Genomic DNA, 57,671 nt, shown 5'->3' on the forward strand with positions numbered 1-57,671 from the left:
ACGCGGTCCTGAATGATCTTCTCCAGGCCCGCGAAGGCGCCCGCCACGATGAACAGCACGTTCGTCGTGTCGATCTGGATGAACTCCTGGTGCGGGTGCTTGCGGCCGCCCTGCGGGGGCACCGACGCCGTCGTGCCCTCGAGGATCTTGAGCAGCGCCTGCTGCACGCCCTCGCCGGAGACGTCGCGCGTGATCGACGGGTTTTCACTCTTTCGAGCGATCTTGTCGACCTCGTCGATGTAGATGATGCCCGTCTCGGCGCGCTTCACGTCGTAGTCGGCGGCCTGGATGAGCTTCAGGAGGATGTTCTCGACGTCCTCACCGACGTAGCCGGCCTCCGTCAGCGCTGTCGCGTCGGCGATGGCGAACGGCACGTTCAGCATCTTCGCGAGCGTCTGCGCGAGGTAGGTCTTGCCGCAGCCCGTGGGGCCGAGCATCAGGATGTTGGACTTCGCCAGCTCAACGCCGTCGTCACGACCCTCGCGCCCGCGGTCGCCCGCCTGGATGCGCTTGTAGTGGTTGTAGACGGCGACGGAGAGGGTGCGCTTGGCATCACTCTGGCCGATGACGTACTGGTCGAGGAACTCGTGGATCTCGGCGGGCTTCGGCAGCTCGTCGAGCTTCACGTCGCCGGCCTCGGCCAGCTCCTCCTCGATGATCTCGTTGCAGAGATCGATGCACTCATCGCAGATGTAGACGCCGGGGCCGGCGATGAGTTTCTTCACCTGCTTCTGGCTCTTTCCGCAGAAAGAGCACTTCAGCAAGTCGCCGCCGTCACCGATACGCGCCATGACCGCTGACCTATGTCCCCTCCGGCGCACACCTGCTGTAGTGCGCCTGCTGACTTGCTGTGGCAGTCCCACTGGCTGTGGGTGCTGAGCCCGTTCACCTGACGGTACCTGGCCTACCCCGTTTCAGGGGAGGACCAGCGTCCCCCTGACACGCCGATCAGGCCAGTTAACCGGTCACATCGGCGTGTCGGGTGGGTACGCGATGCCCAAGGACTGGGGTTCCCAGTCCTTGGGCATACCCATCAGGACTTGGCGGAAAGCTTGCGGTAGGGCAGCACCGAGTCGACGATGCCGTACTCCTTGGCCTCGTCGGCCGTGAGGATCCGGTCGCGCTCGATGCTCTCGCGGACCTCCTCTGCCGTCCGGTTCGTGTGCCGCGCGAGGGTGGACTCCATCAGGCGGCGCACGCGCTGGATCTCGTTCGACTGGATCTCCAGGTCGGACACCTGACCGTACGCGCCCTCCATCGAAGGCTGGTGGATCAGGATTCGCGCGTTCGGCAGCGCGTGGCGCTTGCCGGGCGTGCCCGCGGCCAGCAGCACCGCGGCGGCCGAGGCGGCCTGGCCGAGGCAGTACGTCTGGATGTCCGGGCGGACGAACTGCATGGTGTCGTAGATGGCCATCAGCGAGGTGAACGAGCCACCCGGCGAGTTGATGTACATCAGGATGTCGCGGTCCGGGTCCTCGGACTCGAGCACCAGCAGCTGCGCCATGACGTCGTTGGCGGAGGCGTCGTCAACCTGCACGCCGAGGAAGATGATGCGCTCCTCGAACAGCTTGTTGTACGGGTTCGACTCCTTCATGCCGTAGCTGGTGCGCTCGACGAACGAGGGCAGCACGTACCGCGACTGAGGCATGTGGAACTGGCTCACTTCGAGATCTCCTCAGCTTCCTAGTTGCCCGAGCGCACGGACTGGGGGCGGGTGACGACCTTGTCGACAAAGCCGTACTCCAGCGCCTCCTGCGCGGTGAACCAGCGGTCGCGGTCCGAGTCCTGGATGATCCGCTCGACCGGCTGGCCGGTGTGCTCGGCGATGAGCTCCGCCATCTCGCGCTTGGTGCGCGTCAGCATGTCCGCCTGGATCGCGATGTCCGCGGCCGTACCGCCGACGCCGGCCGACGGCTGGTGCATGAGGATGCGCGCGTGCGGGAGCGCGTGGCGCTTGCCGGGGGCACCCGCGGAGAGCAGGAACTGCCCCATCGAGGCCGCGAGGCCCATCGCGTAGGTGGCCACGTCCGGCTCGATCAGCTGCATCGTGTCGTAGATGGCCATGCCCGCCGTGACGGAGCCACCCGGCGAGTTGATGTAGAGGGTGATGTCCTTCTCGGGGTCCTCAGCGGCGAGAAGCAGCAGCTGAGCGGTGATCTGGTTGGCGATGCCCTCTTCGACCTGCGATCCCAGGACGATGATCCGCTCGCGGAGCAGCCGCTCGTACACCGAGTCGTTGAGGTTCATCCCGGCGGTGGCCGACCGCATCTCGGGGGTCGGGAAGGAGTGCTGCGTCACGTCTGCCTGCCTAACTCCAGGTGGAACGAATCTGGATGCGAAAAACTCTCTGCGACCGACCTTAACGAAGGCGGGCGGCGTCAGATGCCCGACACCGCCCGCGTTCGCTGACAGCTTTACTTCTCGCCGTCCTCATCGGACTTGGTCTCACCGAAGAGCTCGTCGAGGTCCAGCTTCTGACCAGCCGAGTCGCTCACGGTGGCCTGACGCACGACGCTCGCGAGCGCCTTGCCCCTGCGGACGTCGGCGAAGATCGCGCCGAGCTGGCCCGACTGCTGGGCGCGCTTGACGTACTCGTCGGGGCTGATGCCGAAGCGCTGGGCCTGGTAGATGATCCGCTCGGTCAGCTCGCCGTCGGACACGGTGACCTGCTCGGCGTCGGCGATGGAGTCGAGCACCAGCTGCGTCTTGACGGCCTGCTCGGCGGCCTTGCGCAGCTCCGCGTCGAACTCCTCCTCCGTCTGCCCCTGCTCGGTCAGCCACTCGGCGAACTTCGCCTCGTCGTGGTCGAAGGCGTGCACGGCGTCGTGCTTGCGGGCGTCGATCTCGCCCTGGACGATGCCCTCCGGCAGCGGCACCTCGGTGGTCTCGAGCAGCGCCTCGAGCACCTTGTCGCGCGCCTGGACGCCCTGCTGCATCTTCTTGACGCGGCCCAGGCGGGTCTGCAGGTCGGCCTTGAGCTCGTCGAGCGTGTCGAACTCGCTGGCGAGCTGCGCGAACTCGTCGTCGAGCTCGGGGAGCTGACGCTCCTTGACGGTGTTCAGCACGACGGTGACCTCGGCCTCGCGGCCCTGGTGCTCACCGGCGACGAGCGTGGTGGTGAACGTCTTGGTCTCGCCCTCGGAGGCACCGATCAGGGCGTCGTCGATACCTTCGACGAGCTGGCCGGAGCCGATCTCGTAGGACAGGCCGCTGGTGCGCGCCTCCTCGACCTCTTCACCGTCGACCGTGGCCGACAGGTCGACGATGACGAAGTCGCCGGTCTCGGCGGGGCGGGACACACCGGTCAGCGTGCCGAAGCGCGCACGGAGCTCGTCGAGCTGCGTCGCCACGTCCTCGTCGGTGACCTCCTGCTCGTCGACCGTGACCGCGAGCTCGCCGAACGCGGGCACGGTGATCTCGGGACGAACGTCGACCTCGGCGGTGAACTCGAGCGTCGCGCCGTCCTCGATCTTCGTGACCTCGAAGTCGGGCCGGCCGAGCGTGCGCACCTCACCCGCGGAGACAGCCTCCAGGTACTTGGCCGGGATGGCCTCCTGGATGACCTCGTCCAGCACCGGAGCGCGGCCGATGCGGCTCTCCAGCACCTTGGCGGGGGCCTTGCCCGGACGGAAACCGGGGATGCGGACCTGCTTCGCGAGCTTCCGGTACGCCTGGTCGAAGTTCGACTTGAGCTCGTCGAACGGCACCTCGACGTTGATCCGGACCCTCGTCGGGCTCAGGTGCTCGACGGTGCTCTTCAACGTGGACTCCTCGTAACGAACAAGAACGTGCAGACAGCCGGTACCGCCTGATGTGGCGCCCGGATTCCCAGCGAGTCTAGGCGAGACCCGCCAAGTGACCACCGCCACCCCGGCTCACGCAGCTCGCGATCTCCCTCCGGCCCTCTTCCCAACGCCGCCCAGAGACAGCCGGTCCGAGCCGTCCCAGGGCAGGGCGACGGGCCGTGTTTTTGTTCGCTCGGCGAACAACTTCACCGAAAAGAGTCACCCAACTACGGCCCGTCGAAGACCCCGTCTCAATTTCACTCTTTCGGCGGCAACGACCATTCCGCCACGATCGAGATGACTCCATAAGCACTAATCGTCGCCGCGCAGCCGACAGGTAGCGTTACAGCTCCCGCACCATCCGTAACAGGACCACGGGAACGAACGAGAAAAAGTCGTCGCATCGATTTACTCCGAGGATCCGCCTGATGGAGACACGCCAGCTTCTCGCGTTCACGACCGTGGTACAGACAGGGAGCTTCACCAAGGCCGCAGCCACGCTCAACTGCTCGCAGCCAACCATCACCACCCGCATCAAGGCCCTCGAGGAGACCCTCGGCGTAGTCCTTTTCCGCCGCCTCCCGAGAGGTATCCAGATGACGTCGGCGGGCGTCGAACTGCTCCCCTTCGCACGAAACATCATCAACCTCACCGAAAAGGCTCGAAAAGCCATAACGATGAACGGTGAGCCCCACGGCAAACTCGTCATCGGCTCCGCACAGAGTTTGACCGACTACCGTCTGCTACCACTCATCGAATACATGTGCTGGCGCTACCCCTCCGTACAACTCTCACTGCACTCGCGGAACACCCTGAACAACCTGAACTCGGTCCGCGACGGAGCCCTCGACTGCGCCTTCTTCATCGGCGCCATCGAACCCCGCGAGGGCCTGGAAACCACCGTCCTGTGCCCCGAGCCCCTGGTGATGGTCGCGGGCCCGAACCACGCGCTGACCCAACGCCAGTCCCTGACCGACGACGACTTCGCGAGCACCACCCTGATCCGAGCCGAGAACGGCGCCTCCTACCACGAGCTCTTCGAGAACTCCCTGGGCCACGACGACACCCGAGCCCCCGTCCTCGAACTGGACTCCGTCGACGCCGCCAAACGAGCCGTGGCCTCAGGCCTGGGCATCGCCCTGATGCCCGAAGTGACCGTGGCGACAGAACTCGCCGACGGCAGGTTGGTCCGCTTGCCCTGGTCCGCGAACTTCCGCGTCTACACGCAGTTCGGCTGGCGCCAGGACAACTCGACGAACCCGGCGGTGACGGCTCTGGTGTCCGCAGCGGCCCAGGTTGTGAGCGACCAGGTCGCCTCCCTGACCTGACAGGAAGCCGAAGGCGAGCCGAACGAACCAATACCGGGCCTGGTGGGGGTGGGTCCCGTCACGAGTCGTGCCCGATCGTCCTGCTCCGGCACGGCTCGTGACGGGACACGGCCCAACCGGTGATCAGATTGGCGGAGCCCCGGAAACGGACTCCCAACCGGCAGACGCCGACGCAACCGGGGGACGACCTACGGACGCGACACGCCCACCACCCCGGTACTCCCCCGAACCACCAACGCGGGCAACACATCCTCGACGTCAGTGGGCGAAGCCCCAGCCAGCACCGCCCCCAACGCCCGAGCAGCCCGAGCCCCGAACGCGAACGTGTCCCGGGACAACGCGGTCAACCGCCCGTGCTGACACAAGACCGAGTCGTCCCAAGCAACAATCGACAACTCCGAGGGCACCGCGACCCCGAGCGAAGCAGCCACCTCAGCCCCAGCCACCGCCATCACATCGTTGTCATAAACGATCGCCGTAGGCGGCTCCCCACCAGACAACAACGCCCGAGTAGCCGAAGCCCCAGCCTCGGCCGTGTAGTCCCCAGCGACGATCACACCGTCCACGACAGACGCCGAGAACGCCTGATCCCGCCGAACGGTGTGCAACAACGACGACAACCCGGCAACCCGAGCAATCCGCCGATGCCCCAACGACTTCAGATACTCGACAACCGAAGTCATGGCCGCATAGTCGTCGGCCCACACAGAGGCCAACGAACCGTGGTGCCCGGCCCCACCCACGACAACGGCCGGCAACCCAAGATCAGACATCAGTTCAACCCGAGGATCCGACACCAAGAGATCCACGAGGAACACGCCGTCGACCCGATGCTCGGCCCACCACCGCCGGTAGAGCTCGATCTCCTCTTCCCGAGAAGACACGACCTGCAGCAGCAAGGCAGCTGACATCTCAGACTGCATCCCAGCGATCAGCTGAAAGAAGAACGCCTCGTCCCCAAGGGCCCGAGGCGGCCGCACGAGCACGAGCCCCACCGCGTCAGCAGAGGCGGACGACAACGCCCGAGCGGTGACAGAAGGCCGATACCCCAACGAAGACGCGACGGCGAGCACCCGAGCCCGAGTCGCCTCGGACACACCGGACCGCCCGTTCAACGCGAGCGACACAGCCCCCTTCGACACCCCTGCCGCGGCCGCGATGTCCTTGATGGTCGGCCTCTTCACGCGAGCACACCCTGTCCGGAACGAGACAACAAGACGTCCGGAGGCTAGCCGGAGATAAACCGGTTTAGCTAGGGTCCGCGACCAAGGAGGTGGGTGTCAATGAAGAGGCGCACGTTCCTCGCGGGCCTGGCGGCCCTCCCGATCACGTCGTCCGTCGCGGGCTGTGGTCTGTCGAGCAACACCGCAAGCAACTCGTCGGCGTCCGGGCAGGTCACCGGCGAGATCACGTTCCAGACGTGGTCGCTCAAGCCCAAGTACACCGACTACGTCAACGGTGTCATCGACGCGTTCCAGAAGCAGCACCAGGGCACCGCGGTGAAGTGGGTGGACCAGCCCGCGGACGGGTACCTGGCCAAGGTCATGGCGGACGCGAGCGCGGGCAGCCTGCCCGACGTCATCAACGTGCCGCCGGACCTCAGCTTCCCGCTCGCCAGGGCGGGGCAGCTCGTCAACCTCGACGAGTCGCTCAAGGACGCCAAGCCCGAGTACCTCGAGAACGCCTGGCAGGCGTTCGAGATCCCCGGCAAGGGTGGCTGCTACGGCTTCCCGTGGTACCTCAACACCGGGCCGATCTTCTACAACAAGGCGCTGTTCCAGCAGGCCGGCCTCGACCCGGACAAGCCGCCGACGAACTTCAAGGAGCTGGAACAGCAGGCGCTTCAGCTCGCGCAGAAGAAGGTCGCCATGCTCGGCCAGACCCCGAGCATCGCCGACTTCGGGCTGTACGGCGTGAAGCTGTTCGAGAACGACAAGTTCACGTTCAACGAGCCCAAGGGCGTCGAGTTCGTCGAGACCTACAAACGGATGTACGACGCGGGCGCGCTGATCCCCGAGGCGCTGACGCAGAACTACACGGGCGCCGGCGCGAAGTTCATGGCGCAGCAGACCGCGCTCAGCCCCGGCAGCGCGTACGACCTCGGCAAGTTCAAGACCGACGCGCCCAGCCTGTACGCGAACATCGGCATCACCAAGCCCATCACGAACACGGGCAGCGCCAACATGTTCCTGCACGGCGTGAGCGTGCCGAAGAGCAGCAAGAACCAGGCGACGGCGCTCGCGTTCGGGCGGTTCGTCACCAACGCCGAGAACCAGGTGAAGTTCGCCAAGCTCGCATCGATCTTCCCGAGCACCAGCAAGGGCGGCGACGACCCGTACTTCACCACGGAGGACGGCAGCGACGAGGCACGCGTGCGGGTCGCGGCGGCCAAGCAGCTCAAGACCGCGGTGAACTACACGCCGGTGCAGTTCAGCGATCAGATGCGGGAAGCGCTGCTGCAGCAGCTCGCGGACGCGATGCTGGGCAAGAAGTCACCGAAGCAGGCGTTGGACGACGCCGTCAACGAGTGCAACCGGCTCCTCAAGTGACCCCCGGAAAATGACCCACAGACCCTACACGCCGTGGCTGTTCCTGCTGCCAGGACTGGCCGTCTGCCTCATGTTCACGATCTTCCCGTTCCTGAACATGATCGTGCTCGCGTTCACCGACGCGAGCGCGCTGGGCGGCGGCCAGTTCACCGGTGCGGACAACTTCGTGCGGATGGCGCAGGACCCGAAGTTCTGGGTGGCCGCGCGCAACAGCCTGCTGTACATGGTGTGCGTCGTGCCGCCGCTGGTGCTGTTGCCGCTGCTGATCGCGGTGCTCGCGCAGAAGATCGTGCCCGGCATCGGGATCTTCCGCACCGCGTTCTTCACGCCCGTGATCGCGTCCGCGGTCGTGGTCGGGCTCATCTGGACGTGGCTGCTCGACAGCCGCGGCCTGGTGAACAGCGTCGTGGAAGCGTTGGGCGGCACCAGGATCCCGTTTCTCACCGACTCGACGCTGCTGCTGATCAGCTCGATGGTGGTGACGGTCTGGCGCGGCCTCGGCTACTACATGGTGATCTACCTGGCCGCGCTCGCGAACGTGCCGAAGGACCTGCACGAGGCGGCGATGGTCGACGGCGCGGGACCTGTGCGCCGCTTCTGGTCGGTCACCGTGCCCGCGCTCAGACCGACCATGGTGCTCATCGCGGCGCTGAGCGCGGTCAACGGGTTCCGCGTCTTCTCCGAGATCTATCTGCTGTCGGGAGGCACCGGCGGGCCGGGCGGGGCGAGCACCACGATGGTGATGCTCATCCAGTCGGTCGGCCGCGGCCTCACCGGTGAGGTCGGCTACGCCTCGGCGCTGAGCTTCGTGCTGTTCGTGATCCTGCTGGGACTGCTGCTGATCACCCTCAAGCTCAACCGCAGGGAGGACCAGCTGTGAAGCTCGCACTCCGCTACGCAGGTCTGCTGGCCATCCTCGCCATCAGCATCGGGCCGTTCCTGTGGCAGTTCGCCACCAGCATCAAGGGCCCGAACGAGGACGTCTTCGTCCCCGACTTCATCCCGGACGACCCGACCTTCGGCAACTACGCCGCCGTCGCCGACGTGGTGCCGGTCTGGTCGTTCGCGCTCAACTCGCTGGCCGTCGCGAGCGTCAACGTCCTCACGAACTGCGTGGGCGCCGCGATGGCCGGCTACGCCCTGGCACGACTCAGGTTCCGCGGCCGCAGGTTCGCCGCGGTGATCTTCGCCGGCAGCATCCTGGTGCCGTTCGAGGCCATCCTGATCTCGCTGTTCCTGGTGATGCGGGGACTCGGGCTCACCAACACGCTCACCGGCGTCGTGCTGCCCGGCTCGATCGCCGCGCTCAACGTCCTGTTGCTGCGCAACGCCTTCCTCGCACTCCCCGCCGAAGTCGAGGAAGCCGCGATCATCGACGGCGCCAACGCGTGGCAGCGCTTCACCCGCCTCGCGCTGCCGTCGGTGAAGGGCACGCTGGTCGTGGTGGCGCTGTTCTCGTTCATGTTCAGCTGGGACGACTTCCTCTGGCCGCTCGTCGTGCTGAGCGACCAGGAGAAGTACACGCTCACCATCGGTCTCGCGTACCTCCAGGGCACATTCGTGCAGAACCAGCGGCTGGTGGCGGCGGGCACGATCATCGCCGTCCTCCCCCTGATCCTGCTGTTCCTTTTGCTGCAAAAGCACTTCTTCCGCGGTGTGGGAGAAGGCGCGATCAAGGGATGACCAAACGGGATTGGACACGGCAAGTGCGTTTCGGCGTGAACTACACACCCTCGACCGGCTGGTTCCACCACTGGCTCGACTTCTCCCTCGACGACGTCAAAGCCGACTTCGAGTCCATCGCGGGCCTCGGGCTCGACCACGTGCGGGTCTTCCCGCTCTGGCCGGTGTTCCAGCCCAACCGCGGCCTCGTCCGGCCCAAGGCCGTCGAGCAGCTCGCTCAGATGCTCGACGCCGCCCACGAGACCGGCCTGGACGTGCAGGTCGACGTGCTGCAGGGCCACCTGTCGAGCTTCGACTTCTACCCGTCGTGGGTGCAGACCTGGCACCGCCGCAACATCTTCACCGACCCGGACGTGCTCAGCGGACAGAGGTTCTACGTCCGCACGCTCGCCGAAGCGTTGCGTGACAAGCCGAACTTCCTCGGCTTCACCCTCGGCAACGAGGTCAACCTGCTCACCGAGTCGAACCCGTGCACACCGGAGCAGGCCGGGGAGTGGATCGACGCGCTGCTCCAGGAGTGCGAGACCGCCGCACCAGGCCTCCCGCACGTGCACTCGGAGTACGACGCCGTCTGGTACGAGAAGGATCACGCGTTCCTGCCGGAGCACGCGGCCACCAAGGGTGCGATGACGACCGTGCACTCGTGGGTCTTCAACGGCACCGCGCAGCGCTACGGACCTCTCAGTACGGAAAGCGTCCATCACGCCGAGTACCTCGTCGAACTGGCCAGGGCGCACGCGGAAGAGCCTTGGCGTCCGGTCTGGCTGCAGGAGGTCGGCGCCGCCCAGCCCGAGATCAGCGCCGAGCAGGCACCCGAGTTCGCCGAGCAAACGCTTGCGAACGTGCTGACCTGCGCGAACCTGTGGGGCGTCACGTGGTGGTGCTCGCACGACGTCGACCGTGCGCTGGTCGACTTCCCCGAACGCGAGTACGAGTTGGGGTTGTTGACGACGGAACGCAAGGTCAAGCCGCTCGGGGAGGCGATCGCCCGGATCGTGCGCGAAGCCGACCCTGTACCCGCGGACCGCACGCCGATCAAGCTGCACGGCGACCGGTCCTCGTGGGGACCAGGTGGCGCTTTCTTCGAAGAGTGGATGACTCTCGCGCGCGACGGCGTGCGGGCCTCGATCGAGCTGGGGTGAACACGTGCACGACGAACGCGCGCTGCTGGAAGAACGACTCAACCGCACGCTGAAGGAACGCATCCGCCCGGCGATCTACGGCGAGACCGCGCCGCTCGAGCTGGCCGTGTGGACCGTGCCGGACGAGCCTGTCCCGGCCGCGGAGGCGCTGGCAGCCACGTATGAACCGGCACGCGTCGGCGACTCCTGGGGCGCGCCGTGGAGCACCAGCTGGTTCCGGCTGAGCGGGCGGGTTCCGCAGGCGTGGCAGGGCAAGCAGGTCGAGGTCGTGCTGGACCTCGGTTTCACCCACCCCGGCCCCGGTTTCCAGTCCGAGGGCCTCGCCTACACCGCCGCGGGCGAGCCGATCAAGGGCATCGAGCCGCGCAACACCTACCTGCCCGTGAACGGCGATGAAGTCCTTTTCTACCTGGAAGCCGCGGGCAACCCGACGATTCTCGACTTCCACCCGTTCCTGCCGACACCGCTGGGCGACAAGGACACCGCGGGCACCGACCCGTTGTACAAGATCCTTAAGGCAGAACTCGCGGTGTTCCAGCCGCAGGTGTGGCACCTGATGCTCGACATCGAGGTCCTGCAGTCGCTCATGAAGGAGCTCCAGGACCACGACCCGCGCCGGCACAAGATCCTGCACGCGCTGGACCGGGCGATGGACGCGCTGGACCTGGGCGACGTGGCCGCCACCGCCGACCTGGCCCGCGCGGAGCTGGAGCACGTGCTGTCGTTGCCCGCCACCGCGTCCGCGCACAAGGTCTCCGCGATCGGCCACGCGCACATCGACAGCGCCTGGCTGTGGCCGCTGCGCGAGACGGTCCGCAAGTGCGCCAGGACGTTCTCCAACGTCACCAGGCTGATGGACGAGTACCCGGATTTCTACTTCGCCTGCTCGCAGGCGCAGCAGTACGCGTGGATGAAGGAACACCATCCGCACGTCTGGGACCGCATCCGCGAGAAGGTCCGAAGTGGACAGTTCGTGCCGGTCGGCGGCATGTGGGTCGAGTCGGACACGAACATGCCCGGCGGCGAGGCGATGGCCCGCCAGCTCGTGCACGGCAAGCGCTTCTTCCTCGACAACTTCGGCGTCGAGACAGAGGAGGTGTGGCTGCCCGACTCGTTCGGCTACAGCGCCGCGCTTCCCCAGCTGATCAAGCTGTCCGGCTCGCGCTGGTTCCTCACCCAGAAGCTGTCGTGGAACCAGATCAACAGGTTCCCGCACCACACGTTCTGGTGGGAGGGCATCGACGGCACGCGGATCTTCACGCACTTCCCGCCGGTCGACACCTACAACTCGTCGCTGTCCGGCGAGGAGTTGGCACGGGCGTCACGGCAGTTCGCCGAGCACGCCAAGGCGTCCCGGTCGCTCGTGCCGTTCGGCTACGGCGACGGCGGTGGCGGCCCCACCCGCGAGATGATGGAGACCGCGCACCGCGTCGCGAACCTCGAAGGCTCCCCCACCGTGAAGGTCGAGCCGCCACGAGACTTCTTCCAATCGGCGCAGGACGAGTACCCGGACGCGCCGGTGTGGGCCGGCGAGCTGTACCTGGAGAAGCACCGCGCCACCTACACCACGCAGGCCAAGACCAAGCAGGGCAACCGGCGCAGCGAGCACTTGTTGCGTCAGGCCGAGCACTGGGCGACCGCGGCAGCGCTCCTTGGCCACGCTTATCCGTACGAAGAGCTCGACCGGCTGTGGAAGACCGTGCTGCTGCACCAGTTCCACGACATCCTGCCGGGCAGCTCGATCGCCTGGGTGCACCGCGAGGCCGAGGCCACCTACGCTCGCGTGGCGACCGAGCTCAAGGCCCTGACCACACATGCCATCGACGCCATCAAGGGCGACGGCGACGACGAGCTGACGTTCGACGTGCTCGGCGGTGACGCCCCGAAGCCGTTCGTGGCGCCACAGAACGGCGTGCTCGACAACGGCAGTCTCCGCGTCACGATCGACGCCGACGGCATCGTTCTGTCCGTTCTGGACCTGGAAGCCGACCGGGAAGTCCTGCCGCCGCACGGGTTCGCCGGCATGCCGCAGCTGCACCGCGACAACCCGAACCAGTGGGACGCCTGGGACATCGACCCGTCCTACCGCAACTGGAAGGCCGACCTGATCCCGTCCGAGCGTGTCGACGCCGAGGACGGTGTCGTGGTGCGGGCCAAGTTCGGCAACTCGGGGCTCACCCAGACCATCCGGCTGCGCGAGGGCGCCAAGCAGGTCGACTTCGAGACCGAGGTCGACTGGCAGGAACGCGAGAAGCTGCTCAAGATCGCGTTCCCGCTCGACCTCCGCGCCGAGGTCTCCACCGCGGAAACCCAGTTCGGCCACCTGCACCGCCCGGTGCACACCAACACCTCATGGGAGGCCGCGAAGTTCGAGATCTGCGCCCACCGCTTCCTGCACGTCGGCGAACCCGGCTACGGCGTCGCGGTGGTCAACGACTCGACCTACGGCCACGAGGTCACCCGCACGATCCGCGAGGACGGTGGCACCACCACGACCGTGCGGCTGTCCCTGCTGCGCGCACCGAGGTTCCCCGACCCGGAGACCGACCAGGGCGAGCACCGCTTCCGCTACGCCCTCGTGGTCGGCGCGGGCATCCCGGAAGCCATCGACGCCGGGTACCGGATCAACCTGCCGCCTCTGGTCGTCCGCGGTTCCCAGGCTCCACAACCGCTGGTGCACACGGACAATCCGGCGGTCCGCGTCGAGGCCGTCAAGCTGGCCGACGACCGGTCGGGCGACGTCGTCGTCCGGCTCTACGAGGCACACGGCGGTCGCGCTCGCGCCCGCGTCGGCACCTCCTTCTCCTACCGGGGGATCCAGGAGACCGACCTGCTCGAACGACCTCTCGGTGATGCTTCGGCGGACGTGGTGCTGCGCCCGTTCCAGGTGCTCACCCTGCGGTTCCTCCGGTGACCGCGGCGACCCAGTCGCTCTGGTACCCGTTCTCGGTCTACGCCGGTGACCCGCACGACAGTCAGCTGGTGAGCGGCGGCATCGACTTCGGCGACCGCGAGCGTGAACGAGTGGCGTGAGCACTGACGTACGGGAGCCCCTTACGCCACGACGTGAGGGGCTCCGGCGTATGGGCCTCAGTGCCGAGTAAGGGGTCTCACGGCCGGGCCTTAGGTGATCTTCCGATGTAGGAGGCCACCCCTCAGGAGCAATCTCACTCTCGTCGGAAAACGAACTGAGGAGTGAGCAGCGATGGAATGGACGCCCGAGGCGATCAAGGCGGAGATGGACTACCGGCAGGCTGCCCTGCGGGAGGACGCCCGCCGCGTCCAGGAGTACTACCGCAACGGCGGGAAGCCCCGCTCGTGGTGGCACCGCATGACGCACAGGCACGAGCCCGAGGTCCCCAACGGACAACAGGCTGCGTGATGCCGGGGGTGGTCGTGGGGTGGTTCCTCTCGTCCGGGAACCACCCCACGACTGTTTTTCACACCGTGCTGGTCACGCCTGGGCCGGTCAGGCCTTGGCGAGCCAGGCCTTGACCTTGCCGCCGTTGGCCTCGACCCACTTCTTGGCCGCGTCCTCCGGCTTCATCTTGTCCTCGGCGATGTACTTCGCGACCGTGTTCTGGTCCTCGTTGGTCCACTTGAAGTTCTTGACCAGCTGGAAGGCCGGGCCGTTGGTGTCGGCGAACTTCTTGGACACGATCTTGTCGAGGTCGTAGTCCGGGTAGTCGCAGGCGACCTTCTCCGCGTCGGCGTCACAGCCCGCCTTGTACTCGGGCAGCTTCACCTTCTCGAGCTTGATCTCGTTGAGCAGCCACTGCGGCGAGTAGAAGTAGCCGATGACCCACTTCTTGTCCTTCTCCGCCTGACGGAACGCCTGGATCAGCGCGGTCTCACTGCCGCCGTAGACGACCTTGTAGTTGAGGTTCAGGTTCTTCACCAGAGCCTCGTCGTTGGTCACGAACGACGGGTCGCCGTCGAGCAGCTGGCCCTTGTCGCCGGACTCGGACGACTTGAACTGGTCCGCGTACTTGTTGAGGTTGTTCCAGTCCAGGACGTCGGGGTGCTCCTTGGCGAGCCACGGCGGCACGTACCAGCCGATCTGGCCCTTCACCCCCGTCGAACCCGCGCTGACGGCCGTCTTCTGCTCGTCGATGTACTTCTTGCGCAGGTCGTCGTGGCCCCAGTTCTCGACCACGGCGTCGACCTCACCGGTGCCGAAGCCCTGCCAGGCCACCTCTTCCTTGAGCTCCTTCTTGGTGACCTTGCACTTGAGCTCCTTCTCGGCCACGTACGCGAGCACGGCCGCGTTCGCCTCGTAACCGACCCATGGGTTGACCGCGAGGTTGAACGTGCCGCAGTCGCCGGCCGCACCCGATGCGGAGTCGCCAACCTTGGCGCCGCCGCAACCGGCCAGCGCAAGCGCTCCCACGAGCACTGCTCCCAGCACGCTGTGCCTTGCCACTTTCCGAACCTCCTAGTTGGTCCACCGCTTGGCGGCCGCCTGGGTGAGGCGGTCGAGCATCACGCCCAGCACGACGATCGCGACACCGGCCGCGAGCCCCTTGCCGTACAACTGGCCCTGCGAGAACCCGGCCACCACGTCGTAACCGAGAGCGCCGGCGCCGACGAGGCCACCGACGACGACCATCGAGAGCACGTAGATCAGCCCCTGGTTGGCCGCGAGCGTCAACGCCCTGCGCGCCATGGGCAGCTGCACCTTCACGATCGTCTGCCACGAGCTGGATCCCAGCGCCGTGGACGCCTCGACGGTCGCGGGCGACACCCCGCGGATGCCGTCCGCGATGATCTTGATCGCGACCGGTGCCGCGAACACCACGGCCGCGATGATCGCCGTGAACCTGGTGGCCGAGAACAACGCCAGGATCGGCACCAGGTACACGAACGCGGGCATGACCTGCCCCGCGTCGAGGACCGGCCTGATGAACCGGTCCGCACGCCTGCTGCGGCCCATCCACACGCCGACCACGACGCCGAGGATCATCACCAGGATCGTGGCGACCAGAGTGGACGCCAGCGTGATCATCGCGTCCTGCCACAGTCCCGTCGCGACGAGGACACCGAGGCACGCGGCGGAGACCACGGCCGGCTTCACGCCACCGATCAGGAACGACAACGCGACGATCACCAACGCCACCAGGAACCACGGCGACTCGGCCAGCAGCGCCTGCAACGGGTTGATCAACACCGACGTGACGAAATCCTTGAAGCCGTTCGTGATCACCGGCAGCGAGTCCTGCACCCACTCCGTCGCGGCCGTCGCGCCCTGCCGGATCGAGCTGCCGATCTCCACCTCCGACGGGAACTCCGCCGCCCACAGGTAGGTGTAGGAGAAGTACACGGCGACGCCGGTGACTCCGAGGCCGCCGAACAGGGCCCAGCGCGGCAACGTGCGGCGTTCGGTCGCCGCGGTCGTCACGCGGTCCAGCACGATGGCGAGCACCACGATCGCGAGGCCCGCGTTGAACGCCGTGCCGACGTCGAGCGTCTGCAACGCCTTCACGACCGTCTTGCCCAGACCCGGCGCGTCGATCAGCGCCGCGATCGTGACCATCGACAGCGCGGCCATGATCGTCTGGTTGACGCCGAGCACGATCGTCTTGCGTGCGGACGGCAGCAGCACCTTGAGCAGCGTCTGCTTCCTGGTCGCACCAAGGGACTCCGACGCCTCGACGGTGTTGTGCGGCACCGAGCGGATGGCGTGCGCGGTGATCCGGATCGCCGGTGGTGCGGCGTAGATCAGCGTCGCGATCGTCGCCGAGGCAGGACCGATCAGGAAGAACAGCGTCAACGGTGCCAAGTAGACGAACGTCGGCATCGTCTGCATGAAGTCGAGCACCGGCGTCATCACGCGGTTGGCCCGATCGGACAGTCCCGCCCAGATCCCGAGCGGAATGCCGAAGAGCAGCGCGATCACGACCGCGGCGAGCGTGAGCGAGAGCGTGTCCATGCTCTCCTGCCACAACCCCTGCAGGCCGAGGAACACGAAGCCCGCGACGGAGAGCAGCGCGACCCGCCACCCGGCGACGGCCAGGCTGACGAAACCGGCGATCGCGACCACACCGAGCCAGCCGATCACCGGCACCGGCCGGCCGAACGACGGCTGCGCGATCAACGCCTGCACGAACCTCACGAACTCGTCGATGACGAGCCGGATCTCGTTGAAGAAGTACAGGAACACCGGGTTGGAGTTCCTGGACGCACCGACGGCGTCGTTGACGCTGTTGACCCACCGGTGCAGCGGGGTCAGTTCAGAGGCGTCGAGCGCCAGCGTCCCGACGTTGCGGAACACGAGCCACAACGCCAGCCAGGCCAGCACGATCCCGCCGACGATCAGGGCCTTGCGCGGGATCTGCCTTCGTGGCACGGCAACGGCGACCATCACGCCTCCCCGGCGACGACCCCGAGGATCTCCTCGTCCGCCACAACGCCGAGCAGTTCACCGTCCCGCACGACCTTCACGGGCTTGTCCGCGCTGAGCACGCTGCGCACGGCTTCCCGCACCACGGTCTCCGGAGACAGCTCCGGCCCGTCCAGCTCGTCGTCGGGACGAGGCGGCCGCATGATCCACTTCAGCGTCAGCACGTGCGAGCGCGGCACGTCCTTCACGAAGTCGCGCACGTAGTCGTCCGCCGGCGCGCCGACCAGCTCGTCGCCGGTGCCGACCTGCACGACCTGACCGTCCCGCATGATCAGGATGCGATCGCCCAGCTTGAGCGCCTCGCTCAGGTCGTGGGTGATGAAGACCATCGTCTTGCCGACCTCGCGGTGCAGCCGGATGACCTCGGACTGCATGTCGCGCCGGATCAACGGGTCGAGCGCCGAGAAAGGTTCATCGAAGAACAAAACATCTGGATCACCGGCGAGTGCGCGCGCGAGACCGACGCGTTGCTGCATGCCGCCGGAGAGTTGGTCCGGATAGGACTTCTCGTAGCCGGTGAGGCCGACAAGATCGATAACTTCCTGTGACCGCCCGCCACGTTTCGCCCGCGGTACCCCGCGGATTTCCAGCCCGTAACCGACGTTGTCCGCCACGGTCCGATGAGGCAGCAGACCGAAGTGCTGGAACACCATGGAGAACTTGTTTCTCCGCAGGTCACGCAGCCGCTTGGCGTCCGCTTCGAGAATGTTCTCACCCTCGAACATGATCGTGCCCGCGGTCGGCTCGACGAGCCGCGTGAGGCAGCGGACCAGAGTGGACTTGCCCGACCCGGACAGGCCCATGACCACGAACATCTCACCCGGAGCGACGTCGAAGTCCACTCCGCGCACGGCTGCGACGGCACCTGTGCGATCCATCAGCTCCGTCCGTGACAACGACTTCAGCTCGTCGGATGCCACCACTTGAGACGCATTGGAGCCAAATATTTTCCACAGGTTCCCGACCGAAATCACGGGATCCACGCCAAACCACTCCGACCTGTTGCGGCGACCGTTGCGGGACTGCTTGTTGCAGGCTTGTTGCGGGCTGTTGTTGCGGACTGCGCACTACGTTTCTCGATGCGCGACAGCATCGACCCTCACACGGATACGGTCAAGGGCCGATACAAAGAAAGTCCTTTATGGACAACCAATCATCCCATGACTTGACTGGCCTAGATCGTCCGGGAAAAGCTGAACTGAGCGGTCTCCTGCACCGCCACCCCCTCGACGAGGAGCTGTTCGTGCAAGCCCCCAGAATCGCTCTGGCAATGACGCTCGTGTTGACACTCGCCGGATGTGGCAGCGGATCGACAGCGTCACCCCGCTCCAGCTCGGCGGCACCACCGGAACCCTGCGACTCCATCACCATCGCGGTCAACCCGTGGGTCGGCTACGAGGCCAACGCCGCGGTCATCGCCCACCTGGCCGAGAAGCGGCTCGGCTGCAAGGTCACGAAGAAGGAGGTCGACGAGCAGACGGCCTGGCAGGGCCTCGACTCCGGCGAGATCGACGTGATCCTCGAGAACTGGGGTCACGAGGACCTCAAGCAGAAGTACATCGAGGAGAAGCGCACCGCCGTCCGCGTCGGCCCGTCCGGCAACAAGGGCGTGATCGGCTGGTACGTGCCGCCGTGGATGAAGAAGACCTACCCGGACATCACGAACTACCAGAACCTCAACAAGTACGCCGACCTGTTCAAGACGGCGCAGTCCGAGGGCAGGGGCCAGGTGCTCGACGGCGACCCGTCGTACGTGACCAACGACGAGGCCCTGGTGAAGAACCTTGGACTCAACTACAAGGTCGTCTACGCGGGCAGCGAGCAGGCCCTGATCAAGGCGTTCCGCCAGGCAGAGGAGAAGAAGACGCCGCTGATCGGCTACTTCTTCGAGCCGCAGTGGCTGCACCTCGACATCGAGATGGTCAAGGTCGACCTGCCCGAGTACAAGGCGGGCTGCGACGCGGACGCGGCCAAGGTCGCCTGCGACTACCCGCGCTACGAGCTCGACAAGATCGCGTCCAAGAAGTTCATGGACAAGGGCGGCCCCGCCGCCCGGCTGGTCAAGAACTTCCAGTGGAGCAACGACGAGCAGAACGCGGTCGCGTCGTTCATCGCCAAGTACAAGATGTCGCCGGACGAGGCGGCACGGCGGTGGATCGAGGCCAACCCCGACCGGGTCGACGACTGGCTGACCAAGACCAAGCCCTAGCTGGAGGTGGTGGTCCTCGACCACCACCTCTCGTCGGGGCCTGAGATGTCCTCGACGCTGAGCCGCCGGACGGACCCGGCTCGCTTGAGCCGGGCCTCCAGCTGGTCCTTCCGCTGGGCGAGCCTGCGGTAGACCTCCACCGCCGCCGTCTCCTGCTCGCCCCGCTGCCTCTCCACGGTGCGCCAGTTGCCGAGGAACTCGAGCGTCAGGTCCGCGACCGCCTGCCCCGCCTGCGCGGTCAGTTCGTCGGCCGGTGTCGCGTACCGTCCGGCGTGGAACGCCAGGTTCCTGGTGACGTACAACCATTCCAGCACCGCGATGGCGGTGTCCTCCTGCTCGCGCAACCAGCCCGCGAGCGTCGTGGAGTCCGCGAGCCTCGCCCGCCACAGCTCGACCAGGTCCTGCACCAGGCCGCCCTCGTTCTCCGCCAGCGCGGTGACGGCGTCCTGGGCGGCCTTGAGCTGTTCTTTCGGGCGGTTGTGCTTGATCAGCACCTCCAGCCAGGCGTCCACGGACTTCAGGTGGTGCTTCACCCCGGTCGTCGGAACGTACGCGTCCAGCGGCCCGCGCAACTCCTTGTCGTGATTCGTGACGATGACGTGCAGGCTGACCAGGTGCTGCCGCAACATCTGCAGCGCACACGCCTTCGCCAGCCACGGGATCTTGCTCGGGTCCAGACCGGTCGCCTCCAGCGCACTCCACGCCAGCCCGGCACTGGCCATCGGCGCCGTGCTCGCGGGAATCTGCCTGGCCAGGTTCGCCACCCGCATCGCACTGCGCAGATCAGCGGGCCAGTACGCGGTGAGCGGATAGGCGTTGCCGACCGTGCGGCGATGCTCGGTGCCGCGCGTCACCCGCCCGCTCGGACCGCTGACCTGCCACAGCGGCGCGATGTTCAACTCGGTGAGCCGCTCCCCCGCCGCGTACTGGTCGAGCGCCTCGCTGAGCATCCGCCGCCCCCGCAACGCCGCCGTGTGCGCATCGGCCGCGTTGACCGGCAACCGCACCAGCACCGACGACCCTTCCACGGCGTCCTTGAGGAAGTCGTCCTTCGGCAACCTGTTGCGGTGCAACGGCTCCTGCCTCGCCTGGGGCAACAGCTCGTCCAGATGCCGCAACACCCGCGCGCCCCGCACCACCAGCGCCACGACGTGCCTGCGCGCCTCCGGCCACAACACGTCCCCGAGGTCGCCGCCGGGCTTCTTCAGCCACCGCAACAGGTCTGACCTGAGCTGCCTGCCGTCCCGGCCGTGCACCGCCACGACGACCGCGACCTCGGCGATCATCCTGGCGCGCAGGGGAAGCCCGACACCGGTCCACAGTGGAGTGATCCACTGCCTGACCGCCGAATCCAACGCCCGCGGATCCAGCTTCCGCGCCGCCGCGGCTGTGACCCGTGGGTCGAGCTTCTGCCCGTCAGCCGCGATCGCCGCGTCGACGTCGAGGAGCGTCTGGTGTGCCTCCGCGAGTTCCTTGGCACCACCGTGGACGAAGGCGGGTGCGGCGGCGTCCATGCACGCGAGCGAGGTGGTGACGATGCGGCGCAACAGGTTCCACCGCGGCTGGTCCTCGGTGGCGTGACTCTCGAGCGCCGTCTGCGCCCGCGTGACGGCCAGGAAGGCGCTGTTGAGACCAGCGACGTGCTCGCCGAGGTGCGCGTCGGGGTCGAGCGCGCGCAGCACACCCTGCAGCAGCGCCCGCTGCCCGCGGTCGAGCCCGGCGTCGTCGAACGCCTGCCGCAGCCGGGCGTCGAGGTACTGATAGCGCACGTGCAGACCCTAGTGGGGGTTCACACTGGGACGTATGGACAACAGGAAAGCGGTCTTCGCGGGCGCCGACGGACAGTCGCTGGCCGGCCGCCTCGAACTGCCGTCCGGCCCGGTGGTCGCGACCGCGGTGTTCGCCCACTGCTTCACCTGCGGCAAGGACTCGGTCGCCGCGTCCCGCATCTCCCGCGAACTGGCGGCCCGCGGCGTGGCCGTGCTGCGCTTCGACTTCACCGGCCTCGGCCAGTCCGACGGCGACTTCGCCAACACGACGTTCACGTCCAACGTCGACGACCTCGTCTGCGCCGCTGACCACCTACGAGAGACCGCGGGCGCCCCGAGCGTCCTCATCGGACACTCGCTCGGCGGCGCGGCCGTCCTGGCCGCCGCCCACCGCATCCCCGAGGCACGCGCCGTCGTCACGATCGGCGCCCCCGCCGACACCGCCCACGTCGAGCACCTGCTCGGCTCGTCCCAAGACGACATCGAAACCAACGGCGTCGCCGAAGTGCTGCTGGCCGGCCGCCCGTTCCGCATCAGCAACGACTTCCTCGCCGACATCAAGCAGCAGAACCAGACCGCCTGCATCGCCGGCCTGAATCGCGCCCTCCTGGTCATGCACTCACCGCAGGACGACCTCGTCGGCATCGACAACGCCAGACTCGTCTTCGACGCGGCCCGCCACCCCAAGTCGTTCGTCACACTGGACGGGGCCGACCACCTGCTCACCAACCGCGCGGACGCCACCTACGTTGCCGAGGTGCTCGCCGCCTGGGCCAGCCGCTACCTGGTCCGTTAGATGCGAAAACCCGCAGCGACCCAGCGCTGCGGGTTTCCTCAACCGATCGGGGCGACAGGATTTGAACCTGCGACCCCCCGCTCCCAAAGCGGGTGCGCTACCAAACTGCGCCACGCCCCGGTTGGAACCAGCTTACCGCCCTCCGCTAAGGTATTGACCGCAGCCCCTCAGGGGGCGGCAACGCGGGCGTAGCTCAATGGTAGAGCCCTAGTCTTCCAAACTAGCTACGCGGGTTCGATTCCCGTCGCCCGCTCGCGGCCGAGGCCGACGTGTGTCTGCGGAGAGCGCGGACCACGTCGGCCTCTCGCCTTTTCATCTGGGGGCCGAGCCCCCAGACCCCCAGCCGGGGGCACGCCCCCGGACCCCCATCACCTGGGGTTGAGGTGCGGGAGTGCGGGCCACTTCGGCCATTCCCTCGAGCCCGCACTTTGAGGCCGCGTGCCCCGATCGTCGCAGGGCGGACTTCATGCAGGCTGCTGGAGCACAGCCACGTTGAGCGCTTTTCCCGGGAAATCAGGCCCAGACCTCGCCACGGGGGCGAGCCGACGGGCCGCGGCTTCGCGGGTTGGGTGAGTCACCGCAACCCGTCAATGCTGGTCGGTCTGTGCGTCCAGGCCTCGTGGTTTCCCTCATCTCGGCTGGAAAACGAGCCATGCGGCCGAGGGCGGCATTGGCCGGACTTGTGAGTTTTGTGAGCAGAGTCACAGTGGGGCGATGTCCTGCGCCGAGCAGTCCCACCGGGCTCATCACCGGCCAGTCCGCATCGGACTTGGCCAGCACCTCCACGCCTGCCGCGTGGCCCCGGCGGAACGGGCGGTGCTCGGGAGGGAAGTGGTCGTGCCCGCGGCCACCTCTGCCGCGGTCGCGATCTCCCGTCCGGCCTGGCCCGGACGCTCCGAGAACACCGTGTTGCAGGGACTGCTGGGCGAGCGGCGGAGGTTCACCGAATGTGCGCCGGCGTGCCCGGTGGTGACGCCCAAAGTGCTCACCGAGACGTTGCGGGCCATGGAGCGGGACGGCACAGTCACGCGCACCGAGTACGACCAGAACCCGCCACGCGTGGAGTACGAGTTGGCCGGGCAGGGGCACAAACTGCCGGCCTTGCTCGTCCTCTGCCGCGGATGGGCCCGAGACAACCTGGTGGAGACGTGAGGCTCGAACAGATCGTCGTCGACTGCAACGATCCCGCTCGCCTCGTGCGGTTCTGGGCAGCGCTGCTCGGCGGTGAGCCCGTCGAGCGGGAGCACGGCTGGGCTCACGTCGAACCGCCTGAGGCGCCGCGGTTGTCGTTCCAGCCGGTGCCCGAGCGCAAGGACGTGAAGAACCGGCTGCACCTCGACTTCGAGGTCGAGGACATCGAGGCCGCCGTGGTGAAGGCGGTGAACCTGGGCGCCACCCGCGAGGGTGTCGTGCACACCGACGAGAAGGGCAGCTTCCAGGTGATGCGCGACCCCGAGGGCAACGAGTTCTGCTTCGTCCGCTGATTCGTCAGCTGGAAACCTGTCACTGGACCGCCCGCCACAGCGCCTCACCGAAGCGGATCGCGAGGATGACGAGGAGCACGCCGATCGCGAAGCTGATGAGGCAACGCACGATCACCAGCAGCTTGGCGCCCTTCACCCGGCCATGATTTATCGCCGGAGGGCAATACAACAGGGCCCATCGGGTGCAATGCGGAACCGAATAGCATGCGGGCGTGACCGACTGCCTCTTCTGCCGCATCGTCGCGGGCGAGATCCCGGCGAACGTCGTGACGGAGACCGACACGACGCTCGCCTTCCGCGACATCGACCCCAAGGCACCCACGCACGTGCTGGTGATCCCCAAGGAGCACCACCGGGCGATCGGCGACGTCGACCCGCTGCTCGCGGGCCAGATCCTCGCGACGGCCCACCAGGTCGCGAAGCAGGAGGGGATCGACGAGTCCGGCTACCGGCTGGTGTTCAACACCGGCAAGGACGGCGGCCAGACAGTCTTCCACGTGCACTGCCACGTCCTGGGCGGACGCGGCCTCACCTGGCCGCCCGGCTAGTCAAGCTGTTGATCCACCTTGGGGATCACCATGTCCCGCACGAACTTCGCGTCGACCGGGTTCCCATGTCCCGGCACGACGACGCGGGGGTTCAGCTCCAGCATCCGGTCCAGGACGTGGCGCCAGTTGCCCGGCGTCGCGTCCGAACCGGCCTGGGCGGGCGCGCCTTCCTCGACCAGGTCGCCCGCGAACACCACGTCGACGTCCGGCACGTGCACGATCACGTCGTGCGAGGTGTGCGCGGGCCCGAAGTGGTACAGGTCGACCCTGCGGCCCCCGACGTCCAGGGTCACGATGTCGCGGAACGTGTGCGTGGGCGGGATGAGCGTGCCCTCGAACGGGTCCGGGTAGTACCTGGCGCGGCTTTCGAGCAGTGTCTCGTCGATCACGCAGTCCTCGTGCGCCCACACCTCGCAGGGCAGGAACGCCTCGGTCGCCAGCACGTGGTCCCAGTGGTTGTGCGTCAACACGATCCGGGACGGATGCACCTCGGCGGCGAGCGCCGGGTCCATGCCGGAGTCCACCAGCAGCGAATCACCTGATCCGGTGATCAGGCCGAGGGTCAGGTCGAGCTCGGTGTGCCGCCGGATGAACACACCGTCCGCGATCTCGATCACCGCAGCACCCCGTCGATCAGGATCGGCGCCGCGTCGCTCACGCCGATCCGCACCGCGAGATCCACGTCCGCCCCGTGCCCGTGCTCCACCAGCTCCTGTCCGGATCCGCACGTCCTCACCGCCGTCTCGACGTCGGTGTTCCGGAACGCCGTGACCGCGAGCTGAGCCTCCGGTGAGGCGTTGCCCGACAGCCCGGAAAGCGCGTACAGCACCGCTCCCGCGCCCAGGTAGTCCTCGACACACGGCCGCAGCGCCCCGAAGTCACCGGGGCCCGCCTTGTGCATGTTGAGACCCCACTGCTCCCCGCCGGGAATCACGCCGATCGTCTCGCCCAGCTCCGCGGCCCTCTTGGCGACCGCGTCGGCGTTGCGCAGACAGGCCGCGAGCACGTGCGCACCGGTCTCGGCCGCCACCGCGCAGAGGTGCGAGCCGTTCGGCGACGGCAGCTCGACCAGACCTGTCGCATCGACGAGTGATGCTGGTCGCAGCGTGCCCTTGCCGGACTTCCAGCGCGACGGCCGCACCTGGCCGCCGTTGCCGACCACCAGGTCGACGGAGGTCGTGAACGACAGCACGTCCACGACGATCAGCACGTCACAGCCTCGCAGCGCGTCGACGCCGTCGGGCCCCCATTCCAGCTTCAGCTGGTACCCCTCTTGACTGAACACACCCACCAGCGTGTCAGACTCCGTGACGTGCGCGTTTATCTGGCAGCAGACCACGCGGGCTTCGAGCTGAAGTCCCACCTGTCCACGGCTCTCAAGGAGCAGGGTTACGAGGTCGTCGACGTCGGTGCCCACACGTACGACGCCCAGGACGACTACGTGTCGTTCTGCACCGACGCGGCCGAGCGGGTCGTCGCCGATCCCGGCAGCCTCGGCGTCGTCATCGGCGGTTCGGGCAACGGTGAGCAGATCGCCGCGAACAAGGTGAAGGGTGCGCGCGCCGCGCTCGCGTGGAACATCGACACCGCGCAGCTCGCCCGCGAGCACAACGACGCCAACCTGGTCGGCATCGGCGCCCGTCAGCACACCACCGAGGAGGCGACGGCGATCGTCTCGGCGTTCCTCGAGACGCCGTTCTCCGGCGAGCCCCGGCACCAGCGCCGCATCGACAAGGTCAGCGCGTACGAGAACAGCGCCCACGAGAACAGCGCCCACGAGAACAAGGCCTGATGCCCGAAGGCCACACGCTGCACCGGCTCGCGCGGCTGCACCAGCGCCGGTTCGCGGGCAAGCCGGTGTCCGTCACCAGTCCACAGGGACGCTTCGCGGCGTCCCTTGTGGACGGACGCAAGCTCGTCCGCGCCGAAGCGCACGGCAAGCACCTGTTCCACGTCTACGGCCCGGACGCGATCGTGCACGTCCACCTCGGCCTGTACGGAACGTTCACCGAGGCCCCGCTGCCGGTGCTGCTGCCCGTCGGCCAGGTCCGCATGCGGATGGTCGGCGAGACGCACTGGACGGACCTGCGCGGCCCGAACACGTGTGAAGTGCTCAACAAGGACGAGGTCAAGGCGATCCGCGAGCGGCTCGGCCCCGACCCGTTGCGCAAGGACGCCGACCCCGACCGCGCCTACGAGCGGATCATCCGGTCGAAGCAGCCGCTCGCCGTGCTGCTGATGGACCAGAAGGTGCTGGCGGGCGTCGGCAACGTCTACCGCGCCGAGGTGCTGTTCCGGCACAACGTGAACCCGCTGCTGGTCGGCAACAAGGTCAGCCGCGAACTGTGGGACACGCTGTGGAACGACCTCGTCGTGCTGATGAAGGACGGCGTGAAGGTCGGCCAGATCAACACCGTCCGCGCCGAGCACCTGCCCAAGGCCATGGGCCGGGCGCCGCGCGTGGATCGGCACGGCGGTGAGGTGTACGTCTACCGCCGTGCCGGCGAGCCGTGCCTGATCTGCGGGACCGAGGTCCTGACCACGGAACTGGCGGCGCGCAACCTCTTCTGGTGCCCGGCCTGCCAGCCCTGAAATTTCTGGTCGGGGCGATTTTGGGTGCGGCTGGAAAGTGCTCAGTTGATGAGCACTTTCAGAAGTCAAACCCGCCCATGTCACCGAAGTCGAAGCCGCCGGCGTCACCCACGTCAGCGACACCGCCCATGTCGCCCATGTCGCCGCCGAAGTCGCCCATGCCCATGTCGGCCATGCCGTAGTCACCGATGCCGTGCATGCCGGAGAACATGGCGTCCATCAGCAGGAACGTGCCCACGCCCCACGCACCGGCGACGAGCGCGGGCTTCCACCACGGCTCGGAGTACCACCCACGCGGCACCGGGCGTCCGGCGACCATGCCACCGGGGTAGTAGTAGGGCGTGCCGGCACCGGAGCGCGGCGACGCGGCGTACTGGTGGCCCTCGACGGTGACCTGGCGGTCCTCGCTGACGGCACCCGCCTGCTTCTGGCCCGCGATCTCGGGCAACGCGGGACCGGGATCCATGCCCATGGCCTCACGCGCGGCGCGGACGTAGTGCAGGCCCTCCATCGCGGTCTGGGTCACGAGCCGGGCCTGCGGGATCGTGCGGGCCTGTTCCATCTGCGACCCGGCAGCGGTGAAGCGCTCGGACGCGTCGGCCAGCGCCTGCGTGGACGCGGCGTTCGAGCCCGTGAGGCTCATCACCTGCCCACCCAGCCGCTCGACCCACCGGCGGGCCTCCGCCTTGGCGTCGTCGAGCTCCCGCGCCTTGCGCGCGTTGCTCTGGCTGACCAGGTAGAACACGCCTGCGACCAGCAATACCAGTACAACCACCCACACGATGGTGCCCACGGCTTACCTCCCACACCAGGTAATCCGTCAACGCGTGAACGCCGGTCGTAGTTCCGTCAGAACACCTCTGGGCAATGGGGGTAGTACGCACCGAGGAACGCGATCGTGAGCGCATCCACATGTCCTGGCGTGTGCTCGACCACGCGGTGTGCGCGCTTCAGCACTGAAAGCCGTGCTCCGCCGAGGAAAGCGCTGCCGAGCGCCGCGGCGTCCAGCGTCACGTCCGCCGGATCCTCGGTGCGGGCCACGGTGGCCTCGCCGTTCTTGACGGTGAAGCGCCAGCGGCCGCTGTTCCACGGGCAGAAGGAGTCCTCGACCTCCAGCACACTGTCCACATCGGACGAATACTGGCGCAGCGGCAGCGCGCGGTCGACGTCGACGATCCGCAGCCACAGCCCGTCGGTGGCCTCACGGCGCACCTTCCGCGGGTTGTCGACCATGTGCAGGATCGGATCGTCCCAGGCGGTGTAGAAGGAAATGGCGCCCGCGAGGTCCATGTCCAGCACGTACCGGTAAAGGTCCACGTACGCCTGTTCCGTCTCGCACACCAGCTCGCGCACGTGCAGTTCATGCCGAGGCCCGCTCGAGTCGCCCTCGTACTTCACGCGGAACACCACATACCCCTCGGGGTGCAGGGCGTACCGGTAGGAGCTGAGCCCACCGCGATCGGACTCGCGATCGGCGAGCTGCACGTCCCAGGTCGCGTCGACCCGGTTCACCCAGCCGACGCGCGTGCGGCGCACCCGGTCGTGCACCTCGCGCATGAACGGCAGCGCCTCTTCACGGGACACCTGGCGGATCCGGGTGTCGCTCACCCGCACGCCGGGGTGAAAGGCCATGCGGGTCGGCATCGTCAGCATGGCCAGGCTGCTCGCGTACTCGCCGTAGCCGAACCTGCGGTAGATCGCCCCCTCCGACGCCCAGAGGATCGCGATCGCCTCGCCGTTCTCGTGCATGCCGTGCAGCTGCGTCTTCATCAGCAACGACGCCACCCCACGGCGCCGATGACCCGGCATCACCGACACGACGGTGACCGCACCGACGGGGACCTGATGATTACCCGGAACGGTGATTTCACGGCTCAGGACACCGGCGGTGCCGATCATCTCGTCACCGTCGAACACCGCGTGCGCCCGCTCCAGCTCCAGGACCTTGAGCCACTTGAAGTCCTCGTCAGGCGTGGCCAGGAACGCCCACGCCATCACGTCCTGGAACGTCCGGATCTCGGATTCGTCGATCGTCCTGATGCTCAGCGCTGAGTCGGCCATAGCGGCAGTGATACGCCGCCATGGCCGCTCTCGCAGCTCATTTACCGCTGGACAGACTTGATCTCGCAGAACTCGTCGAGACCGAACCTGCCGAACTCGCGGCCGTTGCCGGACTGCCGGTAGCCGCCGAACGGCGCGCTGGTGTTGAACGCGGCGCCGTTGATGTCGACCTGCCCGGTGCGCAGGCGCTTGGCGACCTTCAACGCGCGGTCGGTGTCCGCGGAGAACACACCGCCGGCCAGGCCGTAGATGGTGGAGTTGGCGATGCGCACCGCGTCGTCCTCGTCCGCGTACGGCATGACCGACAGGACCGGGCCGAAGATCTCCTCCTGCGCGATCGTCATCTCGGTCGTGACGCCGCCGAACACCGTCGGCGTGACGTAGAAGCCTTGCGGCAACGGCGCTTCCGGCCCACCGGCGGCGAGCTGCGCACCTTCCTCGACGCCCTTGCGGATGTAGCCGACGACGCGGTCGCGCTGCGCCTTGGACACGGCCGGGCCGATGCGCGTCGACGGGTCCGCCGGGTCGCCCGAGGTGTACTTCTTCGCTGCGGCGGCGGCGAGCCCGACGGCCTCGTCGTGCCGGTCGGCGGGCACCAGCAGGCGGGTCCACGCGCTGCACGCCTGGCCGTTGTTCATGAACGAGTTGGCGACCGCGATCTTCACCGCACGACCGAAGTCCGCATCGTCGAGCACGATGCACGCCGACTTGCCACCCAGCTCCAGCGCGACCCGCTTGACCGTCTCGGACGCCACCGCTGACACCCTGCGACCCGCGCGCGTGGACCCGGTGAACGACACCATGTCCACGTCCGGGTGCGCCGCCAGCGCCTCGCCGACCACCGGCCCGGTGCCGTGCACCAGCCCGAACACACCGGACGGCGTCACCGCCGTGATGATCTCGGCGAGCAGGTCGGCGGTCTTCGGCGCGAGCTCGCTCGGTTTGAGGACCACGGTGTCGCCCGCGGCGAGCGCGGGCACGACCTTGGCGACCATCTGCTGTAGCGGGAAGTTCCACGGCGTGATGGCCGCGACGACCCCGATCGGCTCGCGCAGGATCAGCGAGTTGCCGATCTCCTCCGGCTCGAAGTAGCCGCGCTCCAGCACGTCCGCGACACCCTCCGCGATGGCGATGGGGTTCGCGACCTGCACCTTCTGGCTGAACGTGATGGGCGTGCCCATCTCGCGGGTCATGGTCTGCGCGAGCTCGTCGCCGCGCTCCCGGAGACCGTCGATGATCGCCCGGACGACCTTCGCCCGCTCCTCGACGGAGGTCTCCGACCAGGCCGGGAACGCGGCCTTCGCGGCGGCCACGGCCGCGTCGACGTCGGCCGGTGTGCCCTCGGCTACCGTGCCGATGACTTCCTCGGTGGCGGGGTTGACGACCTCGATCACGAGAGCCCTCCAGGCGGATGTGACACCCAATGCGCTGACAACGGTCCAGCCTGTCACATCGGCTCGCGGTGGTCACGCCCGCGACCGGGCGGGGTTCGGTGAGGCGCGGAGCACATGCGCGGGTGCGGGTGTTGGGCCGGCGCAGGCGGTCGCGGCCGCGGTCGAGGTGGAGCGGTGAGGCGCGGGGCAGGTGCGAGCCGAACACAGCCGGTCGAAGCCGCGATCGAGCCGCACCAGTTGGACGCGCGGCACAACCGGACAAGGCCGCGATCGAGGTGACCGGTACGGCACGCGGCACAGACCGCGGTCACGTCCCGGCAGAGGCCATCACACCCCCGATCCGCCGCTCCCGCAGCACCCGGAGATGCACGGCCGCCCACGTCCGATACGGCCGCCAAGCCTCGGACACCTCCGCCAACGGCCGCCCGTACCGTTCACGAACCTCGTCGGCGATCCGGGACTCGTTGTACGGCACGGCGTCCGGCGCGTTCGCCCCACGCAGCACGACCAGCTCGGCCGCGAACGGACCAAGGCCCTTCACCTGCTGCACGGCCAGCACCGCCGCCGCGGGCTTCATCGCGCGCAACGTCACCGCGTCCAGCAGGCCGTCGAGCGCCGCCTCCGCCACCGCGCGCAGGTACTCCGGCTTGCGGCCCGGCAGGTCCAGGTCGAGCCCGCGCAGGACCGCGGGCGCCGGGAACACGCCGTCCTGGGCCAGCGAGGCCTTCAACGCGGCCGCCTGTGACACGCGGACCCGTTGCGACAGCACCGACCACGCCGCCGCCTCGTACGGCGAGTAGAACCCGCACGGCCGCAAGCCGGGCAACGAAGCCTGCGCGCCCGCGATCACCGGATCACGCGCACCGACCTCGGGCCAGCCGCGACCGTCGACGTCCAGCGACAGGAAACGGCAGACCTGGGCCGCCGCCAGGTCCAGGTCGCCATCGCCCGACAGCGACAGAACGGCAGTGGCGCCGCGCTGGGTCACGGAGACCGAAGCACGGCGCCACTCACGCTCGACCAGAAACGTCGACTGCAGCGCCTCGCCCTCGCGTTCGGGCAACGCGGACGGGGTGAAGCCCTCCCAGAAAGCCCGGGACGTGGCCAGCGACCAGGGGCCCTGAACTGCGACTTCGACGTGGTGGTGTGCCATGTCTGAAGACGGTAGCCAGCACCACCGACAAAAAACTCAGCTGAAGTCCAGGTCGCCCGTACGCGTGCGCTTGAGCTCGAAGAAGTACGGGAAGCCGGCGAGCATCCGGGCGCCGTCGAAGATCGTGCCCGCCTCCTCGCCCCGCGGGATCTTGGTCAGCACCGGGCCGAAGAACGCGACGCCGTCGATGTGGATCGTCGGGGTGCCGACGTCCATGCCGACCGGGTCCATGCCGCGGTGGTGGCTCTTCTTCAGCTCGTCGTCGAACTCGGTCGAGTTCGCGGCGTCGGCCAGCTCCTCCGGGAGCTCGGCGTCGGCCAGAGCCAGCTTGATGACCTCGTCGAAGTCCTTGTTGCCCTCGTTGTGGATCCGGGTTCCCATCGCGGTGTACAGCTCCGGCAGCACCTCGTTGCCGAACTTCTGCTCGGCGGCGATGGCGACGCGGACCGGTCCCCAGCCCTTGGTCATGAGCTCCTTGTACTGCTCCGGCAGGTCACGACCCTCGTTCAGCACGGACAAGCTCATCACGTGGAAGCTGAGGTCGATGTCGCGGACCTTCTCCACCTCGAGGATCCACCTCGAGGTGATCCAGGCGAACGGACAGAGAGGGTCGAAGTAGAAGTCGACCTTCGCCTTGTCGGCCATGCGTGCCCCTTCAGTCACGGTGGGTGCGGTTATCGCCCCATCAGCCCAACCAGATCACCCTGTCATCTCTTCCCGTAGGCCGGTTCCGTGATTGGATGCGGGAGTCATAACCATTCCCGACGACGTCAGCGCGTAACCACACGCGCGGCAGACGAGGTGACCAGTGGCCGCGCCCAACCTCACCCGCGACCAGGCTCAGGAACGTGCTGAGCTGCTGGAAGTGGAGTCCTACCGGATCGAGCTGGACCTGACCGACGGCGGCGGAAAGCCGGGTTCGGACACGTTCCGCTCCACCACCACCGTGGTGTTCCGCAGCCGGACTCCGGGTGCTTCCTCGTGGATCGACATCGTGGCGGCGACGGTGCACCGCGCTGTGCTGAACGGCAGCGAGCTCGACGTCTCCGACTACCGCGAGGAGGACGGCATCAAGCTGCCGGCCCTCGCGGAGACCAACGAGCTCACCATCGAGGCCGACTGCCGGTACATGAACACCGGCGAGGGCCTGCACCGGTTCGTCGACCCGGTCGACGGCGGCGTGTACCTGTACTCGCAGTTCGAGACCGCGGACGCCAAGCGCATGTTCGCGTGCTTCGACCAGCCCGACCTGAAGTCCGTCTACTCCATGAAGGTGACGGCTCCGCACGACTGGAAGGTGATCTCGAACAGCGAGATCATCGCCACGGAGGACGGCGAGGGAGGCGCGGACGTGCACACGTTCGCCACCACCAAGCCGATGTCGACCTACATCGTGGCGCTGGTCGCGGGCCCGTACGCGGAGTGGCGTGACGAGTTCGTCGCCGAAAACGATGGTGGTCGCGACTTCCGCATCCCGCTGGGCATCTACTGCCGCGCGTCGCTCGCCCCGCACATGGACCACGAGCGGCTGTTCACCGAGACCAAGCAGGGCTTCGGGTTCTTCCACAAGGCGTTCGGGGTGCAGTACCCGTTCGGCAAGTACGACCAGTGCTTCGTGCCGGAGTTCAACGCGGGCGCGATGGAGAACGCGGGCTGCGTCACGTTCCTGGAGGACTACGTCTTCCGCAGCCGCGTCACCCGCTACCTCTACGAGCGGCGCGCGGAGACCGTGCTGCACGAGATGGCGCACATGTGGTTCGGCGACCTCGTGACCATGCGCTGGTGGGACGACCTGTGGCTGAACGAGTCGTTCGCCACCTGGGCGTCCGTGCTCGCGCAGGCCGAGGCCACCGAGTACCGCCAGGCGTGGACGACGTTCGCGAAGATCGAGAAGTCGTGGGCGTACCGGCAGGACCAGCTGCCGAGCACGCACCCCGTCGCCGCGGACATCTCCGACGTGCAGGCGGTCGAGGTCAACTTCGACGGCATCACCTACGCCAAGGGCGCTTCCGTGCTGAAGCAGCTCGTCGCGTACGTCGGGCTGGAGAACTTCCTGGCGGGCCTGCGGGTCTACTTCGCCAAGCACGCGTGGAGCAACGCGACGCTGGCGGACCTGCTGGGCGCGCTGGAGGAGGCGTCCGGCCGCGACCTGTCGTGGTGGAGCGCGCAGTGGCTGGAGACGACCGGCCTGAACCTGTTGCGCCCCAAGTTCACCGTTGACGCGGACGGCAAGTTCACGGAGTTCGCCGTGCTGCAGGGCGGCGCGCGTCCGGGTGCCGGCGAACTGCGCACGCACCGCATCGCGATCGGCGTGTACGACGACGACGGCTCCGGCAAGCTCGTCCGCACGCACCGCCACGAGCTCGACGTGACGGGCGACCGCACCGAGGTGCCCGAGCTCGTCGGCGTGCACCGCGGCAAGATCGTGCTGGTCAACGACGACGACCTCACGTACTGCACGATGCGCCTCGACCCGGACTCGCTGGCCGCGCTGATCGACCACATCTCCGACATCGCCGAGCCGCTGCCGCGCACGCTGTGCTGGTCGGCCGCGTGGGAGATGACCCGCGAGGCCGAGCTGAAGGCCCGCGACTTCGTGAACCTGGTGCTCGGCGGTCTGCACGCCGAGTCCGAGGTCGGTGTCGTGCAACGGCTTCTGCTGCAGGCCCAGACCGCGCTGTCGTCCTACGCGGACGACTCGTGGCGCGGCGAGGGCTGGCGCCGGTTCGTGGCGAAGACCCTGGAACTGGCCCAGGCCGCCGAGCCGGGTTCGGACCACCAGCTGGCGTTCGTGAACGCGCTGGCGTCGTCGGTGCTCGACGAGTCCACTTTGGACGTGCTGCGCGGCTGGTACGACGGCAGCGCCGGGCTCGAGGGCCTGGACGTGGACACCGACCTGCGCTGGCGTCTGCTGCAGGCCCTTGTGGCCCACGGCAAGGCGGACCTGCCGGAGATCAACGCCGAGGAGGAGCGCGACCCGACCTCCACCGGCCACCGCCGCGCGCAGCAGGCACGTGCGCTGCGCCCGACGGTCGAGGCCAAGGACGAGGCCTGGGACCGCGCGGTGAACGACGACGAGCTGCCCAACGCGGTCAGCGAGGCGATCATCGCGGGCATCTCGCACCCTGGCCAGAAGGAGCTGCTGGCGCCGTACGTCGAGCGCTACTTCGCCGACGTGAAGGGCGTGTGGGACCGCCGCACCTCCGAGCGCGCGCAGTCCATGGTGGTCGGCATGTTCCCGGCGTGGTCGATCGCGAAGTCCACTGTGGAGGCTGCCGACGCGTGGCTCGCCGGCGATCACCCGCCTGCGTTGCGCCGCCTGGTTTCCGAGGGACGAGCGGGGATCGTGCGCGCGCTGGCGGCGCAGGAGTTCGACCGCTCCTGAAATTCGCTGTGCGGCGAAGGCCCCGTGACGCTTTGATGGCGGCACGGGGCTTTCCCGTCTCTTGGGGGTGTCTTGTTCCGCTACCGACTCGTGCACTCGTACACGCTCGAAGACGACTCCGAGGTCGTCGAGGTGATCGCGCGTGCAGTCGACGTCGACTGGTTCTTCAGCGATCCGGTACCGGTCGGACGTGAGCGCGTCGTGCTGCGCGGCTGCCCGCTCTCGTTCGCCTGCCTGGCCGGGGACTTCGTGCTCGAAGCAGGTGTGGGCGACGAACTGCAGTGGTGGCGCCTGACCGACCTGGTCGTCCACGGCACGGTGCCGAACGGCAGCCTCGTGGACGTCGTTGCGACGGCCGCGGCGCGCCTGGTCGATGAAGGTCCGGCGTTCGGGTCCGTGCCACGCCACGTTCTCACCCAGGAGGGCCTGCGGGTGGGCTCCTTCGTTGCTGCCGACGGGTTTCCGAGGCCGTGGCAGGGGCACGAGTGGCCTCCGGTGACGTTGGTCGGCGTCGACAGGGCCGACCTGAACGGGCTGCAGCGGCGCGCACACATGATCGCGGGTGGCGAGCGGTTGCAGGCGCTGGACCGGTACGGCCGGATCATGACCGACCTGCCGATCGAGATCGAGGTCAGCTCCGTGAGTCCCTCCGCGCTGGGCGACGGGCTCTTCGACGTCGTGCTCGACCAGTCGTCCTGTGACAGTCCTCCCCAGTGGCGGGACCGCCCGGCTCCCTCGGCACGAGCGGTGTGGGACCTGTGGCGCGAGGGCGTTCCAGCGGAACGCAACCTGTGGTCCCGGTTCGACACGGGCGGCCGCACGGCTTGGGCCGACCTCACCTTTCCGGCACGCGAGACGTTCGGCACGGACGCGGTCGGCGGCACCTACCACCTCGACGGCCGCCACACCACGGACGTGCCGGGACTGCACCTCGCGCTGAGCGAGGCACTGGTCGGGCCGGGTGGTTACTTCGGCCGGGAGTTCAACGGGTTCAAGGACTGCCTCTGCGGAGGATGGGGCGTCAAGCCGGGGTTCACGTTGATCTGGAACGACGCGCAGGTCGCCCACGACGCGATCCGCGTCTACTTCCAGGACATCCTCAAGTTGTTGCGGCGCTTCGGGGTCACCGTGGAGCTGAAGTCGTCGTCCTTTCTGGACGGGGTGAGGGAGCTGGACAGACGCATGGAGCTGGGCGCGCTCACGGAACGCTGGGTCGCGGGTTGGGTCAAGGGGGCCGGACTGCCGGCCGAGCCCTACCCCGACTCCTGGAACGTGCGCGTGGACCAGCCCGGCATGCGCATCGAGCGCGTTCTCACCGATGAGGGTGCGACGGACTGGCACTCGACTCTGATCTACGAGAACGACTGGATCACCGTGCCGACCACCGCGCCGGAGAAGGTCACCGAGATCCTCGCCGGCGTGAACCTGGAGATCCGGCCGCGGGAGACGTTCATGCGGCGCGCTCTCGCGGACCACCCGGCACCACCTGCGCCTGAGGGGTACGAGCTGCGGGTGGCACGCGGAGACGTGATCGAAGTCGCGCTGACCGCCGACGGCGAGGAGGCCGCGAGTGGACTGATCGCCGTGATCGGCGACGACGCCGTGCCGCACCGCATCCGGACCTCGCCCGAACATCGACGGCGGGGGCTCGGCAGCGTGGTGATGGGCGTGCTGGCGCGGGAGGCGGTCGACGCCGGCGCCGTGGACGGGCTGTTGTTCGCGAGCGAGGACGGCCTGCACCTGTACCGGAAACTGGGCTGGACAACGATTTCGGACGTGGTGATCGCGTCCAACACCAAGGGGGAAGCATGATCGGTGAACTGGTGGAGCGCTGGCACCGCGGCTGGATCGCGGCCGACGGGCTGACGTCCCAGTACCGCGACGGCCACCTGGTCGTCCACGTGAACCGGTCGCGCCGCAAGTACGAGTGGCTCGTCGCGGACGACGCGGAAGCGGGCGCGGTGGCGAAGGTCGTGGCCGCCACGGACGAGCCGAACTGGGTGAGTGTCCTGACGCACGCGCCGTCGAAGGTGGCCGCGGAGGTCGAAGCCGCCGGGCTCGTCGTGGCACGGCCGGACGAGACGTTCATGCGGTGCGAGCTCGCCGATCATCCGCAGTTCGACGCGCCCGAGGGCTATGCCGTCGAGGTGCGCAAAGGGCCGGTCATCGGGGTGCGGGTGCTGAAGGACGGCGAGGAGGCGGCGAGCGGACTGATGGCCGTCGTCGGCGAAGACGCTGTCGCACACCGGATCGGGACCGCGGAGGAGCATCGGCGGCGTGGGCTGGGCACCGTCGTGATGGGCACGCTGGTGCGGGAGGCGGTGAAGAACGGGGCCAAGACGGGGTTGCTGTTCTCGTCGACGGAAGGCGTGCACCTGTACGGCAGGCTCGGCTGGGAAAAGATCTCCGACCTTGTCGTGGCGCGCAACGACGTCAGCGCGTAGCAAAGCCCCCGGCGATCACGCCGGGGGCTTCGTCAGTGCGAAAGCTACGAACGGGGTGCGTTGCCCGCCTGGTCGGTCAGCATGCGCAGGCCCGACACGAGGCCACCCGCGAGGTCGCCCTCCTTGAAGGACGCCACCATGCTCATCACGGCGAGCTTGGCGCCGCGGTCGGCGAGGCGGCGGTGCGACTCCTCGCCCGTCACGATCTCGACGACGCGCTCGCCCGGCGACACGGCCACGAGCACGTGGTGCGACGGGCGGTCGGTGGAGGCGTGCAGCTCCTCCGCGCGCTCGCGCGAGGACGAGCCCAGCTCGCCGAGGTACACGCTGAAGTCCAGGCCCGTGGTGCGGCTGGAGAGCGTCAGCGCCTCGTCCAGCTGCGCGAGCTGCGTCGGCGTGAACGGCAGCTCCGGGGCGTGCGGCTCGTACATCTTCGCCACGGAGACACGGCCGCTGTTCGTCACGACCGCACCCTGCGGCAGCGTCGACGGGTCGACGGCTTCGATCGCCTTACCAGTTGCCACGGGCGCCTCCCTTGGCGGTCGAGCCCGACGTCGCGGGCTCGGCGGTGCTGTGGTGGTCCGCGCTCAACCCGGCAGGGTTCGCGCTCCACCACACCGGGGCGTAGCCCCACTCCTGGCCGGGCCGGTACCGGGGAATCCGGGTGGCCTTGGGCCTCAACGTCAGCAGCATGATCACGCCGTAGATCGCCAGCGGGATCAGCGCGAAGACGAGGACGGTCTCCACGATGGTCACGGCGGGTACGGTAGCCCAACTCACCCGCGCGCGAGCGGCCGGGCCAGCGTGATCGCGGTCAGTCCCACGATCGTGCCCGCCACGACGTAGACGGCCCCCAGCGACGTCCACGACGCGAGCGGCCCCGCGAGGCCCGCACCCAGCGGCGACAGGCCCCACGCCAGCACGCGGTACGCGCTCGTCACGCGGCCCATCATCGGGCCCGGCGTGAGCCGTTGGCGCCGGGTCGCGGACAGCACGTTCCAGCCGGCGGACGCGACACCGAACAGCACACACGCGAGGACCGCGACCACCAGCCACGGCACGAGGCCGAACAACGCGAACGCGGCGCCCAGGAGCGTCAGGAACCCGACCATCACCCGCCCGGCACCCCATCGGGACGCGAGCCGCGGCGACAGCCAGGCGCCTAGCAGAGCGCCGGCCGCCATGCACACGACCAGGCCGGGAACCACCGGTTCGGCAAGCCCGAGCACCTGGATGGAGTAGAGCGCCAGCATGGCGTTGACGGCGGCCGCACTGACAGCTGTGATTGCGACAGCAACTACCAGTGACCGCAGGCCAGGAGTCCGCAGGAGGAACCTGGCGCCCTCCACCAGTTGCCCGCGAAGATCACCTCCGGAGCGTTCGGGAGCGATGTCCGGCAGGCGGGACACCAGCAGTGCCGCGACGACGAACGAGAGGGCGTCGAGCGCGAAACAGGCCGCCGGAGCCCACCAGAACAGCACCGCGGCGGCCAGCGGGCCGGCGAGGTCCATGCCGACCGTCTCGACGGCGACGAACCTGCCGTTCGCCGCCTCCAGGTCCTCAGAGCCCGCCAGTTCGACCAGCAGCACCTGCGACGCCGAGTCCGCGAACGTCTCGGCGGAGGTCAGCACGAAAGCCGTGGCGCACAAGACCAGGACCGTCGCGTGTCCGGTGTGGACCGCCGTCGCGAGCAGTCCGGTCACCCCCGCGCGCAGCCAATGTGCCACGACGACCACGGTTCGCGGTCTCCAGCGGTCCACGAACGCCCCCGCGGGCAACGCGACGAGCAACCAGGGCAGGGTCGTGGCGACCGCCACCGCGGACACGGCGAGCGGGCTGCGGGTGCTCGCGGCGGTGAACAAAGGCAGCGCGACGACGCGGACGCCGTCCCCGACGAGCGACACCGCCCAGGCGCCGGTGAGCACTCGGAAACCACGTCCGTGCAGGCCTTTTGCGGTATGACGCACGTCACGTTCCATCTGTTTGAACGCTACAGAGCGTGTCCATACCGGCCAGTAAGGGCAATGAGTGCTCTCGTGCGGCGCAGCGGTTACACCCGGTCAGGCCTCACCCGGTCGGATGCGAACGGGTGCCGGTTTGGGGTCTTGCTCCCGGAACACCCACCTCTTAGCTTTTCACCTATACGGCTCTTGCGCAGCCGCCCCGAGCGTCCTGGAGGACACAAAATGTTCACGATGACCCGCCCCCAGGCCCTGTCCATCACTCTTCCGAGCTACAAGGACGATTCAGTGCGTATCACGGCAAGTGACTCCGTTCGCATCACGGCGCGTGACTCCGTTCGGATCACGGCGGCCGATTCGGTGCGCATCACTGCCTCGGATTCGGTGCGCATCACGATGGCAGACTCGGTTCGCATCACCGCGAGCGATTCGGTCAGGATCACGATGTCCGATTCGGTGCGGATCACTGCCCGTGAGGACTCCGTTCGGATCACCGCGCGCGAGGACTCGGTCAGGATCACGGCGCGTGAGGACTCGGTTCGCATCACGGCGAACGACTCCGTCCGGATCACGATGGACGACTCGGTCCGGATCACGGCTCAGGACGACAGCGTCCGCATCACGATGGACGACTCCGTGCGCATCACGGCGCACGACGACAGCGTCCGCATCACGGCGCACGACGACTCCGTGCGCATCACGGCACGCCAGGACGACTTCTCCCTCGCGGGCTGACCCCAGCAGAAGGCAGATCAGGCCGCGGGTTCACCCAGGTACGGCAACCACTGCGGATCAGCCTCGGCCACCCCGGCGAGCAACCGCCAGTGCGGGCCGCGCGGCGCCGCCGGTACGACGCGCAGCCGCCAGCCCAGTTCGGACAGCAGCTTGTCCGCCTTGCGGTGGTTGCACTTCGCACAGCAGGCGACGCAGTTGGTCCAGGTGTGAGGTCCGCCACGCGAGCGCGGCACGACGTGGTCGATCGTCTCGGCCCGCCCGCCGCAGTAGGCGCAGCGGTACCGGTCGCGGTGCATGAGCCCGGCACGGGTCATCGGCACGCGGCCGCGATAAGGAACGCGAACGTAGGTGCTCAGCCGGATCACGGACGGCACGAGGACCTCGGACTTCGACGAGTGCAGCACGAGCCCGGAGGCGTCTCCGTGCACGACCTCGGCCTTGCCGCACACCACCAGCACGACCGCCCGGCGCAGCGACAGGGCCGTGAGCGGCTCGAACGTGGCGTTCAGCAGCAGGACTTTGCGTCTTCCCCAGGGGAAAACCGCCGGCGTCGGACCGGAACCTCCCCCATCTCGATCCCCGTCGGGCACTGCCCGCAGCTCTGCCTGTTTTCGGCATGGGGAGACCGTCGGCGCCGTCTCGCCTGGTAGCGAGGCGCCGATAGGGGTCGGTTGTCGGTCTGGCACGCGACCACCTCCACCGGTTCAGCCATAGGAGACCACACTTACCAGCAAAAAATCACGTGTGATAAGTGACGCGTCATGGATGTGTGATCAAACCTGGGGTTAACCAGCTCCCTATCGGAGATGGTTTTCATCGCCCGCTACTCTTGACAAGGTGACAGAGGCTCCTTCCACCCCACTGCCTGCGACGATCTCTTACCCGATCGCGGAGCGGCTAAACCTCGTCGAGCAGATTCACGGTCGTGACGTCGCCGACCCGTACCGCTGGCTCGAGGACACGAGCGACCCGCGCACCGAGGCGTGGTCGCAGGCGCAGGACGCGCTCGCGCGCTCCTGGCTGGACGCGATGCCCGGCCGCGAACGCCTGGGCGAGCGGCTGAAGGAGCTGATGCGCACGGGGTCGGTGTCCACCCCGGCCTGGCGCGCCGGCAGGGCCTTCTTCACCCGCCGCGGTCCAGAGCAGGACCACCCCGTCGTCATGGTGCGCGAGGTCGACGGCACCGAGCGCGTGCTGCTCGACGTGAGCGCGCTCGACCCGTCCGGCCGCACCACCCTCGACAGCTGGTCGCCGAGCCTCGAGGGCAGGCGCCTCGCGTACCAGGTGTCGGTCGGCGGCGACGAGCACTCGCTGCTGCACGTCGTCGACGTCGACTCCGGCGAGCTCATCGAGGGCCCGATCGACAGGTGCCGCTACTCCGCGATCGGCTGGCTGCCGGGCGGCGAGGAGTTCTTCTACGTGCGCCAGCTCGACCCGGCGCTCCTGCCGGAGGACGAGAAGCTGTTCCACCGCCGGGTGTGGCGCCACCGCGTCGGCACGGATCCGGAGACGGATCTCAACGTCCACGGCGACGGCCAGGCGCACACCTTCTACTACACGCTGAACGTCTCGCACGACGGACGCTGGCTGGTCGTGAGCGGCGCGCCCAGCACGCTCAAGCACGACTCCGTGTGGATCGCGGACCTGCACGGCGACGGCGCGCTCAAGCCGGTGATCCTGACCGAGGCCGGTGTGCAGTGCTCGGCTTCCGTCGCCCGTGACGGCAGGCTCTACCTGCACACCAACCACAACGCGCCCCGGCAGCGCCTCTGTGTCGCCGACCCCGCGAATCCCACCGAGTGGACCGAGCTGATCAGCGAGGAGCAGGACTCCGTGCTGGACGGCGTGCGCTGGATGAACGGCGACCTGGTCGTTCTGCGCACCCGGCACGCGGTGTCCGAACTGCACCTGCACGACGCCGCGACCGGCGCGCACAAGCAGGAGATCCCGCTGCCGGGCACGGGTTCGTTGCACGGCATGTCCGTCGTGGACGCCGCCACCGACCACGACCAGGACACGGTGTGGTTCGGGTGGACGGACTTCGTGACGCCGCAGTCGGTGTTCCGCTTCTCCACGTCCACCGGCGAGACCGTGCTGCACGAGGCCGCTCCCGGCCACGTCGAACTGCCGGCCGTCACCACGCAGCAGATCGCGTACCCCTCCAAGGACGGCACGACGGTCCGCATGTTCGTGGTGAGCGGCGAGCAGAAGCCCGACCTGCCCCGGCCCGCGCTGCTCACCGGCTACGGCGGCTTCGCGATCGGCCGCGGCCCGGGCTACAGCGCGACCACGCTCGCGTGGGTCGAAGCGGGCGGCGTGTGGGTGCACGTGTCGTTGCGCGGCGGCGACGAGGAAGGCGAGGAGTGGCACGTCGCCGGAATGCGCGCCAACAAGCAGAACGTGTTCGACGACTTCCACGCCGCCGCGGAACGGTTGATCGCCGACGGCTGGACCACGCCGCAGCAGCTCGCGATCATGGGCGGCTCCAACGGCGGCCTGCTCGTCGGCGCCGCGCTGACCCAGCGCCCCGAGCTCTACGCGGCCGTGGTGTGCTCAGCGCCACTGCTCGACATGGCGCGCTACGAGAACTTCCTGCTCGGACGGTTGTGGGCCGACGAATACGGCAGCGCGAGCGTTCCGGAAGAGCTCGACTGGCTGCTCTCCTACTCTCCTTATCACCGAGTGGTAACGGACGTTGAGTACCCTTCCGTGTTGTTCACGGTGTTCGAGTCGGATTCTCGTGTGGACCCCAACCACGCCAGGAAGATGTGCGCCGCGCTGCAGCACGCTTCGACAAGTGATCCGACCAAGCACCCGGTGCTGATCCGCCGCGAGACCGAGGTCGGTCACGCGGGCAGGTCGGTCAGCCGGACGGTCGCTCTCGCCGTGGACCAGCTGACGTTTCTCGCGAATGCCACCGGCATGGAGTTGTAGGAGGGCACGACCACGTGTTGGCGCAGAGTCCTGTGGATGACGCCGCGAACAAGACCGCGCAGGCGGTCGACTTCTTCGCGGAGCACGGTCCCGCGATCATCGCGGGCGCGATCAAGATCGTCCTGATCCTGATCGCGGCCTTCGTGCTCAGGGCCGTGCTGCGCAAGGTCATCGACCGGATCACCACGCCCGGCAAGGAAGGCAAGAAGCCGGGCCTGCTCAAGCCGTTGCGCGAGCGGGCTCCCCAGGCGCTCGGGAACCTCGTCTCCGAGCGCCGGGAGCAGCGCGCGAAGACGATCGGCTCAGTGCTGAAGTCGGTCGTCACCATCCTGGTCTTCGGGATCGCGTTCCTGGAGATCATGATCGTGCTGACGCTCGACATCACACCGGTGCTGACCTCGGCGGGCATCCTGGGTGTGGCCATCGGTTTCGGCGCCCAGAACCTGGTGAAGGACTTCCTGTCCGGCATGTTCATGCTGCTGGAGGACCAGTACGGCGTCGGTGACGTCGTGGACCTCGGCCCGTCGATCACCGGCACCGTCGAGGCGGTCGCGCTGCGCACCACCACGATCCGCGACACCAGCGGCACCGTCTGGTACGTGCGCAACGGCGAGATCCTGCGCGTCGGCAACTCGTCGCAGGGCTTCGCGGTCGCGGTCGTCGACCTTCCGCTCAGCTACGGCGCGAACCTCGCCGAGGCGACCAAGGTGCTGGAGCGCAAGGTCGAGGAGGTCGCCGAGTCCGAACCGGTCAAGTCGGACATCACCGCCAAGCCCGAGGTGCTCGGTGTGGAGAAGTTCACACCGGACAACATCACGCTGCGGGTGACCGTGAAAACGCGGCCTGGCCGCCAGTGGGCGGTCCAGCGCAACCTCCGTGCGCAGCTCATGCCCGCTCTGGAGGAAGCCGGCTTCACGGCCAAGTGAGATCGAACACCCATTCGAGACGGCTAATCACCGGGGCGGCCTGCACGCGATGGCTCGCGTGAGTCAGGATGGTCGTGTGGGCAACCCGGTGAGCTTCTTCGAACAGGTCGGTGGCGAGGAGACGTTCCATCGCATCGTCGCGCGCTTCTACAAAGAGGTGAAGGCCGACGAGATCCTCCTGCCCCTGTACCCGGAAGAGGACCTCGGACCTGCGGAGGAGCGGCTCCGGCTGTTCCTGATGCAGTACTGGGGCGGCCCCCACACCTACTCGGAGAACCGGGGCCACCCGAGGCTGCGGATGCGCCACGTGCCGTTCAAGATCGGGCCGATCGAACGGGACGCGTGGCTGCGCTGCATGCGGATCGCCGTCGACGAAGCCGGCCTGGACGAGGCCCACCGCAAGCAGCTCTGGGACTACCTGGAGATGGCCGCGAACAGCCTGATGAACAGCTGGTCTTGATCGCCCATCACCCGATCGGGTCCTTTCGCAGCGACACGAATGGCAGGATGACCCCTCGTGCGACGATCCTCCGACCTCACTCCCGAGATCGCCGAAGAGTCCCTCTGGTGGCATGACGCCGTCTTCTACCAGGTGTACGTGCGCTCCTTCGCGGACTCCAACGGCGACGGCGTCGGCGACCTCGACGGCATCCGGTCCCGACTCGGTTACCTGGAACTGCTCGGTGTCGACGCCCTGTGGCTCACCCCGTTCTACCGCTCGCCGATGGCCGACCACGGCTACGACGTGGCCGACCCGCGCGACGTCGACCCGCTGTTCGGCGACCTGGCCGCGTTCGACCGGCTGGTGGCGGACGCGCACGAGCACAACATCCGCGTGACGGTGGACCTGGTCCCGAACCACACGAGCGACCTGCACGAGTGGTTCCAGGAGGCGCTGCAGGCCGGTCCCGGCAGCATGGAGCGGTCGCGCTACATCTTCCGCGAGGGCCGCGGCTTCGACGGCTCCCAGCCGCCGAACAACTGGGTCTCCGTCTTCGGCGGCCCCGCCTGGACCCGCGTGCCCGACGGCCAGTGGTACCTGCACCTGTTCGCGCCCGAGCAGCCCGACCTGAACTGGGACCACCCGGAGGTCCGCGCCGACCTCGAGCGGACGCTGCGCTTCTGGCTGGACCGCGGTGTCGACGGCTTCCGCATCGACGTGGCGCACGGCATGGCCAAGCCAGAGGGCCTGCCGGACATGGAGATCCGCACGCAGGTTCCCGGCGTGCTGTCCGACGACGTCCACGACCCGCGTTTCGACAACGACGGCGTGCACGAGATCCACCGCATGATCCGCAAGGTCATGGACGGCTACCCCGGCACCATGGCCGTCGGCGAGATCTGGGTGAAGGACGACGAGCGCTTCGCCGCCTACGTCCGCCCCGACGAGCTGCACCTGGGCTTCAACTTCCGCCTGGTCGAGGCCGACTTCGACGCCGACGCCGTCCGTTCGGCGATCGAGCACTCGCTGGGCGCGGTCGCGTTGACCGGTACGCCCGCCGCGTGGACGCTCTCGAACCACGACGTCGTGCGCCACGTGACGCGCTACGGCGGCGGTGCCCTCGGAGAGCAGCGGGCCCGCGCGATGACGCTGGTCGAGCTGGCGCTGCCGGGGGTGATCTACCTCTACAACGGCGAAGAGCTCGGCCTGCCGAACGTGGAGCTGCCGGATTGGGCCCTGCAGGACCCGACCTGGGAGCGCTCCGGCCACACCGAGCGCGGCCGCGACGGCTGCCGCGTGCCGATCCCGTGGGAGGGCACCACGCCGCCGTTCGGGTTCTCCACGGCCGTCAACACCTGGCTGCCCCAGCCGAACGAGTGGGACCACCTCACGGCCGAGGCGCAGCTGGAGGACCCCGGTTCCATGCTGTCGCTGTACCGGGAGGCGCTGGAGCACCGGAAGTCCAACGCGGCCTTCTCGGGCTCCGAGCTCGAGTGGTACGGCGCCCCGGCGGGCTGCTTCGCGTTCCGGCGCAAGGGCGGCGGGCTGATCTGCGCGCTGAACACGTCCGGTGCGTCCGTGCCGCTGCCGCCCGGTCAGGTGCTGCTGTCGTCCGGTCCGATGGACGGCGACCAGCTGCCGCCGGACACGGCCGTCTGGCTGGTCTGAGTCGTCACACGCGCTGCTTGCCCTCCAGGGCGAGCAGCGCGCCGAGCACGACCACCAGCGCGGCCACCTGGGCCATGGCGAGCCACAGGCCGATGGGCACGGTCGCGAGCGCGGCCCCCGCGGCGATGATCCGCCACTTGTTGGTGCCGATCTTCAGCCGCCACCGGAAGTAGATCTCGCCGACGAGGAAGATCGCCGCACCACCGCCCAACGCCAGCGCTCCGCTGAGGTACAGGTGCTCGGTGGCGTGCCCGATCGTCTTCTTCACGCCGACCGCCAGCACCACGATGCCGAGCAGGATCGGCGCGTGGGCCCACCCGAACGCCGACAGCGCCGCGCGTGCCCGTTCGGACTGCGTCATGTTCGCGAGGGCGTGCTCCGCGCGCACATCCTGCTCACGGCCGAAGTAGCACCACCAGAGCTGGTAGACGAGCGTGAGACCGAGCAACGCCGCGATGATGAGCTGCAGGTTGATCGGCAGCCCCGCCGCACCGATGCCGATCGCGATGACCGACTCGCCGAGCGCCACGATGACCACGAGACCGTGCCGCTCCACGAAGTGCGCCGACCTGATGCGGAACTCTCCGTGCCGCCGGTTCACGTACGGCGAAAGGATCATCAGCGCCACCGCCGCGAGCCACGCGACGGCGCGCCACGTGCTGGGCAGGAACCCGCCGACGAACACCAGCCCCGCCGACCCCAGGTTGAACGGCGCCAACCGGGCCATCGCGGCGGCCGATCCCGGTCCGCCCGCCGAGATGAACAGCCCGGAGTGCACCAGGTTCACGATCAGGTACCCGACGCCGAACGCGATCCCGGCGGCACCGAACGCGTTGGGAATCGCCAGCGCTATCACCAGAAATCCGCCCATGCCGCCCATGAGCAGCAACCGCCGCACAGTGGTGTTCGGCTGGACGGCGTTGGTGAGCCAGACGTACCCGAAGTACATCCACAGGATCACGCACAGCATGATCACGACCTGCGCGAACCCCAGCGGCGACGTGTCGCCGGCGAGCGTCCCGGTCAGCTGCGTGATCGTGAAGACGAAGACCAGGTCGAAGAACAGCTCCAGCGTGGAGACCCGGTACTCGGTCTCCTCCTGGGCCTCGTGCGTTTCGGCGGACACGCGCGACATCGTGCCACGATCATCCGCTCCACATCAGACGATCAGCGGCAACATCGAGTGCCGGCGCCGGACCACCGCGCCGAACTTCGCGTCGATCCGCAGCCACGAGTCGGTCGCGGTGATCCGCACGTCACCGTTCTCGCCGAGAAAACCCATGCCGGACAATGCGAACAGGCATCGCAGCGGGATCTTCACGTCCAGTCCGGACCCGCTGACCGTCAGCACCGTCTGGTCCAGCAACGAGGCCGGCGGGGTACCGTGCGGGCCGACGTTCTCCCGCGCCACGGCAACGCCTTCGTCCGCGAGCTTCGACACGACCTCGACGGGCAGCCGGTCGACCAGGAGCCAGCCGTCCGCGGGCGGCAGGGCCGAGCGCCACATCAGGTCTTTCGCGGGCCCGGGATCGATGCGCTCGTCACGCATCACCGCGAGGCCGGTCAGCAGCTCCGAGCCCGACACCGTCACGTCGGACGGATTCGCCTGTCCCGCAACGGTTCGCGTAGCGAGCGTGTCGAACGGCGTGGCGACCCACGCGTCGAGCAGTTCGGAATTGCGGTTGCGCAGCCGCACCACGGTCTGCCCGTCCAACCGCACCGCACGCGCGGCGAACGCCCCGAGGTCGTCTCTCTCGGCCGCGTCGGCCAGCACCAGCTCAGGCACCATTACCCCCTGCTCGCCACCCGGCGAGGAAATCGCGCTCGGCGTCGGTGAGACGACGCGGCCGCGCGGTCGTCACGTTGTAGGGCACCATGAGCGTCTCCGCCTTGGTGACCACCGGACTGTTCACCTCCCGGCTGCCGCGCACCACGTAGTCGAGGGTGAACGACGCCGACTTCAGGTCCCGCACGGACATCTCGACCACGATGTCCTCACCGGTGAACACGATCGGCGAGAGGTAGTCGACGAAGAGCTTCGCCACGACCATCCCCTCCGCCATCTCCTTCACCCCGTGGCGGGCCGCCTCGGTGAACAACAGCTCGATCCGGGCCTCCTCCAGCAACGTCACCGTGTTCGCGTGATTGACGTGGCCGAACGCATCCATGTCCGACCAACGCGGTCGCACACCAGTGACGAAGACACCCATGCAGGGACCCTACCTCCCGCGAACCTTCACAGGATCTCCACGCCAGCCGATTGAAAGTCGATAGACAGCGCTCGATACTCGATCTATGCTCCGCGCATTGGTGATCGTCCTGCAGGCCATGCTGGCCGTCGCGTTCCTCGGAGGATTGTTCGCGCAGGTCGTGGTGATCCCGACAGCCGCGGCGGACGAGGTCGCGTTCATCCCGCCCTACGAGTCCGTGAGGGTGCCGTTCGTGACGTTCGCGATCGTCTTCGTCGCCTGCGGCCAGATCCTGCTGGTGGCGTTGTGGGGAGTGCTGCACCGGGCGGGCAAGGGCACCGTGTTCGAGCCGGGCGCGCTCGTGTGGTCGAACATCGCGATCGGTGCCGTAGCCGCCGGCACCGTGGTGCTCGGATCGGTGTGCGGCTACGTCTTCTTCACCGACATCCCCACGCCCTACGACGGCATGGAGCTTCTCGGGCTGTGGATGGGATCCGGTGCCGCCACACTCGTGGCAGCCGTTCTCGCGTGCATGCTCCTGGTGGTGCGCCACTGGCACCGTCACGCGATCGCGCAGCGCGCGGAGCTGGAGCAGGTCGTCTGACCTGCTCCAGCTCGTTTCGCATTACCTGACCATGCTCCGCACCTGGCGGGCGGCGACGGACAAGGTCGCGAGGTCCAGCTGGTGGACCCGGTTGATCTCGTCCAGCGCACCGCGCGAACGAGCCAGGCGGGAGGCGTTGGCCTGCTCCCACTTCGCGATCTTCTCGCTCGCCGTGTCGCCCAGGTCGCTCGCCCTCAGCACGTCGAGGGTGATGGCCCGCAACGACGAGTAGAAGTCGTCGCGCAGAGCCAGGCGGGCCAGGGCGTGCCAGCGGTTGCCGCGCTCCAGCTTCGTCACCGAGTCCAGCATGTGGTCGATGTCGAGGTGGTCGGACAGCGCGAAGTACAGCTCGGCGGTCTCCCGGTGCGAACGCTCCGGGCCCATGCCACCGGCCGGGCCGATCTCGCGTTCGGCCAGCTCGGCGATCTCGGTGACGTCGAGCAGGCCGTACATGTAGAGCAGAGCCGCGACCTTGCGGGCCAGCTCCGCCGGGACACCCTGTTCGACGTAGCGGTCCGCGTTGCCAGCGACCACCTCGTACTCCCTGCCCTGCAACAACTCCAGGGCGAAGGGGCTGAGCTCCTCGACGACGCCGCGGAAGCGGTTGATCGTCGAGCCCACCGGCAGCGGCTGCGGGCGGTTCGAGAGCAGCCAGCGCGACGCGCGGTCGAGCAGACGACGGGTCTCCAGGACCATGTTGTCCTGGACCTCCGTCGGTACCACGTTGTCGAGCGCCTGGATCTCCCGCCAGATCGCCGGCAGGTCGAAGACCTCGGTGACGACGGCGTAGGAGCGGACCGCGTCGGTCGCCGACGCGCTCATCTCCTCGGCCAGGCGGAACGCGTACGACACGCCACCGCCGTCGACGACCTCGTTGACGACCACCGTGGTGATGATCTGCTTGGCCAGCGGGTGGTTGGGGATGGCCGTGCCGAACCGCTCGCGCAGCAGCGTCGGGAAGTAGTCCGGCAGCTTGTTCTTGAAGGTGTCGATCGTCGGGATGTCGCTCGCGAGCAGCTCTTCCTTCAGCGTGAGCTTGGTGAAGGCGAGCAGCGTGGCGAGTTCCGGCGAGGTGAGGCCCTGGCCGTTCTTCTCCAGCGCCTTGAACTCCGTCGCGCTCGGCAACGCCTCCAGCTGGCGGTCGAGCGCGCCGCGCGCTTCCAGGTCGGCCGTGAGACGCGCGTGCACCGACAGCATCGGAACCGCGTGCGCCCGGCTGACGCCGAGGACGTTGTTCTGCGAGTAGTTGTCCGCCAGGACGAGCTCGCCGACCTCGTCGGTCATCTCGCCGAGGACCTTGTTGCGCTGCTGCTGCTCCAGCGAGCCCTCCCGGACCAGGTGGTCCAGCAGGATCTTGATGTTGACCTCGTGGTCGGAGCAGTCGACGCCCGCGGAGTTGTCGAGCGCGTCGGTGTTGACCTTGCCGCCGGTGCGCGCGAACTCGATGCGGCCGCGCTGGGTGAGCCCCAGGTTGCCGCCCTCGCCGACGACCTTGACCCGCAGGTCGGCACCGTTGACGCGGATCGCGTCGTTGGCCTTGTCGCCGACGTCCGCGTGCGACTCGGTCGACGCCTTGACGTACGTGCCGATGCCGCCGTTCCACAGCAGGTCGACCGGCGCGAGCAGGATGGCCTTCTTGAGCTCCGGCGGGGACAGCTTCTCGACGCCCTCCGGCAGCCCCAGCGCGACGCGGGCCTGCTCCGAGATCGGGATCGACTTCGCCGTCAGCGGGAAGATGCCGCCGCCCTCGCTGATCAGCGAGCGGTCGTAGTCGTCCCACGACGAGCGCGGGACGTTGAACAGGCGCACGCGCTCGGCGAACGACGTGGCCGCGACCGGGTTCGGGTCGATGAAGATGTGCCGGTGGTCGAACGCGGCCACGAGCCGGATGTGCTCGGACAGCATCATGCCGTTGCCGAACACGTCACCGGACATGTCGCCGATGCCGACGACGGTGAACTCCTCGGTCTGCGTGTCCACACCGAGCTCGCGGAACGAGCGCTTCACGCTCTCCCACGCGCCCTTGGCCGTGATGCCCATGGCCTTGTGGTCGTAGCCGATCGAGCCGCCGGAGGCGAACGCGTCGCCCAGCCAGAAGCCGTAGCTCTGGCTCACGCCGTTGGCGATGTCGGAGAACGTCGCGGTGCCCTTGTCCGCGGCCACGACGAGGTAGGTGTCGTCGCCGTCGTAGCGCACGACCTGCGGCGCGGGCACGACCTCGTTGTTGATCAGGTTGTCGGTGAGGTCGAGCAGGCCCGAGATGAACATCTTGTAGCAGGCGATGCCCTCGGACATGAAGTTCTCGCGGTCGATGCCGGGGTCGCCCGTCGCCGGGACCGGGCGCTTCACGACGAAGCCGCCCTTCGCGCCGACCGGCACGATCACCGCGTTCTTGACGGCCTGCGCCTTGACCAGGCCGAGGATCTCGGTGCGGAAGTCCTCGCGGCGGTCGGACCAGCGCAGACCACCGCGCGCGACGCTGCCGAAGCGCAGGTGCACGCCCTCGACCCGCGGCGAGTACACGAAGATCTCGAACTTCGGCCGCGGCAGCGGCAGGTCAGGGATCGCCTGCGGGTCGAGCTTGACCGACAGGTACGGGCGGCCGTTGCCCTCCGCGTCGCGGAAGAAGTAGTTCGTCCGCAGCGTGGCGTTGATCAGCGTGAGCAGGCTGCGCAGGATCCGGTCCGCGTCGAGGCTCGTCACGTCGTCGATCAGCTTGCCGATCTCGGTGACCATGGTGTCGGTGCGGTCGGCACGCGTGGCCTCGTCGAGACGCGGGTCGAACCGGGACTCGAACAACGCGACCAGCGCGATCGCCACGCTCGTGTGGCCGAGCACCGCGTCCTCGATGTAGTCCTGCGAGTACGGCGTGCCCGCCTGGCGCAGGTACTTCGCGTAGGCGCGGAGCATCGCGGCCTGCTGCCAGGTGAGCCCCGCCTGCAGCACCAGCGAGTTGAATCTGTCGACCTCGGCCTCACCGCGCCAGACGGCGGCGAACGCGTCCTGGAACCGCACGCGCACGTTGTCGAGGTCGGCCTCGGACAGCTGGGCGAGCGCGGCGGCGTCGATGCGCAGGCCGAAGTCGTAGATCCAGCACTGCACGCCGTCTTCGCGGGCGATCTCGTACGGCCGCTCGTCGACGACGATCACGCCCATGCGCTGCAGCATCGGCAGCACGTCGGACAGCGTGATGCCCTCGCCGGTCACGAACAGCTTGAAGCGCCGCTCCCCCGGCTCGGCGTCCTCTGGCACGTAGAACACCATGTCGAGGTCGCCCTCGGCGAGCGCCTCGATGCGCCGGTAGTCCTCGAGACCCGTGCTCGCCGGGAAATCCTCCTTGTAGGCCTCCGGGAACACCGCGGCGTACCGCTGGCCCTGCTCGGTGGCCGACTCGGCGCCGACACCGTCGTCACCGACGACGGCCTCGACCATGCGGTCGTCCCAGCTGCGCACGGCCTCGGCGAGCTTGTTCTGGATCGCCTGGGTGTCCGGCTCCAGCACGCGGGACGGGTCCGTGTGCACCATGAAGTGCACGCGGGCGAGAGCGGACTCTCCTATGCGCGCGCTGTACTCGAGGTTCAGGCCACCGAGCTCGGCGAGCAGCACCTCCTGCATCGCGAGGCGGCTCGTCGTCGTGTAGCGGTCACGCGGCAGGTAGACCAGGCACGAGAAGAAACGGCCGTACGGGTCACGGCGCAGGAACAGCCGCAGCCGCCGCCGTTCCGCGAGCGCGATGACGCCCGTCGTCGTCTGGTAGAGCGTGTCGGCGTCGACCGAGAACAGCTCGGTGCGCGGGTAGTTCTGGATCACCTCGAGCATCCGCTGCCCTGAGTAGGACTGCAGCGGGAAGCCCGCGCGGTGGATCACCTCGCGGACCCTGCGCTCGATCACAGGGATGTCGAGCACGTCCTCGTGCAGCGCCGTGGTGCTGAAGACGCCGAGAAAGCGGTGCTCACCGGAGACGTTGCCCTGCGAGTCGAACGTCTTCACGCCCACGTAGTAGGGGTAGACGCTGCGGTGCACGCTGCTCTGCGCGCTCGCCTGGGTCAGCACCAGCAGCTCGGGGCTGAGCGCCTGCGCACCGTTGTCCGGCCCTGCGGTCAGGCTGCGGGCGGCGAGGCTGTCCTGCCGCAGCACACCCAGCCCGCTCGCCAGCACGGCGCGGAGTGCGGGATCGCCGTCGTCCTTCACCAGCTCGTACTGGCGGTAGCCCATGAACGTGAAGTGCCCGTCCGCGAGCCACCTGAGCAGCTTCGCGGCGTCCGTGGTGGCCTCGGACGAGTCCTTCTCCAGCTCCTCGGCGAGCTGCGTGGCCGTGGTGACCATCCGGTCGGTGTCCTCGACGACCTCGCGGACGTCGGTCAGCACCGTCTGCAGCCGGGTCTCCAGCTCACGCGCCCGGTCGGGGTCCGTGATGAGGTCGACCTCGATGTTCATCCACGACTCGGCCAGCGCGTCGGCGGGCGGGTCGGCCGGATCGGCGGTCGGCAGCACCTCGAGACGTTCACCGGTCACCGGGTCGCGGCGCACGACGACGATCGGGTGCACAACACGCTGCACCTGCACCCCGGCCCGCGTCAGCTCGGACGCGACCGAGTCCACGAGGTAGGGCATGTCGTCCGTCACGACCTGCACCACGGTGACGGCACACTGCCACCCGTCGGCGGCCCGTGTCGGGTTCAGAATGCGCACCGCGGCGCGTCCGGGAACGCGGCTCTGGGCGAGCTGATAGTTCGACCGCACCGCTCCGACCAAGTCCACCGGGTCGTCGTCGTTGACTTCCTCGGCGGGCACGTGCCGGTAGAAGAGGCGGATCAGATCAGCGAGCTCGGGGGCATTGGCGGCGGCCCGTTCGATCAACTCGTCACGGACCTGTTCAGGACTGGCCGGTCGACTCCCACCATCCGCGGCAGCTACCGCGGAGGCGTCGTCGGTTCGGGTCGGGGCTCCAGTCGAGGTCATCTTCAGGCGACTCCACGCTATCCGGCACCTCTGTGTGCCGGGTCCGACCCCACCCTAGATGGGGTGGGGGCCGTCACCGGCAACGGGAGGGGCACTGACGGACCACTGAATCGTGGGCTGAATCGAGTCACATCATCAGTGGCGACAACGCATTCCGCATCGTGGACCACCTGGTGCTCCGCCGGCCCACGCCGATACTCCGGATCATGGGCCCGGCGGCCTCCTCCTGACCGCCGAACCGCGAACTCACGTGCCCGCCACCCGACCAGCGGGCGTTCCCCGGCCCCCGCGTGCACACGCCGGGCCCGCGCAGTCCTTCGCGTTCCCGATTCGGCGCGGGCGCACGCCGGCAGTTCTCGGAATTCCACCGACGCAATGCGGATCCCGCCACCTGCCTGGGACAGGCTCACGTACCGGGCAACGTCCACCCGGCCGGACCGTCCGGCCGAACAGGACGGATGGGGCCCGTGGTCTCGTTGTCCGGCGTGGCGCCCACGGGGACGATCGGGCCGGTCTTCTCCTGCTCCGACTCCTGCGGCTGGGCTTCCGGCTCCGTGGAGGGCTGCTCCGGGAGGAAGTACCCCGGCTCCGGTTGCGGTGAGCCGAAGGACAGTCCCGTCCGAAACAGCGAGTCGTCGGTGGCGGGTTGCTGTGCACCGAACGACAGCCCCGGCTGGTACAGCGAATCGCCTACGGCCGACCCCGTCTGGCCAGGGTCGAAGAGCGAGTCCGTGCTGGAGGGCTGCCCTGCTTCGGCGGGCGGTTGCACGGAGTAGGACTGGTCCGGCGCGTCGGAGCGCCCGGTTTCAGCAGACCACTCCGAGGTGGCCGGCTCGGAGGCCTGGAGTTGCTCCTCGTCGGAGCGGCGGCCGGTCTCGTACGCGACGAGCGCCTCCGCGAGGAGGTCGGCGAGGCTCAGGTCGCTCGGCTTGCGGCGGCTGCTCGGGCGGCCTGTCCGCGTGCCGGACTCGCTCTTCGCCTCGGGCTGCTCAGTGCCGGTCGGTGTGGCTGGGCTGGGCTCGGCGGCCGTGTCGCGGGATTGGGTGTCGGCGCCGCCGAACTGGACTGGGTCCGGATGGGTGGCCGACGCGGACTCCGTGGCGAAGAAGTCGTACTCCGGGGCTGAGCTGGACTCGGCGGCTGATCCGAACCCGGTGCCGCCGGCAGCGTCGGCGGACGCCGCCGACCCGACCCCGGCGGAACTCGCGGAACCGAACCCCGCGCCATCGGCGGAATCAGCCGACGCTGCGGATCCGAACCCGGCACCGGCAGAAGCATCTGAGGACACCACCGAACCAAATCCAGCGCCCATGGCTGATGCCGCAGACGCAGCCGAACCGAAGCCGGCATCCCCGGCATCGGCGGATGTCGCGGCACCAAAGCCGCCCATGGCCGAGCCGGCGGATTCAGCCGAACCGAACGCGACGCCTGCGGCAGGCCCCGCCGGATCGAACCCAGCGCTGGTGTCGGAACCGGGGGACGCAGCCTGGTCGAACTCGGCGCGCGTGGTGGGACCTGGGGTCGGGTCTGGGTCGGTGGCGGAATCAGGCGTGGTGGACGGGCCCGTCAGCATCACGAGGTTGGAGGCGACGTCGTAGTCGGGCGCGATTTCGAAGTTGAGCCACGCTGCCGGATCCGGCTGGTTTGCCCGATCGGGTGCGGTGTCGGCTGGGTCGGCCTGCGGGGACGAGTCCGGCTGGGGTGCCGTGGGCTCGGGTTGAGCGCCGAAACCTGTCTGCGTGCCGAAGGTGGGCTGGGTGCCGAAGCTCGTCTGGTTGCCGAACGTCGGCTGGGCGCCGAAGGTCTGCGTGCCGAAGGTCGGCTGCGTGCCGAAGCCCGTTGGGGTGCCGAAGGTGGGCTGGTCGCCGGAGCCGTGGTCGGGCCCCGTGCCGAACGGCGGCACGGCGCTGAAGCCGCGCTCGGTTTCGGCGTCCGGGTGGGCGCCGAAGGTGGGCTGGTCTGAGGTAGCGGCGCGGATCGGGGTGGTGGGGAGGGTCGAGGTGTCGTCCTCCGGTTCCACGTCCGCCGAGCTCAGGAACGTGCTCGAGAGCAGGTCCGGCTCTGGCGGCTGCGGGATCTCGTCGGGGGTGGGCACCGACGGGATCGGGTCCGGGAGCGGCGGAAGCGGCTTGCGCTCCGGGTCCGGGGGCTGGGTGGGGTCCGGAGGGTCGGTCGGGGCCGGGGACGGGATCGACGACGTCGACCACTGCGGGGTGCCGAAGCTCGAGTCGGACGGCGTCGTCGGGAAGCCCCCGGCCGGGGTGTGGAGCGGGTAGGCCGGGGTCGGGTCGTCCAGGTGGGGGCCGAAGTCCGGGGTCGCCGGCGGGCGGGAGAAGGCCGCGGCCAGGTTCGAGCGGGACGGGGTGTCCGGGTCGGCGGAGGAGGTCGGGGCGGCCCGGTCGCCTGGTGCGGACTGGGCGCCGGCGAAGAAGTCCTGCTGTGGCTGGGAGTTCTCGGCGGGGTCGTCCTGGCGCAGGCGGGACGGTGGTTCCACTCGCCAGGACGGGGTGCCGGGCTGGGACTCCGTCTCCGGGGCTCGGCGGCGGCCGCCTGCTCGCAGGCCCTGGGCCTTGAGCATGTCCATCACGCTTTCCGGCTGGGCGCCGGCGGCCCCTTCGCGGGCCGCGGCTCCTCTCGCGGCTTCCTGCCGCGCGGACTCCTGGCGCGCCACTTCCTCGCGAGCCGCAGCCTGACGGGCAGCTTCCTCGCGAGCCGCCGCTTGGCGCGCCGCTTCCTCGCGGGCTGCGGCTTGGCGCGCGGCTTCCTCGGCTGCCTCGCGTTCTGCCGCGGCTCGTTGTTCGGCGCGGGCCTGGCGCTCCGCCTCGATCTGGCGGCGGGCCTCGCGCTGCAGCTCCATGAGCTGTTGCTCGACCTTGCGCTTGCGTTCCTGTTCCGGGGACAGCGCAGGGGTTTCGGCCGGAGCCGAAGTCGGAGTCGGAGAGGGTGGGGTGGGCTGGTCGTCCTCGATCTCGCCTGCGGCCACTCGGGCAGCGCGGCGGCGGCCGCTGACCATGGCGCCTGCCGAGGCGATCAGGCCCGAGGCCGGGACTGTGCGGTCGGACGAGGGTGCTGCTGGAGGCTGGGGTTCCACTGGGTCCGGTGTCTTGTCATCGGGCTCGCCGAACGGCTGGACCATGCGCCACCGGTCGGCGGCGTGCTGGCGTGCCGCGGACAAACCCTCCACGGTCATGTCTTCGGCAGCTCTGCGGACGCGCTTGACCTTCAGGCCGTCGCCCTTGCGGACCTGAACCGGGCGCCATTGGCGGAGCTGTTGTTTCAGGGCTGCGGACAGGACGCCGTCGGTGACCATCTGCATCCCGTCGAACGGGCGGAGCAGGCTCGCCAGTTGCTGGTGCAGGTCGGCCGGCTGGCGGTGGACGCCGGAGAACTCGGCGGCGAGGCGGGCGCGCACCGCGTAGACGGCGCGGGCACGGCGGCGTTCGGCGGCGTGGGCGGCGCGCAGGTTCGTGAGCGCCTCGGACAGTTCGCCGGACACCTCGTTCACGTGGGCCAGGGCGAGCAGGCTTTCGGCGAGCAGCGTGTCGAGCTGGTGCCGTTCGGCGCTCGCGGCGGCTTCGCGGAGCATCTCGCGGGCCACCGCCACCCGGCCCGCGGGCAGGTGGACGCGCGTCGCGAGAGCCAGCTGGAGCCAGCCCGTCGTGGACGCCGACGGCGCGCGCACCGGGCGGTCGAGCATCGGGGTGCCGACCTCGCTCGCGTCGAGCAGGCGGTTCGCGTCCATCAACGCGAGCACCAGCTCGAGCGTGAGGCGGCCCAGGCCCTGGCCGCTGTCCGCCGACGGGTCGGCGAACCTGCCGAGCAGGTCGAGGCCTTCGCGGGCGGCACCGATGGCGGCGGCGATGTCGCCCCACCGGCGGTGCTGGGCTGCCTGCACCGCGCGGATCAGACCTCGCAGCAGCAGGCGGGTGTCGTCGTCGAGTGTCGTGTCGGCGACGTAGAGCTGGTCGGCTTCCGCGAGCGCCCGCGTGGGTTCGTCGCCGCGGCCGACCGTGACGAGGCATTCGCTCGCCTGCACCAGCGCCGACGCCCGCAGTTCCGCAGACACGTCCGGCGCTTCCAGCACGGGCGTCACCGCGGCGAAGCCCGTCAACGGTGCGCCCACGGACCGCGCGCACGCCGCGAGCTCGACTCGCAGCAGCCACGCGGTCTCGTATTCGCCTGCGGCCTCGGCCGCCTTCAACGCGTCGATCGCCCTGTCGGCGATGCGGACGCCGCGGCCGACGCGGTTGCCAGCGAAGACCACCAACGACTCGGCGCGGAGCCGGTCGGCTTCGTCGTGACGGGCGGAGGCGAGCGCGAGTGCGCGCTCACCCAGCACCAGAGCGAGCTCCGGTGCCCGCCAACGCAGCCGCCAGGCGGGCACGACCAGCGTGCTCACCTCGACGTTCGCCTGCGTCTCGCCCCTCGCCGCCACGACGTCGCCGTTGCCCTCTCAGTCCCGTGTCAGCTTGCGGTACGTAACACGGTGCGGACGGGCCGCTTCGGCACCCAGACGCTCGATCTTGTT

Annotated in this window: 50 protein-coding genes, 2 tRNA genes and 1 pseudogene (1 of these 53 running past the window's edge); 25 read left to right on the forward strand and 28 right to left on the reverse strand. The window is 68.5% G+C overall.

Features of this window, described 5'->3' with window-relative positions; all coding sequences use genetic code 11:
- From clpX to tig, 4 genes are all read right to left on the reverse strand, one after another.
- On the reverse strand, nucleotides 1-791 hold a 791-nt coding region (gene clpX / locus JOD27_RS21325; protein WP_204764037.1), incomplete at its 3' end, for an ATP-dependent Clp protease ATP-binding subunit ClpX.
- Nucleotides 792-1,033: 242 nt separating this feature from the next.
- Nucleotides 1,034-1,648: an ATP-dependent Clp protease proteolytic subunit gene (locus JOD27_RS21330; protein WP_154697940.1), complete on the reverse strand. Its 615-nt coding sequence runs from the start codon at nucleotides 1,646-1,648 to the stop codon at nucleotides 1,034-1,036.
- Nucleotides 1,649-1,683: 35 nt separating this feature from the next.
- Entirely contained in the window at nucleotides 1,684-2,268 is a 585-nt protein-coding gene (locus JOD27_RS21335) for an ATP-dependent Clp protease proteolytic subunit (protein ID WP_189258933.1), read from the reverse strand.
- Nucleotides 2,269-2,414: 146 nt separating this feature from the next.
- Nucleotides 2,415-3,761 carry a trigger factor gene (gene tig, locus JOD27_RS21340; protein WP_204764038.1) on the reverse strand — a complete coding sequence of 449 codons (1,347 nt, stop codon included), beginning with the start codon at nucleotides 3,759-3,761 and terminating at the stop codon, nucleotides 2,415-2,417.
- A 452-nt stretch (nucleotides 3,762-4,213) separates the two neighbouring features.
- On the opposite strand from tig, the gene JOD27_RS21345 reads away from it, so the two are divergent.
- The gene (locus JOD27_RS21345) at nucleotides 4,214-5,113 is read left to right on the forward strand and encodes a LysR family transcriptional regulator (protein WP_204764039.1); all 900 of its coding nucleotides are present in this window, start codon (nucleotides 4,214-4,216) and stop codon (nucleotides 5,111-5,113) included.
- 188 nt (nucleotides 5,114-5,301) lie between these two features.
- Here JOD27_RS21345 and JOD27_RS21350 read toward each other — a convergent pair whose 3' ends face one another.
- Entirely contained in the window at nucleotides 5,302-6,108 is an 807-nt protein-coding gene (locus tag JOD27_RS21350) for a LacI family DNA-binding transcriptional regulator (protein ID WP_372441722.1), read from the reverse strand.
- A 51-nt stretch (nucleotides 6,109-6,159) separates the two neighbouring features.
- Nucleotides 6,160-6,297 (reverse strand): annotated as a pseudogene (locus tag JOD27_RS47185) (LacI family DNA-binding transcriptional regulator); the annotation flags it as partial.
- Nucleotides 6,298-6,396: 99 nt separating this feature from the next.
- Here JOD27_RS47185 and JOD27_RS21355 point away from each other — a divergent pair.
- From JOD27_RS21355 to JOD27_RS21380, 7 genes are all read left to right on the forward strand, one after another.
- Nucleotides 6,397-7,662 (forward strand): ABC transporter substrate-binding protein, encoded by a 1,266-nt coding sequence (locus JOD27_RS21355; RefSeq protein WP_204764041.1) that lies wholly within the window; start codon nucleotides 6,397-6,399, stop codon nucleotides 7,660-7,662.
- A 10-nt stretch (nucleotides 7,663-7,672) separates the two neighbouring features.
- A complete protein-coding gene (locus JOD27_RS21360; protein WP_204764042.1) occupies nucleotides 7,673-8,542 on the forward strand; it encodes a carbohydrate ABC transporter permease in 870 nt (289 codons plus the stop codon).
- Nucleotides 8,539-9,345: a carbohydrate ABC transporter permease gene (locus JOD27_RS21365; protein WP_204764043.1), complete on the forward strand. Its 807-nt coding sequence runs from the start codon at nucleotides 8,539-8,541 to the stop codon at nucleotides 9,343-9,345. The genes JOD27_RS21360 and JOD27_RS21365 overlap by 4 nt, the downstream gene beginning before the upstream one ends.
- A 35-nt stretch (nucleotides 9,346-9,380) precedes the next feature.
- Nucleotides 9,381-10,487 carry a glycoside hydrolase 5 family protein gene (locus JOD27_RS21370; protein ID WP_204764044.1) on the forward strand — a complete coding sequence of 369 codons (1,107 nt, stop codon included), beginning with the start codon at nucleotides 9,381-9,383 and terminating at the stop codon, nucleotides 10,485-10,487.
- 4 nt (nucleotides 10,488-10,491) lie between these two features.
- The gene (locus JOD27_RS21375; protein WP_204764045.1) at nucleotides 10,492-13,401 is read left to right on the forward strand and encodes an alpha-mannosidase; all 2,910 of its coding nucleotides are present in this window, start codon (nucleotides 10,492-10,494) and stop codon (nucleotides 13,399-13,401) included.
- Nucleotides 13,398-13,520, forward strand: coding sequence for a hypothetical protein (locus tag JOD27_RS46105; protein ID WP_275591753.1), 123 nt, complete (start codon nucleotides 13,398-13,400; stop codon nucleotides 13,518-13,520). The genes JOD27_RS21375 and JOD27_RS46105 overlap by 4 nt, the downstream gene beginning before the upstream one ends.
- A 172-nt stretch (nucleotides 13,521-13,692) precedes the next feature.
- A complete protein-coding gene (locus tag JOD27_RS21380) occupies nucleotides 13,693-13,869 on the forward strand; it encodes a hypothetical protein (protein WP_157985346.1) in 177 nt (58 codons plus the stop codon).
- 87 nt (nucleotides 13,870-13,956) lie between these two features.
- Here JOD27_RS21380 and JOD27_RS21385 read toward each other — a convergent pair whose 3' ends face one another.
- The 3 genes from JOD27_RS21385 to JOD27_RS21395 are packed head-to-tail and all read right to left on the reverse strand — an operon-like array spanning nucleotide 13,957 to nucleotide 17,765.
- Entirely contained in the window at nucleotides 13,957-14,910 is a 954-nt protein-coding gene (locus tag JOD27_RS21385) for an ABC transporter substrate-binding protein (RefSeq protein ID WP_204764046.1), read from the reverse strand.
- 12 nt (nucleotides 14,911-14,922) lie between these two features.
- Entirely contained in the window at nucleotides 14,923-16,848 is a 1,926-nt protein-coding gene (locus JOD27_RS21390) for an ABC transporter permease (protein ID WP_204764047.1), read from the reverse strand.
- Nucleotides 16,848-17,765 carry a quaternary amine ABC transporter ATP-binding protein gene (locus JOD27_RS21395; protein WP_239568194.1) on the reverse strand — a complete coding sequence of 306 codons (918 nt, stop codon included), beginning with the start codon at nucleotides 17,763-17,765 and terminating at the stop codon, nucleotides 16,848-16,850. The genes JOD27_RS21390 and JOD27_RS21395 overlap by 1 nt, the downstream gene beginning before the upstream one ends.
- A 365-nt stretch (nucleotides 17,766-18,130) precedes the next feature.
- Between JOD27_RS21395 and JOD27_RS21400 the strand changes: the two genes are divergently transcribed.
- Nucleotides 18,131-19,096 carry an ABC transporter substrate-binding protein gene (locus tag JOD27_RS21400; RefSeq protein ID WP_204764049.1) on the forward strand — a complete coding sequence of 322 codons (966 nt, stop codon included), beginning with the start codon at nucleotides 18,131-18,133 and terminating at the stop codon, nucleotides 19,094-19,096.
- On the opposite strand, the gene JOD27_RS21405 is transcribed toward JOD27_RS21400, so the two are convergent.
- Nucleotides 19,093-20,865: a hypothetical protein gene (locus JOD27_RS21405; protein ID WP_204764050.1), complete on the reverse strand. Its 1,773-nt coding sequence runs from the start codon at nucleotides 20,863-20,865 to the stop codon at nucleotides 19,093-19,095. The genes JOD27_RS21400 and JOD27_RS21405 overlap by 4 nt on opposite strands.
- Before the next feature lie 34 nt (nucleotides 20,866-20,899).
- Between JOD27_RS21405 and JOD27_RS21410 the strand changes: the two genes are divergently transcribed.
- Nucleotides 20,900-21,661 carry an alpha/beta hydrolase family protein gene (locus tag JOD27_RS21410; protein WP_204764051.1) on the forward strand — a complete coding sequence of 254 codons (762 nt, stop codon included), beginning with the start codon at nucleotides 20,900-20,902 and terminating at the stop codon, nucleotides 21,659-21,661.
- Nucleotides 21,662-21,707: 46 nt separating this feature from the next.
- Here the strand turns inward: JOD27_RS21410 and JOD27_RS21415 are convergent.
- Nucleotides 21,708-21,781, reverse strand: a tRNA-Pro gene (locus tag JOD27_RS21415).
- Between the two features lie 62 nt (nucleotides 21,782-21,843).
- Here JOD27_RS21415 and JOD27_RS21420 point away from each other — a divergent pair.
- The 4 genes from JOD27_RS21420 to JOD27_RS21435 all read left to right on the forward strand — a co-directional run bounded on the left by JOD27_RS21420 (nucleotide 21,844) and on the right by JOD27_RS21435 (nucleotide 23,693).
- Nucleotides 21,844-21,914: transfer RNA gene (locus JOD27_RS21420), tRNA-Gly, on the forward strand.
- Nucleotides 21,915-22,456: 542 nt separating this feature from the next.
- Nucleotides 22,457-22,813 carry a winged helix-turn-helix transcriptional regulator gene (locus tag JOD27_RS21425; protein ID WP_307830246.1) on the forward strand — a complete coding sequence of 119 codons (357 nt, stop codon included), beginning with the start codon at nucleotides 22,457-22,459 and terminating at the stop codon, nucleotides 22,811-22,813.
- Nucleotides 22,810-23,145, forward strand: coding sequence for a VOC family protein (locus JOD27_RS21430; RefSeq protein WP_204764052.1), 336 nt, complete (start codon nucleotides 22,810-22,812; stop codon nucleotides 23,143-23,145). The genes JOD27_RS21425 and JOD27_RS21430 overlap by 4 nt, the downstream gene beginning before the upstream one ends.
- A gap of 212 nt (nucleotides 23,146-23,357) precedes the next feature.
- On the forward strand, nucleotides 23,358-23,693 hold the full coding sequence (locus JOD27_RS21435) for a histidine triad nucleotide-binding protein (RefSeq protein WP_204764053.1): 336 nt from the start codon (nucleotides 23,358-23,360) through the stop codon (nucleotides 23,691-23,693).
- On the opposite strand, the gene JOD27_RS21440 is transcribed toward JOD27_RS21435, so the two are convergent.
- Nucleotides 23,690-24,310: an MBL fold metallo-hydrolase gene (locus tag JOD27_RS21440; RefSeq protein ID WP_204764054.1), complete on the reverse strand. Its 621-nt coding sequence runs from the start codon at nucleotides 24,308-24,310 to the stop codon at nucleotides 23,690-23,692. The genes JOD27_RS21435 and JOD27_RS21440 overlap by 4 nt on opposite strands.
- A complete protein-coding gene (locus tag JOD27_RS21445; RefSeq protein ID WP_307830247.1) occupies nucleotides 24,307-24,978 on the reverse strand; it encodes a 2-phosphosulfolactate phosphatase in 672 nt (223 codons plus the stop codon). Before JOD27_RS21445 ends, JOD27_RS21440 begins: the two co-directional genes overlap by 4 nt.
- A 27-nt stretch (nucleotides 24,979-25,005) precedes the next feature.
- Here JOD27_RS21445 and JOD27_RS21450 point away from each other — a divergent pair, with 27 nt between their 5' ends.
- Nucleotides 25,006-25,485 carry a ribose-5-phosphate isomerase gene (locus tag JOD27_RS21450; protein ID WP_204764056.1) on the forward strand — a complete coding sequence of 160 codons (480 nt, stop codon included), beginning with the start codon at nucleotides 25,006-25,008 and terminating at the stop codon, nucleotides 25,483-25,485.
- Nucleotides 25,485-26,285 carry an Fpg/Nei family DNA glycosylase gene (locus JOD27_RS21455; RefSeq protein ID WP_204764057.1) on the forward strand — a complete coding sequence of 267 codons (801 nt, stop codon included), beginning with the start codon at nucleotides 25,485-25,487 and terminating at the stop codon, nucleotides 26,283-26,285. Before JOD27_RS21450 ends, JOD27_RS21455 begins: the two co-directional genes overlap by 1 nt.
- Nucleotides 26,286-26,343: 58 nt before the next feature.
- Here the strand turns inward: JOD27_RS21455 and JOD27_RS21460 are convergent, their stop codons facing one another.
- The 5 genes from JOD27_RS21460 to JOD27_RS21480 all read right to left on the reverse strand — a co-directional run bounded on the left by JOD27_RS21460 (nucleotide 26,344) and on the right by JOD27_RS21480 (nucleotide 31,538).
- A complete protein-coding gene (locus JOD27_RS21460; protein ID WP_204764058.1) occupies nucleotides 26,344-27,078 on the reverse strand; it encodes a hypothetical protein in 735 nt (244 codons plus the stop codon).
- Between the two features lie 56 nt (nucleotides 27,079-27,134).
- A complete protein-coding gene (locus tag JOD27_RS21465; RefSeq protein ID WP_204764059.1) occupies nucleotides 27,135-28,346 on the reverse strand; it encodes a GNAT family N-acetyltransferase in 1,212 nt (403 codons plus the stop codon).
- A 41-nt stretch (nucleotides 28,347-28,387) separates the two neighbouring features.
- Nucleotides 28,388-29,740, reverse strand: a complete 1,353-nt coding sequence (locus JOD27_RS21470) for an aldehyde dehydrogenase family protein (RefSeq protein WP_307830248.1) — start codon at nucleotides 29,738-29,740, stop codon at nucleotides 28,388-28,390.
- Between the two features lie 307 nt (nucleotides 29,741-30,047).
- On the reverse strand, nucleotides 30,048-30,893 hold the full coding sequence (locus JOD27_RS21475) for a DNA-3-methyladenine glycosylase family protein (RefSeq protein ID WP_204764061.1): 846 nt from the start codon (nucleotides 30,891-30,893) through the stop codon (nucleotides 30,048-30,050).
- A 36-nt stretch (nucleotides 30,894-30,929) separates the two neighbouring features.
- Nucleotides 30,930-31,538 carry a mycothiol-dependent nitroreductase Rv2466c family protein gene (locus JOD27_RS21480; protein ID WP_204764062.1) on the reverse strand — a complete coding sequence of 203 codons (609 nt, stop codon included), beginning with the start codon at nucleotides 31,536-31,538 and terminating at the stop codon, nucleotides 30,930-30,932.
- Nucleotides 31,539-31,701: 163 nt separating this feature from the next.
- On the opposite strand from JOD27_RS21480, the gene pepN reads away from it, so the two are divergent.
- The 3 genes from pepN (at nucleotide 31,702) to JOD27_RS21495 (ending at nucleotide 36,722) form a co-directional block, all read left to right on the forward strand.
- Nucleotides 31,702-34,278: an aminopeptidase N gene (gene pepN, locus JOD27_RS21485; protein WP_204764063.1), complete on the forward strand. Its 2,577-nt coding sequence runs from the start codon at nucleotides 31,702-31,704 to the stop codon at nucleotides 34,276-34,278.
- A gap of 72 nt (nucleotides 34,279-34,350) precedes the next feature.
- Nucleotides 34,351-36,090, forward strand: coding sequence for a GNAT family N-acetyltransferase (locus JOD27_RS21490; RefSeq protein WP_204764064.1), 1,740 nt, complete (start codon nucleotides 34,351-34,353; stop codon nucleotides 36,088-36,090).
- Nucleotides 36,087-36,722 carry a GNAT family N-acetyltransferase gene (locus JOD27_RS21495; protein ID WP_204764065.1) on the forward strand — a complete coding sequence of 212 codons (636 nt, stop codon included), beginning with the start codon at nucleotides 36,087-36,089 and terminating at the stop codon, nucleotides 36,720-36,722. Before JOD27_RS21490 ends, JOD27_RS21495 begins: the two co-directional genes overlap by 4 nt.
- 44 nt (nucleotides 36,723-36,766) lie before the next feature.
- Here the strand turns inward: JOD27_RS21495 and JOD27_RS21500 are convergent, their stop codons facing one another.
- From JOD27_RS21500 to JOD27_RS21510, 3 genes are read right to left on the reverse strand one after another with little or no spacing between them, the layout of a single operon-like run.
- Nucleotides 36,767-37,246, reverse strand: coding sequence for a DUF5130 family protein (locus JOD27_RS21500; protein ID WP_204764066.1), 480 nt, complete (start codon nucleotides 37,244-37,246; stop codon nucleotides 36,767-36,769).
- A complete protein-coding gene (gene ctaJ, locus JOD27_RS21505; protein WP_204764067.1) occupies nucleotides 37,233-37,478 on the reverse strand; it encodes an aa3-type cytochrome oxidase subunit CtaJ in 246 nt (81 codons plus the stop codon). Before ctaJ ends, JOD27_RS21500 begins: the two co-directional genes overlap by 14 nt.
- Before the next feature lie 20 nt (nucleotides 37,479-37,498).
- Entirely contained in the window at nucleotides 37,499-38,689 is a 1,191-nt protein-coding gene (locus tag JOD27_RS21510; RefSeq protein ID WP_204764068.1) for an MFS transporter, read from the reverse strand.
- A gap of 228 nt (nucleotides 38,690-38,917) precedes the next feature.
- Here JOD27_RS21510 and JOD27_RS21515 point away from each other — a divergent pair, with 228 nt between their 5' ends.
- Entirely contained in the window at nucleotides 38,918-39,418 is a 501-nt protein-coding gene (locus JOD27_RS21515) for a DUF2345 domain-containing protein (RefSeq protein ID WP_239568201.1), read from the forward strand.
- Between the two features lie 17 nt (nucleotides 39,419-39,435).
- Here JOD27_RS21515 and JOD27_RS21520 read toward each other — a convergent pair whose 3' ends face one another.
- The gene (locus tag JOD27_RS21520; protein ID WP_112275528.1) at nucleotides 39,436-40,008 is read right to left on the reverse strand and encodes an HNH endonuclease; all 573 of its coding nucleotides are present in this window, start codon (nucleotides 40,006-40,008) and stop codon (nucleotides 39,436-39,438) included.
- 247 nt (nucleotides 40,009-40,255) lie between these two features.
- Between JOD27_RS21520 and JOD27_RS21525 the strand changes: the two genes are divergently transcribed.
- From JOD27_RS21525 to JOD27_RS21540, 4 genes are all read left to right on the forward strand, one after another.
- A complete protein-coding gene (locus JOD27_RS21525) occupies nucleotides 40,256-42,352 on the forward strand; it encodes a prolyl oligopeptidase family serine peptidase (protein WP_204764071.1) in 2,097 nt (698 codons plus the stop codon).
- A 95-nt stretch (nucleotides 42,353-42,447) separates the two neighbouring features.
- Entirely contained in the window at nucleotides 42,448-43,278 is an 831-nt protein-coding gene (locus tag JOD27_RS21530) for a mechanosensitive ion channel domain-containing protein (RefSeq protein ID WP_307830304.1), read from the forward strand.
- Nucleotides 43,279-43,327: 49 nt separating this feature from the next.
- Nucleotides 43,328-43,738 (forward strand): globin, encoded by a 411-nt coding sequence (locus tag JOD27_RS21535; RefSeq protein WP_204764072.1) that lies wholly within the window; start codon nucleotides 43,328-43,330, stop codon nucleotides 43,736-43,738.
- A gap of 57 nt (nucleotides 43,739-43,795) precedes the next feature.
- On the forward strand, nucleotides 43,796-45,388 hold the full coding sequence (locus tag JOD27_RS21540; protein ID WP_204764073.1) for a glycoside hydrolase family 13 protein: 1,593 nt from the start codon (nucleotides 43,796-43,798) through the stop codon (nucleotides 45,386-45,388).
- 4 nt (nucleotides 45,389-45,392) lie between these two features.
- On the opposite strand, the gene JOD27_RS21545 is transcribed toward JOD27_RS21540, so the two are convergent.
- From JOD27_RS21545 to JOD27_RS21555, 3 genes are read right to left on the reverse strand one after another with little or no spacing between them, the layout of a single operon-like run.
- A complete protein-coding gene (locus JOD27_RS21545) occupies nucleotides 45,393-46,514 on the reverse strand; it encodes a low temperature requirement protein A (RefSeq protein ID WP_204764074.1) in 1,122 nt (373 codons plus the stop codon).
- Between the two features lie 33 nt (nucleotides 46,515-46,547).
- Nucleotides 46,548-47,174 (reverse strand): DUF8010 domain-containing protein, encoded by a 627-nt coding sequence (locus JOD27_RS21550; RefSeq protein ID WP_204764556.1) that lies wholly within the window; start codon nucleotides 47,172-47,174, stop codon nucleotides 46,548-46,550.
- Nucleotides 47,167-47,598 carry an acyl-CoA thioesterase gene (locus tag JOD27_RS21555; protein WP_204764075.1) on the reverse strand — a complete coding sequence of 144 codons (432 nt, stop codon included), beginning with the start codon at nucleotides 47,596-47,598 and terminating at the stop codon, nucleotides 47,167-47,169. Before JOD27_RS21555 ends, JOD27_RS21550 begins: the two co-directional genes overlap by 8 nt.
- 85 nt (nucleotides 47,599-47,683) lie before the next feature.
- Here JOD27_RS21555 and JOD27_RS21560 point away from each other — a divergent pair, with 85 nt between their 5' ends.
- Complete coding sequence (locus tag JOD27_RS21560) at nucleotides 47,684-48,181, forward strand: DUF2975 domain-containing protein (RefSeq protein WP_204764076.1); 498 nt, start codon at nucleotides 47,684-47,686, stop codon at nucleotides 48,179-48,181.
- Nucleotides 48,182-48,202: 21 nt separating this feature from the next.
- On the opposite strand, the gene JOD27_RS21565 is transcribed toward JOD27_RS21560, so the two are convergent.
- The 3 genes from JOD27_RS21565 to ettA all read right to left on the reverse strand — a co-directional run.
- Nucleotides 48,203-53,143 (reverse strand): NAD-glutamate dehydrogenase, encoded by a 4,941-nt coding sequence (locus JOD27_RS21565; protein ID WP_204764077.1) that lies wholly within the window; start codon nucleotides 53,141-53,143, stop codon nucleotides 48,203-48,205.
- Between the two features lie 406 nt (nucleotides 53,144-53,549).
- The gene (locus JOD27_RS21570; protein WP_204764078.1) at nucleotides 53,550-57,578 is read right to left on the reverse strand and encodes a hypothetical protein; all 4,029 of its coding nucleotides are present in this window, start codon (nucleotides 57,576-57,578) and stop codon (nucleotides 53,550-53,552) included.
- An 18-nt stretch (nucleotides 57,579-57,596) separates the two neighbouring features.
- Nucleotides 57,597-57,671, reverse strand: partial view of an energy-dependent translational throttle protein EttA gene (ettA, locus tag JOD27_RS21575; RefSeq protein WP_204764079.1) — the 3' end only. It continues 1,602 nt past the right edge of the window; 75 of the gene's 1,677 nt are visible here — the last part of the coding sequence; its start codon lies off the right edge, out of view; it ends in the stop codon at nucleotides 57,597-57,599.

This window comes from Lentzea nigeriaca (genome assembly GCF_016907955.1).
Classification (GTDB): Bacteria; Actinomycetota; Actinomycetes; order Mycobacteriales; family Pseudonocardiaceae; genus Lentzea; species Lentzea nigeriaca.

Excerpts from the sequence above, each read along its gene's own strand:
- JOD27_RS21360 (WP_204764042.1), top strand. The coding sequence starts at position 7,673 with ATGACCCACAGACCCTACACGCCGTGGCTGTTCCTGCTGCCAGGACTG.
- JOD27_RS21535 (WP_204764072.1), top strand. The coding sequence starts at position 43,328 with ATGGCTCGCGTGAGTCAGGATGGTCGTGTGGGCAACCCGGTGAGCTTC.
- JOD27_RS21390 (WP_204764047.1), bottom strand. The coding sequence starts at position 16,848 with ATGGTCGCCGTTGCCGTGCCACGAAGGCAGATCCCGCGCAAGGCCCTG.
- JOD27_RS21335 (WP_189258933.1), bottom strand. The coding sequence starts at position 2,268 with ATGCGGTCGGCCACCGCCGGGATGAACCTCAACGACTCGGTGTACGAG.
- JOD27_RS21515 (WP_239568201.1), top strand. The coding sequence starts at position 38,918 with ATGACCCGCCCCCAGGCCCTGTCCATCACTCTTCCGAGCTACAAGGAC.
- JOD27_RS21560 (WP_204764076.1), top strand. The coding sequence starts at position 47,684 with ATGCTCCGCGCATTGGTGATCGTCCTGCAGGCCATGCTGGCCGTCGCG.
- JOD27_RS21555 (WP_204764075.1), bottom strand. The coding sequence starts at position 47,598 with ATGGGTGTCTTCGTCACTGGTGTGCGACCGCGTTGGTCGGACATGGAT.
- JOD27_RS21495 (WP_204764065.1), top strand. The coding sequence starts at position 36,087 with ATGATCGGTGAACTGGTGGAGCGCTGGCACCGCGGCTGGATCGCGGCC.
- JOD27_RS21345 (WP_204764039.1), top strand. The coding sequence starts at position 4,214 with ATGGAGACACGCCAGCTTCTCGCGTTCACGACCGTGGTACAGACAGGG.
- JOD27_RS21355 (WP_204764041.1), top strand. The coding sequence starts at position 6,397 with ATGAAGAGGCGCACGTTCCTCGCGGGCCTGGCGGCCCTCCCGATCACG.
- JOD27_RS21455 (WP_204764057.1), top strand. The coding sequence starts at position 25,485 with ATGCCCGAAGGCCACACGCTGCACCGGCTCGCGCGGCTGCACCAGCGC.
- JOD27_RS21410 (WP_204764051.1), top strand. The coding sequence starts at position 20,900 with ATGGACAACAGGAAAGCGGTCTTCGCGGGCGCCGACGGACAGTCGCTG.
- JOD27_RS21465 (WP_204764059.1), bottom strand. The coding sequence starts at position 28,346 with ATGGCCGACTCAGCGCTGAGCATCAGGACGATCGACGAATCCGAGATC.
- JOD27_RS21330 (WP_154697940.1), bottom strand. The coding sequence starts at position 1,648 with ATGCCTCAGTCGCGGTACGTGCTGCCCTCGTTCGTCGAGCGCACCAGC.
- JOD27_RS21395 (WP_239568194.1), bottom strand. The coding sequence starts at position 17,765 with ATGGATCGCACAGGTGCCGTCGCAGCCGTGCGCGGAGTGGACTTCGAC.
- JOD27_RS21475 (WP_204764061.1), bottom strand. The coding sequence starts at position 30,893 with ATGGCACACCACCACGTCGAAGTCGCAGTTCAGGGCCCCTGGTCGCTG.
- JOD27_RS21480 (WP_204764062.1), bottom strand. The coding sequence starts at position 31,538 with ATGGCCGACAAGGCGAAGGTCGACTTCTACTTCGACCCTCTCTGTCCG.
- JOD27_RS21380 (WP_157985346.1), top strand. The coding sequence starts at position 13,693 with ATGGAATGGACGCCCGAGGCGATCAAGGCGGAGATGGACTACCGGCAG.
- JOD27_RS21565 (WP_204764077.1), bottom strand. The coding sequence starts at position 53,143 with ATGACCTCGACTGGAGCCCCGACCCGAACCGACGACGCCTCCGCGGTA.